The following is a 43,815-nucleotide window of genomic DNA, read 5'->3' as shown; positions in this document are numbered from 1 at the left end:
CATAAAGGAATTAGATTTAACTGTGTTTTTAAAAACTATTTTAAAAGACGCCTTTCTCAGGGTCTGCCCTTTAAAAAAGCCATCTTTGCTGTAGTTCATAAACTTGTTAGAGTTATCTATGCCTTGCTTACTAAAAGGATGCTCTTTAATCCAACTCATTGCTTATAGTTGACTCCTTAAATTTAGTTTAATATCATTTAATGCCTAAACTCAGCGGCCGGCGGTTACGCCTGTCCTCTAGAAGAAGTCGTTAACCGAACCTTATTTCTTTTCATTTTCAAACTCTAATCTTCCAGCCTCTTGATATAATTCTGCCACAAGCTTTTCTACTTTTTGATATATCTTCCTTAATTTCTTTTCCTTTCGTAAAACAGGATGGTATTCTAAAAACTGATAGATATATTCCATTGCTATAAATGTCCTATCTAAAAATTCAAAATAATGTCCATAATTAAACGGTTGTTCCTCTTTAATTTCTATTAATTCTTCTTTGTCATTTTCTTCTTTTAATTCCAAAATAGGATTCATCCATGGTTAATAGTTTTATTACTTTATAATTCCAAGATGCCACTTTTCTGATTTTTTTATTTTTCTTCCAACGCCAAGTTTACTGCCCGCCATATGGTGGATTGGGTGGAAGGATTTGTTAGGATTAAATTTTTTATCCCCTTTTGTTCAAACGGTAATTTTACTATTGTCAAAGTTTTCAACTTTTATGGGATTTTCTATTACTTTTATATACCATTCCTTTTGATATAGGGTCTTTTCCTTAAAGCTTCATTTTCAAAATATTTGGTAAATTTATATTTTTTCATTTCTAACGCCCAAACTCAGCGGCGGCGGTTAGCCCGTCCGCTGAAGAGATTTGTTAGAAAAAGTAATTTTTAAACCACTTTTTATTATTTCTTCAATAAATGGATTTTTCTCTTGAAATTCTTTTCGTGAACACGGAATAATTTCTAAATAAGAACTAATTTTTAAAATATATTTTCTAATTTTTTTTCTATCTTCTATCCTATCTCCTTCAAATATTGGTGATACTATTAGGAGATCTATATCACTATATTCCGTATAATTACCTTTTGCATAACTACCAAATAAAATCACTTCATCTATAGGAATATTATTTTTTTCTAATTCATTGATACATTTGAAAATAATCTCTTTTATTTTATCTGGGATAGTAACCATTTGTAAAAATCCTTAATTTTTTCAAAATATTTTTTAGTAAATTCCTTGGTGCATTTTTTATAAAATTCAAATTTATAGTCAGGATAACGAATTTCAAGATTGAAATCATTTACTTCATCCAAAAATAATTTTTGTTCTTCTGTAAGTTCAAGACCAGATATTTCTGCCAATCTTACTAAATTATGGATTTTAGGAGGTAACTTATTATATTGCTTTACAAAGTAGGCTTTTAAAGTTTTTTCTAATACTAAATGAGCAATAAAAAGGCACCAATCAAATTTTTCATTTTGGAAAAGAGTTTCCGCTACTTCTAAATCATGTTCAGCACTTTTTAACCAATAATTTATATGTTCTTCTTTTTTCATTTTCTAAACTTTATTTTATTATTCTGCATTATTTCCCCTCTACCATGGATGGTATGCATTGTCAAGAAATGTTGTATTTCTGAGGAATTGTTTAAAAAATACTTCTTAAAAACCACCGCGTTTACGACATAGGTAAATGTTATATTTCAAGACCTGACCCCAATTTTGATGACCCCCTTTCTCTTTCTCTGTCCTTCTTTCTTCAAGAAACTGTCGAGTTGAATACTTGCCCTTCAGAAGTCCTCTTAATTCTTTCCAGTGCCTAACTTTCAGAGTTTTCCCAACAGGTTTAAGAATTATCAAATTATCTTGAAGTTCTATCTCAAATACACTGCCTTTTTCAAGTTTTAGCTTTTCTCTGATCTCCTTTGGAATAACTACCTGCCCTTTTTGGCTTAATATTGTTTTCATATACTTACCTCTTCATCTTAACTTACTAAAATAGTAAGACAAACTGGCAGAAAATCAAGTATTAAAATAGATCCTTTTAATGCTTAGCCAAATCTATTTTAAGAAGCAAATTATGATTTTTTAGAAAGAAATTGGCAATTTAAAAAATGTTATATTTCAAGACCTGACCCCAATTTTTGACCCCAATTTTGCCCCATCCAGCGGCGGACAGTATTACCCATCTGCTGGAGAGTTTGTTAGGAAGGTCTTAGTTTTCTAACCATTTTTTATCTTGGTCTTTTAGGAACGTAATTTATTCCACTGCCGTTTGAAACAGATACATATTCTCCATAATCGATATGATGAAAATCACTCATAATAATACAAAAAGCTAGAGCTTCACTATATGTATTAAAAGGTCCATACCAAAAACCATTATCAGTACATTCAAACTTCGTACATTGACCGGGCCGATTTTGAGGTAAATTAGGTGAACTAGAAGAGTGAATAGCACAATATTTATTCGTAAAATTAAAATATATAAAATAAGGTGGATTGTTTTGTTGAAAAATAAAGGTTTGAGCGTTCTGTAAAGCTTGTTGAAAGGATTGTAAATTACTCATTGTTTACCTCCCGTAAATTTTAATTTTTTTTAAATTTTTCCTCCTAACACTTAAACTTTTGCATTAATCTTTTTTTCAAATTTTAAAGTAATTTCTGTTTATTATTATATTTAATTTTAACATCTCCACCTGCAATTATATTTGGACTTTGAGCTCCATAGCTTTTTTGGTAAGAATCTGCTAGAACCGATTGAGATAGTAATAAAATTAAAAGCAAAGAGAATCCAAAAATTTTACTCATAACTTACCTCCTGCGAATTTTAATTTTTTTAAGATTTTCCTTCTAACGCCTAAACTCAGCGGCGGCGGAATCGCCGTCCATTGGAGTGATTTGTTAGAGTTTATTATATTTTCTTTTTGCTGACAAAAGACAAAACCTTCATCCATTTCCACGATTTATAGATTTAAATTTCTTCTTTTTCTTTGATATTTCCAAATTTCATGGTCAAGCAACCTTGGAGTAAGACTTGGAAAGCGTTTCTGTAAAATTTTACATGTATCTTTAATTAGTAATGATACCTCATCAACGTTGACTGGGCGCCTAAGACAAGATTCTACAAACCTAATTATCATCCTATCTGGTTTAATAAAATTATCCTTACCTGCAAGCATATAAAAATATCTCAATGAAATTCCACTTCTTTGACCAGGAATTTGCTTTATTTCCTGTTCAAACTTTCGATTTTCAACGATTTTGTAAACATCTTGAAGGTATTGAACCTTGTATTTATTAAGAACTTTGCTAAATCTTAAAACTGCCTCTGATTTTAAAATACCATTTTTCGTTGAAGTCCTTTGACGATTACAATATACTTTTTCTGCCATGTTGGTTATACCAATTTTTTCATAAATCTTTATAAAATCTTGAATAGACAATTGCTTGCTCTTAGGAGGATATCCACTTCCCTTTGGTCTTGTACGTTTTAATCCAAAATAGTTGCAAAATCTTATAACTGTATTTCTAGTGGAGGAATATTGAACACCTATTGAAAAAATAGCATCAATAACACATAAAGGTAAATGGAAATAATAGTATTCTTCACTTAAGCATGCGTTTTTTAAATTTAATTTCTTTTCACAACAATTAGCAAGCTGTTTACTTAAGTCAAAAATCATTCTTTTTTCATAAAGCTTCTAACTGAATTTTATTATTCTACATTGTTCCTCCTCTATCATGGATAGTATACATTGTCAAGAAAATGTTGTATTTTTGAGGAATTGTTTAAAAAATATTTTTAAAAATCTAGCATTTTACATCATAACTCATATAGAAATGTTATATTTCAACAGCTTGTCAAGACCTGATTTTGACCCTTGTTATATGCTTACGGTAACTATATTAGACATAACATCAAAACTCAGCGGCGGACAGTATTGCCCGTTTGCTGAAGCGATTTGTTATGATGAAAAATTTTTTTCAATTCAATACATTTTCCGATTAAACATTCTTTATTATATATACCTTTTGCTATTTCTTTTTGATATTTATACGAAATATACTGATAGCAAAATTCTTTATAGTCTAATATGTTATCAAAATATTTGAAAGAAAGTGATGGATTTATAAGTAGACATAATATTGTTGAGCTAAGTCCTAATAAATAAGCAGTCTTTTTACTAAAAAAGTTTTTGAGATATTTGGATATAGGATAGGCAATTAACCAAAAAAGAAAAAATAAGACGGTAATAGAAATAACTAATCCAAATATCAAGTCAAAAGTATTTATAGGTTGCACTAAACTGCTATTGATAAATACTCTATTAATGCCAATTACAAATAAAATGGCCACTAAAATAATTTCTACAGAATAACTTCTTAATGCATGATAAAAAATAGATACATGAATTTTTTGTGTCTTATAGTGAAGTGGTACTGACAATAGAGCGAATATAATAAGACTTGGAATTAATGCATTTAATGCTAATAATAAAAGAAAAATAGGCCAATTAATTAAAGAAGCAGGATTAATGACAAAATAATTTGGCAATAATCCTTTTATTGTTACTACTAGTATACTAATGATACTAAGAGAATAGATAAAATCATGATATACAAAATACAAATCAGTTCCTTCAATATCACCTATTGGTATATTCGGACGACATACTAATTTTATGAATCTTTTTAGAGCATCCGAAACCATATCTTTTATTTGTATAGTTGGGTCTTTCCTCATAACTTTATTTTATTACTCTGCATTATTTTCCCTCTACCATGGATGGCATATCTTGTCAAGAAAAATGTTGTGTTTCTGGGGAATTGTTTAAAATATACATTATTTAATTTTACTAGTTATTAGTTGCTTGACATATGATAATTTAAAATAATATCAAGCGCATTTATAAAAAAATTTTTGGTTATACAATGCTTAAGCTATTTGATGTTTATTTTAAAAAATCAGGGCAAATAAAGGAAAAAAGTTTTTGACAGTGGGGCTGGTTCTGGCTTTTTCCATCTAAATCTTTTTCTATTGATCCTCGTACAAATGTAGTTCGTCGGCATCACATTCATATTGTAACTTTACAACGAGCTTTTCATAAAGCGATTAAAATGGCCGGCATAACCAAGCCCGCGAGCTTTCACTCTCTTCGCCACAGTTTTGCTACTCATTTACTAGTTCAAGAATTACTTGGGCATAAGTATCTTCAAACAACTATGATTTATACCCATGTGCAAAGAGAAATATGCTTGGAGTAAGAAGCCCACTTGATAAGTAAGTATCTCTCTCACCCAAGCACTATCCAAGAAACAAGAACTTCCTCTAAAGAAAATTTCCATAAGTATAAAAGAACTCTTTATAAGTGAGTCTTGAAAGAACAGAAGCAGAAATCATATTCAGAAAAAAATAGAGTTTTCTATCCAAAAAATTCTTCTTCGGTGAGCATTGGATAGTGCTTTTTATTTAATGTCCACAGCTTGCAACTATTTATCTTAACCGCAGCAGCAATAAAAGCATCGGCAATTTCTACAGAATGCGACTTCCTATATTTATTCATAAATTCTCCTGCTAACTTTCCTACTTCTGCATTGATTTCTAACAAATAAAAGCTATCAATAAATTTTTTCTACAAACTCTTTCTCTTTTGGTTTCAACTCTGCATATATTTCTGCTATTCGAATAGGCGTTATATAAAGATTACCTTCTGTTTCTTTGGTAACTTTTATGAACTTAATTTTTATATCCTCTCTAGCTCGCAATAACCATATAAGAATATCAGTATCCAAAACTATCAAGCCTATTTCCCTTTCTAATTTCTCTCACATATTGGTCTGGATCTAAATCTTTTCTATGACTCCATAAGCCAAATATTTTCTCCATGTTTTTTATAAGCAACTCACTTTTAGGGAAAAGGACTTTTCTTAAACTCTCTCTAATAACTTCAGACATACTTTTTTTACTTCTTTTTACTTTTTTTCTTATTGTTGTCATAGCTGGCCCAAAAGCAAGAATTTTTCTAACGAGATGTTTTTAAACGACTATTAACTTCTGTTTTTTTCTCTTTGGCTATCAAACCTGCTCCTATGATTAAATTATCTATAACCTTAAAAATAGATGTATCCCACGGATATTTTGATTGGTTATCTATCCAATTGCTTGCTTTATTTTTAAAATTAGAATTTTTTGCTACAGGAATAAAGAAATTTTCTATAATTTCTCTCATTAGACTCCATTCAACATTTATTCCATTTTTAACATTTGTATTACCTTTCAAATATCTTAATGTATATTCACGGTCTATTGGAGGGACTATATTAGGACACAGGTGAGCCATAACTTTTGAGTTACCAACAAGCCTTGTTTTACTTGCCATAACTTTAATGTTACAAAAAATCTTTTTAAGAATCTCCCAATCTACCTCTTTCATATTTTGATAATCAATTTTTCTTGCCTTTTCAATTTGCTTTTTTACTTGCATTACGCTGCTTTTGAAAATATTAAAACTTTGCATTTTGGAACCGCCTTGTCCCATTCTATGCATTCCCCATGAGGCTAAAGTTGCATATATAAATTCTAAATATAATTCAAAATTAGGTGAGTTAATCATTTCAAGTGTTCTTCTATGAAAATAAAGGCTTGGGCCGTGAAACTTCTCAACTTCATAAAATTTGTCGTGATATTTTTCAGCATTGATGAGTATGTCTAAGATCTTATCTTGATAGCTGTCCATCATTTGATAGATTTTTATTTTTTGTAAATGTCACCTCTAGGTCCTATTTTTACGACTAAAATGACTCTTTCTTTTTTATTAACCTTAATCAGCACCTATACTTGCCAATTCGTAATCTATAAATATCTCTTTCTCCTTCTACTGATTTTATATCAACTCTTTCTTTAGTCATCAAAAGGTTTAAAATTTTATCTATTTTCTTTTGATAAGTTTTATTTAACCTTTGATAGCTTTTATAGGCTTGTTTAGAGAACTCTATTCGCCAAAAGGCCATGAGATAGTTTCTTTATTTTTTAATTCTTTTTCTGCAATCTTTATTGCTTGTTTTTCTTCATCTGTTAGAGGATTTGTATCTTCTTCTAAAAATACTTTTTCAAAAATTTCTTCTTTAGCTTCTTCATTTAATTGCTTCAGCAACTCAATAATTATGTCTATGGAAATAGATATTTTTTTTGTTTTCATATTTTTAATCCCCTTTTTGGTTTTAAATCCTGCGAAACAGGATTTTATTCCTTTTTATCACTTTTTGTTTGGTTCGGAAAGGTTATTCTACAATTTTTTCTTTTTATCACGGGGTAATATGCATTGTCAAGAAATCTCATTCAAGCACTGCCCAAGGGACAAGGACTTCTTCTAAAGAGATATTTCCATGAGTATAAAGGGGCTCTTTGTAAGTGTGTTTTGAAAGGGCAGAGAGTTTTAAACGGAAGCCATGGTCAGAAAAAAGATAAATTTTTTTTGTTCCTTTAAGCAATGGTTTTAAAATATTTTTTAATTGTATGACGATTTCATTTGCTACTTGATGTGGGAAAAGGTGTGTTTGGTGAAAGTAGGTATCAATTAAATCAACTTTAAATATTTTTAAGTTTCCTTTTTTAAGAAGATGTAATCCAGGTGAAATATTTTCTAAAAAATTATCCAAATTAAGGGAAGTTAATTGTGTATATGTATCTGTTGGAGATTTTGCCCAGTAAAATTTCTCTTCTTTTACTTTGTAGCCTAAAGTAGGAAAAAGCTTTTCTTTTAATATAAGATAAATGTCATAACGTAATCCATCTAAAAGAAGACCTGTTCCTTGCGAAGGTAAAGAGGGATTTTTAAAACTTTGTCTTTCATAAAATGCTTTAAACTGTGTATCTAGTTTTTTTCTAAAATTTATAATTTTTTGCAAAATTTTCTTTTTCAATTCTTGCGGTAAATTACTTTCAAAAACAATCCCTAATTGCCACTCCATGTAGAAAATCTTTTTTTGATAAAATTTTTCCCATTGAGAGGAAGTGGGAATTTCACTTAAAGGTTCATTTATTAAACTTTCTAAGAATTGATAGGCTTTAACTAGATTTTTTGTTTCTTCATCTAATGATGAAATAGAAATTTTTTCTCCACTTTCAAGTAAATGAGCAAGTATGCGACTTTTAAGATGTGGAAAAAGTCTTTCTCGCTCTAAAGCCAAAGAAAGTTTTGGTTGATAGATTCTTAAATGTTGCCAAAGGGCATCTTCATCTTCTAATCCTTGTGCCCATTGTATAAATGTCTCTTCTTCTAAAAGCTTTATGGCTAATTTTAAAAGGCTTGTTTGTTTTTCTATCCATTCTGTTTCAGGTAATCCTGAAAGCTCTGCTGCTACTGTAATGGGTAATTGATGTAAATGACACCAGGCAATATAGACTAAAAGTGCATAAAATCGTTCTTTCCATTTTTGCGCTAAAGGCAAAAAATCAGGTTCTCGTTCTCTTAAGGCAAGCTCTAATGCAGGTGGTACACCTGTAGTAGAAGCAGTAACACGGATATAAGTATCTGGCAAAATTCCTTCTTTTCCTTCAAGCCAATCTTTAAATATGGCTTCAAGCTTTGCCTTTGGTAGACTTTGCCCTTTAAGTCTGGCAATAAGGACATCAAGATTTCTTTCTACGATTTTTATCCCTTCTGATAATGCTTTTTTTAATTCAGAGGTAAGCTTTAACCAATCCTTTATTTCTCCTTTTCCACTTAAAAGTGCTTTAATTTGTTTAGCTTGTTCTTTTTTACCAATTTCTTTAAGCCCTTCCATATAGGATTCAAGACGAGACTTTAAAGGAGGCGTTTTTAATGCTTCAAAACAGGCATTGATGCCTTGTTGCATCTTTGACAAAAATACAGAGGCAGGTGGAAGCTCAATGACTTCACCAAGTTTAAAATTACAACTACAAATAGGTTTTTGTTTCAGTTGCTCTTTTACATCCAATTGACAAAATCTTTTTAATACCTGATTTAGCTCAGCTTCTATTTCTTCAAGATATGCCCTGGCTGGCAAAACTGGAAGCGTTGCCCAGTTTTTAAGCAGTTTATATGTTTCATCCTGACGCAAAGTAAGATAGGGATGAAAACGCTCTTGTGAAAATGCCAAATTATGGCTTTCTTCATAAATATTTACATAGTATTCGTAAAATCTATTAAATTTTTCTTCTAAACTTTCAAGCAAAGAGGGATTAAAAAGCAAATTTTTTTTAAATATAGAACGTGTTTCCTCATAAATTTGATTTAATTTGGTTTCATTTGATGGAATCTGTAAATCTGGATGATGAAGATAATCATAAATAAAAAATATCCTTTCTCTTTTTTCATAAAACTTAAGCATAGCTTGCAAACGGGCATAAAGAATATCAATAAATGTAATTTCTTTTAAAGTGCTTGCTAATCGTTTTAGCCCCTCTGTAGCTGGAAGAGAAACCTTAATGCTATTTAAGATATTTTCAAACTGTTCTAAAGTTTCTTTTGCTAAAGTCAAATCTGAAGAAACAAGGGCTGGATGATGTCTTGTAAGTAAGTCTTTTAATCCTTGAAATAGAGGAAATAAATTTTCTTTAAATCTTTTTATCTCATCCCAAAGTGTAATTTGTTGGGTAACTGTGAGTTCTATACCTTTAAGTCTTTCAGGCAAAAAAGGCAAATTGACTAATAGATTTATATCTTCTGAAGAAAGGGTTTTTGTGATTTCCAGTTTATCTATTTTGTCTAAAGTAGTTAAATTTATTTTAGCTGGTGTTAAGTATTTACCTTGTCGATATGGAGCTAAAAGACCTCTATGGATAAACGCTAATAAAAGTAATTCACATTGTTCTAAACATAAGCCAAATTCACTAAAGCGCAAATAATTAAAAATCTCATCTTTTGTGTGGATGTTTTTGTCTTCAAAGGCAGAAAGAAGAAATTTTACTAAAGGAGAACGAGAGCTCTCAATTATTACCCGATAGCCTCCTGGAATTTTTTTTAAAATGCCAAGAGGTCTTAATAGCCCTTCAATTAATATCTTAATTGGTTTATCTTCTCGTTTTAGGATAATTTCTCCTGGTATAATAAGGGCATCTACCAATTGCTGACGTTGAAAAAGGGGAGGGGGTAACATATGAGGTGCAATTAAATGATGCAATGGATAGCGTTTTTCTAATATAAAGGCAGAAATGCCTTCCAATAAACGTAACCATTGACTTGCATCAAGAAGTAATATTTGGGTATTTTCTTTTTCTGAAAAATAAAGTGTACCTTTCCTATATGCCCAAACTATCTCTTGTGTAGCCTGCTTTATAGCTTCTTCATAGTGTGCTTTAGCAGCCTCTCTTAGTTTTTTTTCTCTTGTTGTTTCAGCTTGATATCTCTCTACTAGTTGTCCATAAATAAAAGCAGCTTTAAGCACTTTTTCATCTGCTTTTTCTGGTATCCAAACCCCGACTCCTTTAGGTAAAGATGGCAAAATAAAGTTTTCTGGAACAGGAAGACGTAAAATAAAAAGATGAAAATCTTTTGTGTTATCTATATTTTTTAAAAAATGAGAAAGTTCTTTAGCAGGTAAAAAATAAATAACTCCATTACGCCTTGTATTTTTCCAAATAATGTTTACTTCTTGTATTTCTTTTAATTCCTTAAAAGGAATAACAGAAGAAACAGCATTTTCAAAAACAAAGTTATAAATGCGTTCATCACCTGGTAAAATGCTTTGTTTTAACTGATGAAAACGTGTACGAATGAGAAATTGAGTGTCTTCTTCTAAATCTAAATAAAATCTATCTTCTATCCATTCATTGCCTGTCTCATGACGTAAATAAGCCCCTTCTTGCTGAAGGCGAATCAATATGTCGTGAATAAATCTAAAATTAAGAGTTGGATCTAAATCTGTAAAGGGGTAAAGTAGTGCCAAAGTTAAATCTTTTATTGTAGGTTTGTGTTTTATAGGTGAAATGGCTAAAAGGATTAATAATTTAATAAGAGAAATAGCTATTTTTTGCATTTCTATATCATCAAAAAGACGAGGAACAATTTTTTCATAAAACCGATACACTTTTTCATAATAAGGATTTGTTTCTAAGGTTTCTCTGATGCGGTCAAGAAAATGATCAAAGATAAGGGTAGGAGAAAGCAAAGTTTTAGGAGGTGCATCTAAAAGTGCAGGAATATTCCTTTTTTTATCTCCTTTTAAACGGCTATAAACAAAGTCAATTGCACCTCGATGTTGTGAAAAGAGTCCTCTTAATTCATCTAATAATTGGATAGTTAAGGGATGCACTGGATAAAGTCTTATCCATTGCTCCTCATTAAATGGTAAATAATTAAAAGTCTTTTTAAATTCTAAAAAAAGCTCTTCAAGGTATGCTCTGGCTTGTGGATTTTTTTTCACCAAACGTTCACTGACAATCTCCTCTATGTGAGTGCCAGAAAACACAAAACGTATCGGGTATCTGTCTTTAATTTTGGCATAAGCATCTTGGGGAACATCACCTGTGGTTTCTAATTGCTCTTGCAATGTAGCAATGATCCAAAGGGGTATATTTGTTGCTGTTTCACCCAAAAATTGCAAAAATCTAATATCTTCTTGAAAGTCAGAGATTGTAGGCTTTGATTTTAGAAATTCAGATAACTCATCAATTAACAATATTGCCCCTTTATAACCTTCTTCTTTTAATACCTGATGAAGTTTTTCCATTATGCTGTGTCTTTCTAAAACTGGACGATAAGGGAGATTTAATTTTTCAAAAAATTGCCGTAAGTACGGCCAATATTTTAAGTCAAAAAAATCATCTTCTGATATACCTAGTTCTTTTGTAAACTGAGAAAGCTCTGATTTATAGGATGAAAGCAGTTTTTTTAACTGCTCTATGAATTGAGATGGGATGATACCTTTTTTAAATTTTTTTTCTAAAACTTGATTAAAAGCATCTAAAACAATTTCTTGCAAGCGAATTTCATTACTATAGTCTAAAAGAGAAATAGGTACTACTAGCCAAGAGCCCTTAATTTCAGGTAAACCAGGCACAGGCGGGATTTTCTGGGTAGTAAGATAAAGATAAAGACTTACAAGGAAATGTGACTTTCCACTGCCATAACCACCTTCAATAAAAAAACCTTTTCCTTTTTCTTCAGAAAGACTGTGATAAATAGCCCTAAATGCTTGATTTACTTCTTTTGTAAATACAATTTCTTTTAAAAAATTTCTTGCATAAGGAGAAAATGCATCATTTAAATGAATAACAGTTTTAATCTCTGGCAAACTGATTAAATCAGCAATGCGCTGCATTTTTTATCTTTTTTTGATATCTTTTTATCCAACCAAAAATTTTTACTTTTTCAGGATGGAGATTTAAAGCATCTTCTAATATACGCAATAAATAATCTATCTTTCCATAACGCTCACAGGCAGAAAAAAGGGCACTTCTAACTGGGTGAAAATAAGGCTCTTCCAAAAAAAATTGTTTTAATTTTTCAATTCCAGCATCTATCAAATTTGGATCTTCAGATTTTATTAAAACAAAACCCAAATTTAGATTTGCTTCCCTATTTTCTGGGTCAATCTTTAATACCTTTTCATAAAAAGATATAGCTTCTTTAATTTTTCCCTGTTCTTTAGCTGTTTCTGCTTGAGCCAAAAGCAAAATAATATCCTTTTCTGCTGATGGTAAGCGGGCAATGATTTCCATTTCTTTCTGCCATTTTTCTTTTCCTTTTATCTGCTTTTTTAATAAAAGGATTTTTCTTTTTAATTTCATATCTTGAGGTGATTCTTTTAATAAAAGTTCATAAACTTTTAATGCCTCTTTATATCTTTTTAAAGCAATAAGAATTTTTGCCTGAAGGAGACGTAAAGCAGGGGTATCTTGAAGAGAAAAGGGGACACTTTGCAAAATTTCCCAAGCTTTTTTAGGTTCTTTAGCCTTTAGATAGGCTTGAAGGAGCCAGTAAAGGGTAGATTTTGTTTTTGATTGATTAAATAAATATTCAAATATCTCCATTGCCTCTTTAGCTGCTTTTTTTGTTCCTTTTGCTAAAAGGATTTTTCCTTTTAAAAAAAGACCATATCTTTCTGTAGGCAATTTACTTAATGCTTCCTTACAAAGTCTTTCTGCCTTTTCAATTGTATTTCTCTTTAAAGCTAATTCCGCCAAAAGAAATTTATAGCGATGCTCTTCTGGTTCTTTTAACATTGCTTCTAATATGGCTTGTTCTGCTTCTATCAAATTACCACTTTGAATCAGTTTTTTTAAGGCTTCAAACTTTTCCTGTTTGACCATTTTTTGGATTTTATCACAAAATTATTGCTTTGCCATCATTAAGCATTGCTTTGCTTTTTTGTTTTTGTTAAATAATGGCTCATGCTATTCCTTAAAAAATTGGCAGCAACAATTTTAATTTTTTTATTAAGTAGTCTTTTATTTTTATTTACCTTAGAAAAAAGCATTTTTTCTTTTATTTTTGGTATTGGAATTGTTATTTTTGTTTTTTTTGCAAGTGCTTTTTTATATTCCTTTAAAATAGGTTTTTTTACTAGTTTAATTTTACCCTCTACCCTTTTATTTAATCTCACTGTCTGTAAGATTCCATCAATAACTGCCTTTGCCTTTTTTATAAATCTTTCCCTTTTTAGCTTTATTTTAGGTTATGAAAAAAGAAAAGACATTTTTATTTATCTTTTTTATATCTCCATGGCTTTTGCAGTGATGGCAAAAGGAATAATAGGTTTTATTTTGCCCTTTTTAATTGCTTTTCTTTTTATTCTTATAAAGGACTTTAAATTTTTAAAAGAAATGAAATTCATTAAAGGACTTTTTTTCTTTTTTATTATTATTTTAATTTGGTGTGGATTTTTATTTTATAAAACAAGAGAGATTCCAAATTTTTATCAGTTATTAGAATTTAAAAGAGGCAATGAAAAATTTTATCTCTATCTTTTTCTCCCATTATTTTGCTTCCCTTGGATTGGTCTTTTACCTCATCTTTTGTTTATTGGTTATAAACAAATGATTAATAAACAATTGACAAATTCAGAGATTTTCTTTTGGCTTTGGCTTTTATTATTTATCATCTTTTTCTTTTCCACTTCTCAATCCATATATTTTTTTAGTGTCATTTTACCAAGTATAAGCTTTCTTTTAGCTATTTCTTTGGAAAAAATGACTGATTGGGCAATAAAAATACTTCTTTATTTTAATGCATTTTTAGGTCTTCTTTTGCTATTTGTTGGAGGTGCATTTTTTGCCCATCTTGAACCAAAACTTGCTTGGATTTCATTTTTTGGTTTTTTACCAATTTTAAACTCTTATTTTGGATTTTTCTTTTATAATCGAAATAAAATAATGAATGCATTTTTACTTCAACTTCTTTCTGGATATGGTTTTATATTATTTTTAAATTATTTATGGTTACCTTTTGCCAAACATTATAATTTAGTTAAATCCATTTTGGGGTAATAAAATGCGTTATTATCCTATTTTACTTGATTTGAAAGGGAAAAATTGTCTTGTAGTAGGAGGTGGACAGGTTGCTTGGCGTAAGATTAAAAGGCTCTTAGATTGTGGAGCAAAAGTGAAAGTAGTTGCTAGAGAAGTTTTACCTGAATTAAAAGAGGCAATTGATAAAAAAAATGTGATATATTTAGGGAAAGAATATAAATCAGAGTTTTTAAAAGATACATTTTTAGTTATTGGGGCTACTGATGATGAAGAACTTAATCAAAAATTAAGCATAGAGGCAAATAATATCAATATCCTTTGTAATATTGTAGATCAGCCAGAAAAATGTAATTTTATTGTTCCCTCAGTGGTAGTAAGGGGTGATTTGATTATTGCTATATCTACTAGTGGAAAGAGTCCAGCTTTAGCTAAAAGATTGCGTTTAAGATTGGAAAAGGAGTTTGGTGAAGAATATGCCCATTTTTTAAATTTATTAGGGAAAATTAGGGATATAATAAAAAAGAAAATACCTGATCAAAAACAAAGAGAAATTATTTTTGCAAAGCTTGTGGATTCTGAATTATTAGATTATTTTAAGAAAAAGGATTTAGAAGCAATTAAAAAATATCTTAAAAAGATTATTCCAGAATCAGATAGCTTGTTTGGAAAAGACTTTTAGATTATGATTTTTGAAGGAGGGATTATGTCTAGGTCAGAATTATTATGGGAAAAGGCAAAAACATTATTGCCAGGAGGGGTAAATAGCCCTGTTAGGGCATGGGGATCTGTAAGAGGGGAACCTCTTTTTATAGAAAGGGCAAAGGGGTCAAAGGTTTATGATGTAGATGGTAATGAATATATTGATTATGTCTGCTCATGGGGGCCAATGATTGTTGGTCATGCAAATGATGAAGTGATAGAGGCAATTGAAAAGACTGCAAAAAAAGGAACAAGTTTTGGCGCTCCAACTGTTTTAGAAGTAGAATTAGCAGAAATAATTACTGAGGCATTTCCCTCAATAGAAAAAGTGAGGATGGTAAATTCTGGAACCGAAGCAACAATGAGTGCATTGAGATTGGCTAGGGCTTATACTGGTAGGGATAAAGTAGTTAAATTTAATGGATGTTATCATGGTCATGCAGACAGTTTTTTAGTAAAAGCAGGTTCTGGTTTAGCTACTTTTGGTATACCAGCCTCTCCAGGTGTGCCAGAAGATTTGACAAAGCATACTATTTCTTTACCTTATAATGATATTTCTGCTGTAGAAAAAACCTTTGAGCAAATAGGAGAAGAGATTGCCTGTGTCATTGTTGAACCTGTTGCAGGTAATATGGGGGTAATCTTGCCAGAAGATGGTTTTTTGCAAGGATTACGTAAAATTACACAAAAATATAAAAGTGTCCTAATTTTTGATGAGGTTATAACGGGATTTCGCATTAGTTTTGGTGGTGCTCAAGCATATTATAATATTGAACCTGATTTAACTTGTTTAGGTAAGATTATTGGTGGAGGATTGCCAGTTGGAGCCTATGGTGGAAAAAAAGAGATTATGTCTCTTATTGCTCCAGAAGGAGATGTTTATCAAGCAGGAACACTTTCTGGTAATCCATTGGCTATGAGTGCTGGTATTGCTACTTTAAAGATTTTAAAAAGGTCTGGAGTATATGAAAATCTTGAAAAAAAGACAAAAAGATTAGTAAATGGTATTAAAGAGGCAGCAAAAAAATATGACATCCCTTTACAAATTAATCAGATTGCTTCAATGTTTTCTATTTTCTTTAATAAAAATCCAGTAAAAAATTATGAAACTGCCTTAAAGAGTGATAATGAAATGTTTATTAAATATTTTTATGGTATGTTAAAAAGAGGGATTTATTTAGCCCCTTCAGCTTATGAAGCTAGTTTTGTCTCTATTGCCCATACTGATGAGGATATTGATAAAACAATTGAGGCAGTAGATAAAACCTTTAAAGAGATAAAGGAGGGGTAATATGCCTATATATGAATTTTTTTGTGAGCAATGTGGACATACCTTTGAGATTATTCAAGGCATAGATGCCCCTGCACCAAATTGTCCAATATGTGGAGGTAAAACAAAAAAATTAATATCATCTATATTTTTTAAAGTAGCTACAGATGAGGCTATTAAACGTGTGGAAAAACGATTTAAGGATTATATTAGATGGGGGAAATATAAGGATGCAGCCAAATTTGCTGATAAGGCTGCTCAATATTTAAAACATGATAAGATTAAAAGGATGCAGGAAAGTATTCAAAAGAAGCTTGAGAAAAAGAAACAAATATGAAATTAATTGGCATAAAGTTAAGAGGAGATAATCGCATTTATAAATTTAGTGCTGATGAGGATATAAAAAAGGGGGATTATGTTATTATAAAATTGGAAAAAGGTGAATGTATTGGAAAGGTAATTGAGTTGTTTGAAGTGCCTGATAATTTTTCATTTCCTAAGATTGAAAGGAAGGCTACAAAAAGTGATATTAAAAAAGATCAAAAAAATGCTGAATTAGAAAAAACAGCATTTCAATTTTGTTCTGAGCGAGTTTTAGCGCATGGACTTGAGATGAAATTAGTTAGAGTAGAATGTCTTTTTGATAGAAGCAAGCTTATATTTTATTACACAGCAGATGGAAGGGTAGATTTTAGAGAATTATTGAAAGATTTAGTTAAAAGATTTCGAATGAGAATAGAATTGCGTCAAATAGGTGTGAGAAATGAAACACAGATGATTGGTGGGATAGGGCCATGTGGAAGAGAATTGTGTTGTAGTCTTTTTTTAAAAAGTTTTGCTACAGTTTCTGTAAAAATGGCAAAAGAACAACATGTTTCTCTTAATCCAGAAAAAATATCTGGTGTTTGTGGTCGATTAATGTGTTGTCTTAATTATGAATTTCCAATTTATCAAGCATTTAAAAAAGGTTTGCCTGCATGCGGTGAAATTATTAAAGTAGGAGATATTGAAGGGAAAATAATAAGGTATAGCCTTCCTAGAAATTCAATGTTTATTGAGACAAAAGAAGGAAGAGAGATAGAAATAAAACTTGAAGAATTAAAAGGAGTGTGTGATTTATGAATCGCTTTTATGTAACTACACCAATTTATTATGTAAATGCTAAACCACATCTTGGTCATGCCTATACTACTATTGTTGCTGATACTATAAATAGATTTTACAAATTAATGGGTTATGAAACATTTTTTCTTACAGGTACTGATGAGCATGGAGATAAAATTGTTCAAGCAGCTAAAGAAGTGGGCAAAACGCCAAAGGAGTATGTGGATGAGATAAGTGATTGTTTTCGTAAGACATGGGCTGATTTAAATATTCAGTATAATAAATTTATCCGCACTACCTTTGAATATCATAAAAAAGTAGTGCAATATGTTTTACAAAGACTTTATGAAAAAGGTGAAATTTATTTAAGTGAATATGAAGGGAAATATTGTTTTGGTTGCGAGAGATTTCTTACAGAAAAAGAATTAGTAGATGGTAAGTGTCCTGACCACAAAATAGAACCTGTTTTGTTAAAAGAGGCAAATTATTTTTTCCGTATGAGCAAATATCAAGATTGGTTGATTGATTATATTAAAACTCATCCTGATTTCATTCAACCAGAAAGATATAGAAATGAAGTTTTAGGTTTTTTGCGTGAACCTTTAGAAGACTTATGTATCTCAAGACCTAAAAAAAGGCTTAGTTGGGGTATAACTTTACCATTTGATAAAAATTTTGTTACTTATGTATGGTTTGATGCCTTACTGAATTATTTATCTGCCATTGATTTTCCAGATGGAGAATTATTTAAAAAGTTTTGGCCAGTAGCAAACCATATTATTGCCAAAGATATTTTAAAACCACATGGAATTTATTGGCCTATTATGTTACATGCAGTAGGTATTGAGCCATATCAACATCTGCATGTGCATGGTTATTGGAATGTGAGGGAGCAAAAGATGTCTAAATCTTTAGGCAATGTAATTTCTCCTTTAGAGATTACTGAAAAATATGGTTTAGATGCCTTTCGTTACTTTCTTTTGCGTGAGATGCCATTTGGTTTGGATGCCAATTTTAGCGAAGAAGGGATGATAGAACGTTTTAATGCTGATTTGGCTAATGATTTGGGGAATTTATTTAGTCGTTCTTTAAGTATGCTTCATAAATATAACAAAGGAATTATTCCAGAATCTTATATAGAGACTGATGCAGAGAAAAAAATTAGGGAACAAGCGCAAAATATGATAGAAATATATGTTCAAGAAATGAAAAATTTTAATTTTCATAAAGCATTAACAAATCTTTGGGAATTTATAAATGCTTTAAATAAATATATTGATTCTTCAGCCCCTTGGACTTTGGCAAAAACTGGTCAAAAGGAAAGATTGAATGCTGTACTTTATACATTAATGGAGGGATTACGTTTAATTGCCTTTTTATTAAAGCCCATAATGCCTGATGCAAGTAAAAAAATGAATGAATTATTAAGTTTAAAAGAAGATTTATCCTGGGATGAGGCTATTAAATGGGGGCAGATAAGACCAGGTATAAAAGTGCAAAAGCCAATTCCTCTTTTTCCAAGAAAGGAATTGCCAAAAGAGATAAAAGTAGAAAAGGGAAAATTGATTACTATTGAAGAATTTTCTCGTATAGATATTCGTGTAGGTGAGATAATTGAAGCAGAAAGATTGCCTAATACAGAAAAATTATTGAAATTAAGGGTTGATTTAGGTGGAGAAAAACGCACTGTTGTAGCAGGTATTGCTAAATTTTATAAACCACAGGATTTAATTGGTAAAAAAGTATTAATAGTTGTAAATTTAAAACCTGCTAAATTGCGTGGAGTAATTTCAGAAGGAATGATTTTAGCTGCATCAGATGGTGAAAATATGGTTTTAACAACAATAGATGGTGATATTAAATCTGGAGCAGAGGTGAGGTGATAATATGAATGATTTGGAAGAAGTCTTTCCCAGAATTAAAAGATTGCCTCCTTATGTCTTTGCAGAAGTAAATAATTTAAAGATGGAAGCAAGAAGGCGGGGAGAGGATATTATTGATTTAGGTATGGGCAATCCAGATCTCCCTACACCTCGTCATATTGTAGATAAATTGATTGAAGCAGCGCAAAAACCACATAATCATCGTTATTCTGCTTCTCGTGGTATTAGAAAACTGCGTGAAGCTATTGCTAACTGGTATAAAAGAAGGTTTGATGTAGATATTGATCCTGAAACAGAAGCAGTAGTAACTATTGGTAGTAAAGAAGGATTTGCTCATCTAATGCTTGTTATGCTTGGCCCTGGCGATTCAGCTTTAGTTCCCAATCCTACCTATCCTATTCATAGTTATGGCATTGTTATTGCTAATGCAGATGTTCATAGTGTACCTCTTATTGAAAACTGTGATTTTTTTGAAGAGCTTATAAAGGCAGTTAAGAAAGCATGGCCACGTCCAAAGTTATTAGTTATTTCTTTTCCACACAATCCTACAACAAAAGTAGTAGACCTTGAATTTTTTCAAAAAATTGTTGATTTTGCTAAAGAAAATAAGATTTGGATAATTCATGATTTTGCTTATGCTGATCTTGTTTATGATGGTTATGTAGCACCAAGTTTTCTTCAAGCAAAAGGGGCAAAGGATGTTGGTGTTGAATTTTTTTCTATGTCCAAAAGTTATAATATGCCTGGTTGGCGTGTAGGTTATTGTGTAGGTAATGCAAAAATTATAAGTGCACTTACTCGCATAAAAAGTTATTTAGACTATGGTATATTTCAACCAATTCAAATTGCCTCTATTATTGCTTTAAATGGTTCTCAAGAATGTGTTCAACAAACTGTACAAATTTATAAAGAAAGAAGAGATGTTTTAGTAGAGGGTTTAAATCGGATTGGTTGGTCAGTAGAAAAACCAAAAGCTACTATGTTTGTTTGGGCTAAAATACCTGAAAAGTTTAGACATTTAGGTTCAGTAGAATTTTCTTTAAGACTTATTCGAGAGGCAAAAGTAGCTGTCTCACCAGGTATTGGTTTTGGTGAATATGGAGATGAATATGTGCGTTTTGCTTTAGTAGAAAATCCTCACAGGATTCGTCAAGCTATAAGAGGTATAAGAAGATTTCTTGAGAGGGGATAGATGGATGCTATCAACATTGGACTTATTGGTCTTGGTACAGTTGGTACAGGTGTAGCAAAAATCCTTATTGAAAATAAGGATTTATTATTAAAACAAGTTGGTGTGCCTTTGGTATTGAAAAAAATAGCAGATAAAGATTTGAAACGTCCTAGACCTGTTGATTTGGCTGGCATTATTCTGACAGAAGATGCAAATGATATTGTAAATGATCCTGAAATTCATATTGTTATTGAACTTATTGGTGGTTATGAGCCAGCAAAGACATTTATTTTAAATGCTATTAAACAGAAAAAACATGTTGTTACAGCTAATAAGGCTTTGTTAGCTGTTCATGGAGAAGAAATTTTTTCTTTAGCAGCTCATTATGGTGTAGATGTAGCTTTTGAAGCAAGTGTTGGAGGTGGTATCCCTTTAATAAAGGGGATAAAGGAGGGGCTTGCTGGAAATAAGATTCTTTGTTTGTTTGGTATATTAAATGGCACAGCCAATTTTATTTTAACTAAAATGACAAAGGAATGTATTCCCTTTGATAAGGCTTTAAAAGAGGCTCAAAAAAGAGGTTATGCTGAAGCAGATCCTTTTTTTGATGTTGAAGGCATTGATAGTGCTCATAAACTTGCTATTCTTATTGCATTAGCCTATGGAATGCCTATAACATTTGATAAAGTTTATATTGAAGGAATAACAAACATTGAACCACTTGATATTGAGTTTGCTAAAGAATTTGGTTATTGCATAAAACTTTTGGCTATTTCTCGATATAATGATAATGGTATTGAAGCAAGAGTACATCCTACAATGATTCCTATAGAGCACCCTCTTGCCAATGTTAATTGGGCTTATAATGCCCTTTTAGTAAAGGGTGATGCAGTAGGCAATGTGCTTTTTTATGGTTTAGGGGCAGGTATGATGCCAGCAGGTAGTGCTGTAGTAAGTGATGTAGTTGATTTAGCAAGAAATATAATTAAAGGTATTAGCCAAAGAGTTCCATCTCTTTCTTTTCTCCCTAGTGAAAGAGAAAAAAAGCCAATTATTTCTATGGATGAAATTATTTGTAAATACTATTTCCGTTTTTTTGCAGTAGATAAACCTGGTGTACTTTCAAAGATTTCTGGTGTATTAGGTAATAATGATATAAGTATTTCTTCAGTAGTGCAAAAAGGTAGAGAAATAAATGGTAAAGTGCCTATTGTTATGCTTACCCATGAGGCAAAGGAGGCAAATGTGAAAAAAGCATTAAAGGAAATAGAAAAACTTGAAGTAGTAAAAGCAAAACCTATTTTTATTCGTATTGAAGACGAATTAAGGATTGAATAATGAAATTTGTCTTTCTTGTTGGTGATGGAATGGGAGATTATCCTATAGATGTTTTAAATAGGAAGACCCCTTTAATGGCTGCTAAGACACCAAACATGGATTTTATTGCCACTCATGGTTCAATAGGTTTGGTAGAAACAGTGCCAGAAGGTATGCCACCTGGCAGTGATGTTGCTAATATGACGCTTATGGGATTTGACCCTAAAATCTATCATACAGGCAGAGGGCCGATAGAGGCAGCAAGTCTTGGTATAAAAGCTTCTAAAGAAGATATTATTTTTAGGTGTAATCTTGTTACATTGACAGAAGAAAGAGGTCGTTTCTTTATGGCTGATTATAGTGCTGAGCATATTTCATCAGAAGAGGCAAAGATTTTAATAGAAGCATTGAATGAAGGTATAAATGATGAAAAATTTAAATTTTTTGCTGGTGTAAGTTATAGGCATATTCTTATCTGGTATAAAGGGAAAAAAGAATTTGAAACATTACCTCCGCATGATGTTATAGAAAAGGATGTTACAGATTATTTCTTCTCTTTACCAGAAGAAATAAGGAGTTTAATGGGTAAAGCAAGATTTATTTTAAAAAAACATCCTATAAACATTTCTCGTATAAATAGAGGATTAAAGCCAGCTAATAGTATATGGCCTTGGGGACAGGGGGAAATACCAGATATGCCTAAATTTGAAGAAAAATTTGGATTAAAAGGGGCAGTAATTTCAGCGGTAGATTTAATTAAAGGTATTGGTATCTTAGCAGGATTGAAAATAATAAATGTACCTGGGGCAACAGGTTATTTTGATACAAATTATAAAGGAAAAGCAGAATATGCACTTTCAGCATTAGAAAAGTTAGATTTTGTTTATGTTCATGTTGAAGCACCAGATGAAGCAGGTCATGAAGGTAATTTAAAGGCAAAAATAGAATCAATTGAAGCATTTGATGAATTTGTAGTTGGTACAATATTAAGAGAAACAAAAGAAAAAGATATAAAAATTCTCGTTACTACTGATCACTATACTCCTATTTCAGTAAGAACACATGTTGCTATGCCAGTGCCATTTGCTATTTTTTATGAAAGAAAATCCAATGTTTCTTTTCGCCCATTTTCTGAAGAAAGTGCTAAGACATCAGGTATCTTTGTTAAGCCAGGTCATCATTTAATAGAATTATTCTTTAAAACAGCCTCCCAAAAATCTTGTATGCTATAATAAAGTTTTGATAGAAGGTATAAACCAAAAGATTATCTCTTAATGGTGGAAGCTATAACCTTAAAATATACTTTGCTGCTGGGATAAAAATGAGAAAGGCAAGTATGATTTTTATTACTCTTTCAGGAATATATTTTTGTGTTCTTGAAATAGCAATTTTCCAATTGGGTGGATAACCTAACAAGTAGTAAAAACATACACCCATTATAGAAGTAGTAAATGTGCCTGTAAGGGTGGTAACATAAATACCGAAATAAGGATAGGGGCTAATAATGCCCCACCCCCAATTCCATAAGCTCCAGAGATAGTTCCAGTAAAAAGAGTAAGTAAAAAGATAACAATAGGTGAAAAAGAAAAATCTTCATAAGCAAAAGAAAATGTGACATTTTTAAAAGACATCTGTTTAATTTGAATTTCAGTAACCACCTGTATTTTCTTTTTTCTTATAAATAATTTAAAGGGTTTGGGATTGGTAGCACTTGCTATAGGAGAAGTAATGCCCAAAAGGCTTATTTGAACAGGCATAAGCAGAAATGCCCCTGAAACCCCAGCCTGTGAAGTAAGAGTAGCAATGATAAAGGATATCAAGGGTAATATAAAAAGAGGGAAATTCATTTCTTTAGAATCTAAATTGAAAGTAAGTGCTGAAGTCAGTCATATTGCGTTGTTTGCCATGGGCTAAACAGTAATCTTTTGCACCATTAGTATACCATACCTGATCAACACCAACTGCTAACCAGGCAGAGTATCCTTTGATGAAGTAATTAAGAAAAATTGAGACACGATTATAGGTAACATCTTCATTATTATAAGCATTATCTGCGTTCATCTGCTCAAATCTCACTGCAATAGCAGGCCTTCCATAACCAATAAATTTATTATAAAGGAATTGCCCTGCAATCCACCAGAATTGACTATCTTCTGACTTACCATCAACTTTATGAGTCTCTTTTGAGTAAATGTATCCAAATTGTAACATAGGGACATATCTATTTTTACTGCCAAATCTCTTCTCCCAAAAACCATCAATAGCAAACATCTCATTATCAAGACCATCCCATATCTCTTCTCTAGAATATCCTATACCAATATTAAATACGTCCTTTTTCCCAAGATAAGAATCTCCCCTTGTCCCTTTAATGGACTTTTCGGGTTTATATCCCAACCAAACAGGAGTAAAGACAAGCCTTAATGTGGGTCTAACACCTTTAAAACCACCCTCATCTGCGCCAAGAGGCTTGTTGTTTGGCTGATTAAATAAACCTAGGTGATATTCAAGCATCCCATTAAAGAAGTATCCAAAGACCGTAATGCCTGGATGTCTAATTTGAAGACAGGTTTCTTTTGTGTTAAGGTATTTATTGACATTACCTTTAAATACGCTATGGATATCATACCTATAAAAATAGTCAGTAGGAATGAGTTTTTTATAATCAGACCTTTGATGATATCTGCTAACAGGTATACGCTGCCTGCCAAATCTTATCCTAAACTCAGAACAAAATAGAAGATTTACACCTGTCTCTTTCATAAAAGCTTTAGTGCTATCCTCCCTTTTTTTACCACTTAGTTTATATGGTTTGTAATAACACTCCCATTGGGTAAAGAATTGAACCAATTTGTTAATCTGACCTTTAACATAAAATTCTGCCTCTGTCATTTCAAAATAATTTTGACGATAATCTATCTCATCGCTTCTTTTATCCCAATTGAAATAAAACAACTGCCCCCTTATAGCAAAATCAGCCCAAGTATCTTTAGAAATTTGGATTCTATACCCATAGGTCAAATTTACCCCAAAAAAGGTAATAATAAACAAAAAAATAAAAAAACGCTTCATTTTTCAGGACTCCTAACGCTAAATTCTAAGGTATCTTCTTTAATACGGAGTTTCTGATCCAAGAAGCTACCCAAAATACCTGTTTGAAAAACAATTTTAGTTTTGCCTGAAACCTTTCCCTCTCTGTTAAACCAAGTCTCCATGGGCACAAAATAATCAGCTCCCTCTCTTTTTACTGCCAAAAAATAGCATTTTGATGGATGATCATTGATAAAACCAGTAACATCAAAGACAAAACTCGTTTTTTCTTTAACACTGACCTTACCTAAATCTAGACCTTGTCTTTTTATTTCTCCTGCCCGTCTGTATTCAGGGAAATCAGGTTCTTCTATATCCTCATCATCAACAATGGGGTCATTTCCTTTGACTTGGGGTTTATCAGAAAAAAACAGATGATATGTTTGAGGTCTATTTGGTTTTGCAATAAAAGTTATATAAAATAGAGTTTTTCCAATCTTCAGTGGTTGAGAAAGCGCAATTGAAGAAAATATGCATAATACTGAAAGAGATATAACCAAAAGGTTCATTTTTATCAGGTTCAAAAATCCCCTCAGTCTGCTTAGACTGAGGGGATTTATAACTATTAAGCAGTTTGATATGGCTTTTTTTGAAGCTTTTCTATATCAGAGAGGTCTACATCTGGTGGAGGTAGATATGAACTCTCCTTTGCCGCTGCTTTTTTTATCTCATCAGCCCGAGCCAAGACACTATCAAATACCTCTTTACCAATAGATTTATGTTTTACAATCTCTTCAAAAAGTACCCTATTAAATGCTATAGGCAGATCCGTAATCGCTCCTCTGGTATCAATTCTAGATGAAGTAAATGCTTCCATTATCCATTTCTCAGCATCCTCAGGTACCTCTATATTAAGAGCTTTTAGTGCACCTCCAAAGAGGTCTGAAATTTTATCTTCAAGCCCAGTCCCTTTTAATGCATCTAACCTTTTTTCATCTAAAAGAATGGCAATAAAATGAGCCATTTTTCCCTCCTTACTGGATTTTTTAAATTTCCATATGTGGTAAGTCTACTTCTAATTCTTTTTCCTTTTTCTTTACATATTCTTCATTACAGAAAGGATAACCAAATTTTTTCCACCATTTAACAATCACCTTATATACTTCAGGTCTAAAGATAACCTTAGGTGGAAAGACACCTTCTGCCACCATGCCCCTTACAAAACTACCGCTAAATTTTTGTTTTTCTTTTGTATGATTACAAGTTCCACTGTATGCAATCTCTCCACACTTAGGGCAGTACCAGAACTCAGCCATATTCTGAGGTCTTATCTGAAGGCCATATGGAACATCTGTAATGGGTGCGGGAAATCCAAAGCTAGGTATCCCCTTACCCCAAAGTATCTGTGTTGCATACATATCATAGTACTCACCGACAGCTGCATGGTCTCTTCCAAACATATGATGTGTGCAACCCATATTCTGCCTTATTATCCCATGCAAAATAGATTCAAGAGGGTTCCCATACCTCATATCCCACAGGCATATTGTTACTAGGTGCCTTTCTGGCTTTATATAACCTGCAAGGTGTAACATTTCATGACCTTCAACTATAGCCTCATCTGGATAATCTCCTCTCCTTTTAACACCAATTATGGCATTTACCTGTATACCATGGCATGGCTCTATATCTCCCATATAAGCGGCATTCTTCATGAGGAACTCATGACCAACATGTGGGACATTTCTTGTCTGATGATTTATGACAGTTCTCCATCCCCTCTTATCATATTCCTCCCTTGATTTTCTAGGGGGATACCAAAATCTATCAAAAGGTGGCTTAAATTTAGGCTCATTTATTATTGTATATTTTCCAGCAAGCACCACTGGGTTAAGGCTCCTATAAATAACCCAACCTGGATGTTTTTTATCAAATCGTTGTCTTACAACTTCTGGGTTATCTTCAGGTGTACCAAATGTTTTATGGGCAAGTTCTTCTGGGTTATCAATCCTCCATACCTCTTCAACATCAAGTACGGCAAAGGGCTCTCCTTTAAGCCTAAGGAGCACCCTATCCCCTGATGTTACACCCAGCTTTTTGTAGTCCTCTTCACTGATGTCAAAGACCAATGGATAAGGGAATACCCAATCATTCAGAAGCCTCCTTTCCTTTAATATCCTCTCAACCTCTGCCTGTGTCATAGACCCCTCAACAGGGCTAAAAAATCCATAGCATATAGACATTATTTCCCTATAGACATTTCTTACAGGCACACCTGTCTCAAAGTGAAGCGTGGGCTTAATATCATAAACCGGACAACCTTTTGCCATCTTTTTTGCCAGCTCAGGATTTCTTACAACCCTTTCTACTAGCCTTCCCCCATGAGGCAAAGGTCTTTCAATCTTTAGCATTGTATACCTCCTCAATTATTTTTTTAAAAAAATCTCATTTTCTATGAGTCAACCAGTTTATATCCTCCTACACCAGCCGCCCTGCCCCCACTGGTTACCTTCCCTTCCTTTTCTAGTTCCTTTATTAATTTCATGACAATGCGTCTGTCTATCCCAGTACCTTTAGCAATCTCTGCTTGGGTAGCCACTCCTTTTCCTCCAATACTCTTCAAAAAATCTATTATTTTTTGTTTTTTTTCTTCCATCTTATCCTCCTAATGACGAAGTGAAATTATTCCCAAGGCACTTAATGTCAATATCACTGTAACCGTTGCTGCTAAAATGAAAAATAAAGTCCCTATTTTCCCTTTACTAGTAAGCATTGTTATGCAAGCTGCCCACATTCCAAAAACCGCTGAAAGACAGCATATACCTACACCAAGCATGGCGATTGCATCACTATATGAGAGTTTATGCAGATACCAATGCCCATGGACCATCTTTCCAGTAGCCATCTTCCATATCTCAGGGGCGGTCTTGCCTGACCAAAGCTGTGACAAGAGGAATTTTGCATTTATAAATTGGTGTATCCCTCCAAGATAAAGGACTATCCCAATGATACCAATTATCATTCCAGCAATGGCTATCCAGTAAGCAAAGTCCCCATAGACAATGCCTGCTAATGGTGGTTTTGGTCTCTCTTCCATAATCCACCTCCTATGCCATACCCCATAATTTTATGGCTTTTAATATCAACCTTATGCCTGCAAAGAACATGATTACTATGATTATCCACCTAACAAATCCAGCCTTTACCTTAAGCATAATCTTTGCCCCTATAAGGGTGCCAACTATAAGACCAATCATGCATGGTACAGCAAAGAGTGGAAATATACCCCCACCCATAATATATGGCCAGATAGCTGCTGTATCTCCTATTCCAATCAATACCTTGCTGCATGTAGCGGCTACCTTTAGTGGTGCAAGCATTACCAGATTAAATACAGGAACCATGGCCCAGCCTGCACCAAGTCCAAAAAAACCAGAGATTAGACCAGTACCACAGAAGAGAAGAAGTGCAATATGAGAATTTTTCACCTTATAGTCCACTACAGTTTTTAGTGACTCTTCCCAATAGGCCATGGCAAGTCCAATCCTTTCTGTAAAGCTGTCCACATTCTTTACTTCTGGATACTCTATTCTCTTTCCTGCAAATATAAATAGAAGACCTATCCCAATTACAAGAAGACCTAGTGCACCTCTGACAAATGCCTCACCCTTTATGCCCATGGTAGCCTTCACATACCCTGCAAGCAGAGCACCAATGACACAACAAACTGCATAAGGTGCTGCTGACCAAAACAAGATCTTTATATTGGCAATACCCCTTCTCAAAAATGGCCTTGCTGCTACAAGTGCACCTGACATGGCTACAAAAAGCCCTGTAGCCCTGACAATAAATGAATCTATAGGGGTAAATCCCATCATAACTGGTGTGAATATAACGCCCCCACCAACGCCTGCCAGCACAGCGAAGATGCCTATGATTATGCACACAATAAGGAATATAAAGAAAAACAATACTGGATTCATTCCTGTTGTTTGTTGTGCTACCTCTGCTGCATAGGCTGTGACTGCACTAAAAATTAGAATCAGAAATATCAAAAATCCTTTCTTAATCATCTGACATTTCCTCCTGTTTTTCTTTTTGAACTTACTCAAAAAGTGTGCCAATTAAAAAGTTATAAGAATACACCAAATCAATAGACAGACGTCAAACATTTGTGGACACACCTTTGTTAAGTGTCTACAAAAAGGAGACAAGACTAAAGGTAAACCCAAAGTCCAAGATTGTTCTGGGAGATAATTTTATCATTGCAAAATTAAAAAATTTACCAATGTCACTTTTTTGTTAGCACATTTTTTGAATTAAATAGAGAAAAAACGCAAAGCTTTTAGACCAAACTAATTTGTGTTAAAATAATTATAATGCGTAGAAAAGGCTTCTTGGTTATTGTTGGTTTGTGTATTTGTGTGGTTCTTATAATTGCATTCTTTTTTGGTCTGTATTCTGCAAGGGATTTAAAGAGGATTGTAAGTGAGCAGTTTAATGGACAGCAACTCATTTTGGCCCGTCAAGCAGCGCATGAGATAGAGAATAGCCTAAATTATGCTATGCAGGAATTGATATCTATTAGATATATTGTTCAACAGGGTATGCCTATTTCTAAAACATTGTTAGAGGGGGTCTATGAACGTGTAAAAGAAAAAGGTATAGATAGTGTGGGGATAGTAGATATAAATGGTAAGACATTGATAAGTGCAGGAAGAGACTTAATCAAGAACCTTTCCTCTTTGTTTCAGAAAAAAAGACTAACTGGTCCCTTTTTGCATTTTTTGACACTAAAGAAAAATCAAATTTTGGTTTTGGCTTGTCCTTTAACTGAAGATAAAATAGCAGTCTTTTTGGTAGATGTCTACAAATTGGTAAAGGGCCATGTAGATAAGATTCGTTCTGGCAAGACCGGCTATGCATGGGTAATTGATCAAAATGGATATTTTATCTTTCACCCTATCAAGAAATTTGTAGGAAAGAATGCATTTAAGGCAAGGCATGAGGAAGCTCCATATTTTCCCTTTAAAAAGATAGATATACTACAGAAAAAGATGCTTAATGGAGAAGAAGGTACAGGAGAATATGCTTCCCTATGGCATGGAGAAACAAAAAAATACTTTAATAAACTTGTTGCCTATACGCCTATACACCTACCTTATACATCAACTATATGGTCTGTAGCTGTTTGTGCCCCAGAACAGGAGGTAAATGCTGTTATCCATAGAGCTTACCTTAGGCACTTCTTTTTGCAGGGTGCGGTAATCTTTGCATTATTATTAGTAGGTCTTTTTTTGCTTATCTCTGAAAGAAGATTTAGTAATCTATTAAAAGAAGAAGTAGCCAGAAAAACAGAAATTCTAAAAAAATCAGAAAAAAGATACAGACTCCTTATAGAGGGGGCAGATGACTTGATCTTTACCTTAGATTTAAATGGAAGACTCATTTCTGCAAATAAGGCGACTTTAAGCTTTTTCTCAAAAGATAAGGAAATTTTGGGTATGGATTTTAGGATGCTTTTTCATTGGTCAGAACAGCAGAGTAAAGGGGTTCTAGAACAACTCTCCCGTGGGCAAACTGTAAATATGGAACATACAATTGAGGTAAATAGTCAAAAATATTGGTTAAATACAAAGTTTATGCCCCTTAATCTAGGAGATATTAAAGAGATTCTGTGTATTGCTAGGGATATCACAGAGATTAAACAGGCAGAGGAACAATTGGTAAATGCTGAAAAATTGGCTTCCATAGGTACATTGGCTGCAGGGGTTGCTCATGAAATCAATAATCCACTGGGGATCATTATTGGTTTTTGTAATCTACTTATGGAAAATACACCCAAAGAATCACAGTCATATAAAGACCTTAAGACCATAGAAAAACATGCCTTACACTGTAAGAATATTGTAGAAAACTTACTAAATTTTGCACGGACAAAGGATGATGGGTATAAAATAGCAGATGTAAATAAAAGTTTGGAAGGTCTTTTAAACATTGTCAAACATACATTAGAGGTAAATAATATTGAACTTCACACAGACTTTGCCAAAAATTTACCGCTAGTAAGGGGGGATGAACAGGAACTGCAACAGGTATTTTTGAACCTTATTACAAATGCTATGGATGCCATGGACAGCAAAGGGAGACTTTTTATTAGTACAAAGTTTAATCTAGATACAAGGTGTGTAGAGATATCCTTTCAGGATACAGGTTGTGGTATTAGAGAGGAATTAATAGAAAGGATTTTTGACCCATTTTTTACTACCAAAGAAAAAGGGACAGGCCTTGGTCTTTCCATTAGCTATGGGATTGTAAAAAAATATGGTGGGACAATTATTTGTAAAAATCAAAAGAAAGGAGTAACATTTATTGTTAGTTTACCCATAGCTGAGGAATAAGGAGATGTTAGGTAAAATCTTGATTATAGATGATGAGATAGACATGCTTTCCTTGCTAAAAAGGATTATTGAAGGCAAGACAGATTATGAGGTAACAGTTACCCCTGAACCAAAGAGGGCAATAAGGCTTATTCAAGATACCTACTTTGATCTAGTGCTTTTGGATTTGAAGATGCCAGGTATGAGTGGGATGGAGGTTCTAAGGAAGATAAAGGAAATAGAGCCTGATACTGCTGTAATTATCATTACTGCCTACGGAACAATAGAATCTGCTGTAGAAGCCATGAAGATTGGGGCTATTGATTTTATTACAAAACCATTTAAACCGGAGCAGATTCTTCTTACTATCCAAAGGACTATGGATTTGCAAAAGTTAAAGAGGGAAAATAAGGCATTAAAAGAGGAATTGGCCAAGGAAAAGGAAGTTGATTTTATTATAGGAAAAAGCAAGGTTATGCAATCCATTTACAGATACATCCTCCAAGTGGCAAAGACATCAGCTACAGTAGTTATTAGTGGGGAAAGTGGTACTGGTAAAGAGCTTGTAGCCAGAGCCTTGCACCGTCATAGTCTGCGCAGTGATAAACCATTTGTCCCTGTAAACTGTAGTGCCATCCCTGAAACCTTGATTGAGAGTGAGTTTTTTGGACACGTAAGAGGTGCCTTTTCTGGGGCAATTAGAGATAAAATTGGACTAGTAGAAGAGGCTAATGGTGGGACACTCTTTCTGGATGAGGTAAGTGATTTAAACCTACTTATGCAAACAAAGCTTTTGCGTTTTTTACAAGATGGTGAATTTCGCCCCGTTGGTAGCACAAAGAATAAGAGGGCAGATACACGTATCATTGCCGCCACAAATAGGAATTTGTTAGAACTAGTAAAACAGGGAAGATTTAGAGAAGATCTGTATTATCGACTTAATGTGATTAGTATCCACTTGCCTCCATTAAGGGAGAGGAGAGAAGATATCCCTATTTTGGCACACTATTTTCTGGAAAAGTATGCAAAAGCAAATAAGAAGTCTATTAAGGGATTTTCGCAAGCTGCTATGTCAAAATTAATGACAAGAGATTGGCCGGGCAATATAAGGGAGTTACAAAATGTGATTGAGAGAGCAGTGATTATCTGTCAGGGAGAATACATCCAGGCATCAGAGATTGATCCCATGACCTCTTTACAATCTGAGAGTTCTACTGAAGAGATATGGAGTATACCACTCAAAAAGGCAAAACGCCAAATATTGGTAGATTTCTATCATCAATATTTAAGCTATGTCTTAAGACAATGTAAAGGCAATGTTTCTGAAGCCGCAAAGATATGTGGTGTGAAGAGGCAGTATCTTCACCGTCTAATGAAGATTGCCAATCTTAAATCTTCTTCATTTCGCGATTAAACTATGAATTATTCAGTAATGTCATCTGGGTGGTATTCCTCTGAATAGATGTCTATCAATTCTGCCATATGTTCTATGGCCTCCAATAATTCAGTCCAGCTAGGGTTTACATTTTTTAAAATCCCCATGTTTACGAGCAATTTTGTAGCCTGACTATAAAATTCCTTGATTTGTTTTTCTTTTTGAGAGTTAATCATCTTTTACTCCTTATAATAACCTTCCTATTAACTTTGTAAAATCAACCAGTCTACATGCATATGCCCACTCATTGTCATACCATGATAGAACCTTAACAACCCTTTTTTGCAATACCATGGTTGAGACTGCATCTACAATGGCAGAGTGTGAATTTCCTATTATGTCGCTAGAGACTATTCTATCATCGGTTACTTCAAGTATACCCTTCATCCTTTCTTTTGAGTACATCCTTAGGGTATTGTTTATTTCCTCTGCTGTTACCTCCCTTCTAAGAATGGCTACAATATCAGTTACAGAACCACAGATTATAGGTACCCTCATGGCCAGACCTGTCATCTTTCCTTTTAGCTCTGGCAAAACTTGTTCAGTGGCTATAGTTGCTCCAGTACTAGTAGGGATGATTGAAACACCAGCTGCCCTTGCCCGACGAAGCCTTTTGCCAAAGGAGTCAACAAGGGCTTGCCCTGCTGTATAGGCATGGATAGCAGTTATAATTAAGCTTTCAATACCGAATGAATCATTTAACACCTTAGCTACAGGCGCTAGAGAATTTGTAGTGCAGGAGGCCAAAGAGATGATGTTGTGTTTTTCTGGATTGTAGATATCTTCATTTACTCCCAATACAACAGTTGCATCTGCGTTTTTAGAAGGGGCACTGATAATTACCTTTTTTGCCCCTGCTTTAAGATGCCTTTCTGCTGCCTCCTTGTCTGTAAAACAGCCTGTACATTCAACTACTACATCGATATCCAACCTTTTCCATGGGAGGACTTCAGGGTCTCTTTCCCTTGTAATAGTGATGTTTTTTCCATCTACAATTAGAGAATTATTTTCATAGCTAACACTACCCTTGTATTTGCGATAGACAGAATCATACTTAAATAAATAGGCTGCCGCCTCAGGGGTTGCCATAAGGTCATTTATAACAACCACCTCTATATCCTTATATTCCATTGCCCTCCTTAAAAAGCAACGTCCAATCCTACCAAATCCGTTTATAGCTACCTTTATACTCATGACCCTTTTTATATTTTATAGTTAGCAAAATTTATACCAGTAGTCTTATATTAAAGGCATGATAATTGCATTTATAATTTTATAAACTTATAAAAGGAGGTGGATATGAAGGTAGGAGAGATAATGACTGACAAGGTAGAGTATATAGACCATGATGCAAATATTTATGAGGCTATAGAGAAGATGGTTGATAAGAGGATCAGATCTTTAGTTGTAAGGCCAAAAGATGAAAGGGATGTATATGGGGTTATTACAGTAAGGGATGTGGTCTTTAAGGTTATAAAGAAAAATCTTGATTTAAATAAGGTAAAGGTAGAAGATATTGCATCAAAGCCATTAATCTGTGTTGATGAGGAGATGGAGATGGAACACGTTGTGAAATTAATGGAAAAGTTTAATATTGCAAGGATCTTTGTAACCAGAGGGAGGAAAGTAATTGGAGTTGTTGCCTTACTAGATGTTATAGTCAGTAGATTGATTATGAAAAAATAAGGTCTTAGTGTTAAAGTTTTGCCTCACTAGATGTGTGGCAGCTATTTTAACTTGACATTTCAACACAATTTTGTGTTAAAATGTTTTAAAATTATGTTAGAAAAATTATTTCAACCAAAATCAGTAGCTGTTGTAGGTGCTTCTGCTCATGAAGGCAAAATTGGTCATATTCTTGTTCAAAATTTATTGCAGTACAATTTTAAAGGAAAAATTTTTCCTATTAATCCAAAAGTTTCTGAAATTCTTGGTTTAAAAGTTTATCCAAGTCTTATAGATGTTCCTGAAAAGATAGATTTGGCTGTTATTGCAGTGCGTCCACCAGATGTATTGGAGACTATAAAAATCTGTGGGGAAAAGGGTATTCCTGCAGCTATAGTAATTTCTGCTGGCTTTAAAGAAGCAGGCCCAGAAGGGGCACGCCTTGAGGAAGAATTGAAAAGATTGGCAAAAGAGAATTGTGTACGTGTTCTTGGCCCAAATTGTTTAGGATTAATAGATACTTATAGCTGTCTAAATGCCTCTTTCGCAAATGGTATGCCAGAAAAGGGAGAAATTGGGTTTTTCTCTCAATCAGGGGCTATGTGTATTGCAGTATTAGATTGGACTTTAGGAGAAAAAATAGGTTTTTCAAAATTTATTAGCCTTGGTAATAAAGCTGATATATCAGAAATAGATATGCTTATTGCTTTAGGAGAAGATGAAAAAACAAAGGTTATTTTAGGGTATCTTGAAGGTATAGAGAATGGACATACTTTTATTCAAGTAGCTACAGAAGTATCAAAGAAAAAACCTATCATTCTTATAAAGGCAGGTGTAACTTCAGCTGGCGCTAAAGCAGTTTCTTCTCATACAGGTTCATTAGCAGGTTCAGAAGCTGCTTATAAAGCTGCTTTTAAACAAAGTGGTATTATCAGAGCTAAAACAATTGATGAACTTTTTAATTATGCTTTAGCTTTTGTTCGACAACCTTTACCAAAAGGGCCAAAAGTAGCAATTCTCACTAATTCTGGAGGGCCTGGGATTGTGGCTGCTGATGCCTGTGATCAGTCTGCATTACAATTAGCTAGACTTAAAGTAGAGACTATAGAAAAATTGAGGAGTTTTTTGCCTTCAATGGCTTCTTTTTTTAATCCAGTAGATATTTTAGGAGATGCTCATTTTGATCGTTATGAAAAGGCTTTAAAAATATTGGTAGAAGATGAAAATGTAGATGCAATTTTAGTGCTTTTAACACCTACTGCTACAATAGAGGTAAAAGAAACAGCAAAAGTTATTGTGACATATTCAAAAAATACTACTAAGCCCATTCTTTGCTCTTTTATGGGAAAAAATCAGGTAGAAAAGGGGATAAAATTTTTAAAAAAACACGGTATACCTAATTATTTTTGTCCAGAGGATGCAGTAAGTGCTTTAGAAAAAATGTGGCTTAGAAAACATTGGCTTTCACAACCCTTACCTCAATATTCACAAATTATGGCTGACCGTAGTCGTGTAAAATATCTTTTGGAGATGGCAAAGAGAGAAGGTAGATTTCATCTTACAGAAACTGAAGCGAAGGAAGTACTTAAAGCATATGGATTTAATCTACCTAAAACAAAATTAGCAAGAACAAAAGAAGAAGCAGTAAAATCTGCTAAAGAGATTGGTTTTCCTGTAGTATTAAAGATTGTTTCCCCTGATATTTCTCATAAAACAGATGTTGGAGGTGTTATTTTAAATCTTGAAACCCCTCAAGCAGTGGAAGAAGCCTTTACTGAAATGATGGTGAAAGTAAAAGAAAGGCAGCCAAAGGCAGTAATTTATGGTGTATCTGTGCAGGAAATGGTCCAAGGGGCAAAGGAAACCATTATTGGGTTTACTCATGACCCACAATTTGGTCCTTTGCTTATGTTCGGACTTGGTGGTATTTATGTTGAGGTATTAAAGGATGTAACCTTTCGAATAGCACCTATAGATAAAAGAGAAGCTATGGAGATGATAAGAGAAGTTAAGGCCTATCCTTTGTTAAGGGGAATGAGGGGTGAGCCACCAGCAGATATATCAGCCTTAGTAAATGGTATACTTGCCCTTTCTCAGCTTGCTCTTGATTTCCCAGAAATTCTTGAGATAGAAATTAATCCTTTTTTAGTTAAATCAGCTGGCCAGGGCGCTATTGCTGTTGATGCCCGGCTGACTATAAAAAAGGAGTAAAAAAATGAAGATAATTTATATTGGTTCAACTATCCCATTTTCAGGTAAGGGACTCATTACCTTAGGAGTAGGAAAGTATTTTCTTGAAAAGGGGCTTAAACTTGGCTACTTTAAACCGCTTGGCAAAGTTCCTTTACGGGTAAAAAACAATATTATTACTGATAGAGTTGCTTATTTCATTTATCAGAGTTTGGGACTTAAAGATGATTTATCATATTTATGTCCTGTTATTTTAGATTATGAATTGACGGTAAAGGTTTTACGGGGGGAGATAGAAGAATTGATGTCAAAAGTGAAAAAGGCATTTGAAACCATTTCTACTGGAAAGGATATAGTTATAATTGGTGGGGCAGAAACAGTATGGTTAGGAAGTTTTTTAGGAATTTCTGGACTTGAGGTAATAAATACATTAAATGCAAAAGTTATCTTAGTTAATAAATATATAGGAGAGCCATTTTTAGATGGTATTACTGAAGTAAAAAAGGCATTGAAAGATAAACTTTGTGGGATAATATTAAACTGGGTAAAGGAGGAGCAAAAACGAGATATTGAAGAATTGATTGTTCCTTGGTTAGAGCAAAAAGGTATTTTAGTGTTGGGGCTTATTCCTTATGACAATCTTCTTAATGCTATAACAGTGGCTGAATTAAGCGAAAGGTTAGGAGGACAAATCCTTTCAGGGCACGAAGGCCTTAACAAATTTATTCAAAATTATCTAATTGGTGGTATGGAGGTAAGTAGGTTTGTTGAATACATCCGCCGTTCGATTGACCCAGCTGTAATTGTAGGAGGAGATAGGGCAGATATTCAATTAGTAGCGATTGAGGAAGGGGCAAAATGTTTAGTGCTTACAGGTAATTTTATTCCTAATGAGATTATTCTCTCTAAAGCAGATCAAAAAAATGTGCCAATTGTCCTTGTAAGAGATGACACTTATACAGTAGCTAAGAAAGTTCAAGATATTTCTGCTCGTTTGAGTTTAGAGGGGAAAGAGAAAGTAGAAAGAGGATTGGCACTTGTGCAAAAACATTTAAATTTTAAACAATTAGAACAGATTTTAGAATGAGTGAGTCATTTAGTGAATTTTTATTTTCTCAATTGGGAATAAAACCAGAGGAAAGGACTAAAATTTTAGCTAAAACAGAAGAGACAAAATTAACTCTCACAAAAATTTTAAAAAATATAGGAATTGAAGAAAAACGTTTAATGGAATTGATAGCAAAATATTTTGATATTCCTTTTTTAGAAAGGAAGCATTATCCAAAAGAACCTTTAATTTTGGAAGAAATTTCTGTATCTTTTTTGAAAAGACATTGTATTTTGCCTATAAGACGGACAAGAGATGAAGTAATAATAGCTATTTCTGATCCTTTTAATCTTTCACTTATTACTAATCTCAAACAATATTTTCAGCCCTTAAAGGTAAAATTTTATTTAGGATTATCAGAGGATATTCAAGAAGCTATTGATAGACTTTATGGGAATGAAAATGAGATTCAAGAGGCGATGGAAGAGGCAGAAAGTGAGATTAGGGAATGGGAGGAAGAAAACTTACGTGATATGGCTTTAGAAGCTCCAATTGTGCGATTAGTGAATATGATTATTACACGGGGTGTGGAAATGCGCGCTTCTGATATTCACTTTGAACCTTTTGAAAAAGAATTTAAAGTACGTTATCGAATTGATGGTATCCTTCATGAAGCAGAAGCTCCACCAAAAAGATTGCAGCCAGCTATTATTTCTCGAATTAAACTCATAGCAGGCATGAATATTGCAGAAAGACGTTTACCTCAAGATGGAAGAATTAAACTTAGATTAGGTGGACAAGAAATAGATATTCGTGTTTCTACAGTGCCTACTATTTTTGGAGAAAGTGTGGTTTTAAGATTGCTTTATCCAGAAGGTCGTGAATTCAAATTAGATACACTTGGCTTAAATTTAAGAGATTTTAATCTTCTTCAGGAAAAAATTTATTATCCACATGGTATTATTCTTGTTACAGGCCCAACAGGTTCAGGTAAGACTACTACTCTTTATGCAATTTTAAAAGAGATTAAATCACCTGAAAAAAAGATTATTACTGTAGAGGATCCTGTTGAGTATCAGATTGAAGGCATTAATCAAATTCAAGTAAGGCATGATTTAGATTTAAATTTTGCTAAGGTACTTCGTTCTATTGTAAGACAGGATCCGGATGTGCTGCTTATTGGTGAGATTAGAGATACCGAAACAGCAGAGATTGCCATTCAATCTGCCCTCACTGGACATTTGGTTTTTTCTACTCTTCATACAAATGATGCTCCTACTGCAATTACTAGATTAATAGATTTACAAGTAGAACCTTATCTTATTTCTTCTTCAATTCTTTTAGTAATTGCTCAAAGGTTAGTAAGGGTGCTTTGCCCTCATTGTAAAGTACCATTTGAACCAGAAAAAGCTCTTGTTAAAAGAATGATCAGTTATTTTCCACCTCAATTTCAAACTCAGATTGATTGGAAAAATTTAGTGCTTTATCGAAGTGTTGGCTGTGAAGAGTGTGCTTATACTGGTTATAGAGGACGTATAGGTATTTTTGAAGTAATGGAGATAAGTGAAAGGATTCGTTCTCTTATCATTGAAGGTGCAGATGCAGATACTATTCGTCAAAGGGCTATTGCTGAAGGTATGACTACAATGACAGTAGATGGTTTACAAAAAGTTATTAGCGGTATTACTACACTAGAAGAGGTTTTAAGAGTCACAAGATTATAATGGCTACCTTTAAATATCAAGCGAGGACCATTTCTGGTCAATTAGTTAAAGGTTTCATTGAAGCAAAAGAAGAAAAGGAAGCAATTCGCCGTTTAAAAGAACGTCAGCTTATTCCAGTAAAAATTTACATTGCTAAGAGAAAAAAAATACGCATTAGTTCACAAAAGATTATTGATTTTACGATAGATTTAAAAGATTTACTTGAGGGTGGTCTTTCTCTTGATCGAGCATTGGAAATGCTTATGAATTCAGCAGAAAAGCTTGAAATAAAACATCTTATTGCTGATTTGCTTGAGTCAGTAAAGGCAGGAAAAAGTTTTTCTGAGGCTTTAAGCCAACATCATTCAGTATTTGGTCGCTTCTATATTCAAATGATAAGAGTAGGAGAAATGACAGGAAGTTTAACACAAGTGCTAAAATTAATAGGAGATTATTTAGAAGCACGCCAAAAACTTAAAGAAAATTTGATTTCAGTAGCTATTTATCCATCCATTTTACTTACAATTGGTATTATCTCGATTTTTATCTTATTAGGCTATGTTGTACCACGCTTTTCTCAAATTTTTTCTGAATTGCATCAAGAAGTTCCTATATTTATGAAATTTCTTTTAAAATTAGGTTATTTCTTAAATCATTATGGTTGGATTTTCCCTTTTATTCTTATCCTCCTTTTTTTTATTTCAAAACGTTTGACTAATCATCCACACAGTCGTTATCGGATTCATGAGATGTTGTTAAAAGTGCCATATTTAAGAGAAATTATAATAAAAATTGAATTGATAAAATTTACAAGAACAATGGGGATACTACTTCATGCAGGTGTAGATATTTTAGAAGCAATTGAAATAGCAAAAGATGTAATGACAAATGAGATTTTGAAAAAAAACATTACTCAGTTGAAACAAGAAGTAAGAAGTGGGAAAAATATAAGCTTATATTTTAAAAAAGAAATATTTCCACCTAAAATGAGCACAATTTTAGCAGTATCTGAAGAAACTGGGGATCTAGGTGGAGGATTTCTTAATGTAAATAAAAGTTTAGAAAATGAGATGCAGCGTTTTCTTAAAAGAGGATTAAGTTTAATAGAACCAACAGTTATTGTAATTATGGGTATTATAATTGGATTGATTATTTTTAGCATGTTTTCTGCTATCTTAGGGATAAATGAAATCAAATTTTAAAGGATTTACTCTAATTGAAATATTAGTAGTAACTTTTATCATTTCTTTGCTTTTTACATTTACTTTACCTCACTTTTCTAGTATTGTTTTAAAATTGGAACAGAAAAAATTTTTACATCAATTTGTACATACTATTTCATTAGCAGCTACTAATGCAATTTCTTTTAATAAACCAATTTATTTTTTTATTGATGGTCACAATCGCACATATGGTCTTTCAGAAAAAGTTTATTCTATCCCTGAAAATGTTGAAATTTATGCTAGTGGTTTAAAAGAAATTACTCCTGGTCTCTATTATATTTATTTTTATCCTGATGGTACTGCTAATCAGGCAGAAATAGAAATTATTTATGGTAGAAAAAAGTATATTATTAATATCAATCCTTTAACATCTGCTATTAGATGGAAAGAAGTAGGATGAAAAAAGGCTTTACCCTTATAGAAGTAGTAGTAGCGGTTTTTATTATGGCTACTGTTTTAGCAGTACTTATGGGTGTAATAGGACAGAATTTGCGACTTTTAGATAGGGCTTTAAAAGCATTAAAAGAAATTTATGTTTTGGAACAAATTGCTATTCAATTTCAAGGAAAAAAGTTAGAAGAAGGAGAAAGTACAGGAAAGTGGGGAAATATAAATTATAAAGTAAATATTCAACGAATAGAAGAATATGAAGATTTTTTACTTTATAAAGTTTGTGTAAAAGTAAATAAAAGAAGTCTTTGTTTTCTTGAAGCAAATGCGCTTTAATAAAGGATTTACACTATTAGAATTGCTTTTAGCTATGTCCCTTTCTACTCTTGTAATTCTTACTTTAGCTTTAGCTTTAAGGTTTTCTCTTGGAATGTGGTGGAAAGGAATAGGAGGTCAAGAAGAAGAGATTGATTTTTTTAAAATCACACATCTTTTGGAAAAACAATTAAAATATATTTCAACTTTTAAAATTTTTCATACTCGTGGGCTTTTTATAGGAGAAGAAGATAAATTTTGTTTTGTCACTAACTATTCATTGCTTACAGCTAATAAGGCTGCTCCTGTATTAGTTAAATATGAACTAGAAAATGGGAAGATTTTTTATCGTGAGATTCCATTTACTTATGCAGAAAAAATAGAAACATCTTTAAAAGCATTAGATAGTACTAAACCAATTAAATTAAAAATTCCTCTTACTTGGCATTGTGTTTATTATGAAGGTGGGGATGCGAAAAATAATTGGCCAAAGGAAAAGAATAATTTGCCTGAAGCAATAGAGATTGAAGCTAATTTAAAAGGAAAAATATATAAATTTTTATTTCCTTTAAGATGAAAAAACAAAAAGGTTCAATTCTTATTTTTCTTCTCTGGGTTATTGCTTTTCTTTCTTTTATTGTGATGGAATTTGGACGTGAAGTACATCTAAAGGCAAAAACAGCTAGTCGTATATTGGAAGCAAAAAAAGATTATTTTACTGCATACAGTCTTATACAAGAAGCAATAGTTAGATTATCCTTACCAGAAGATGATGAAAGAAGAATCTTGCCTAATGGTCAGGAAATTGAGCTTTCATTTGATAATCAAAGGGCAAAGATTAGAGTTGAAGATGAAGAAGAAAAAATAAATATTAATCTTGTTGATGCTGAAACACTTTTTTCTTTTCTTACAGAAAAAATTGGATTTCCTTCTGAAAAAGCAGAAGAATTAGTTGATTGTATATTAGATTATCGAGATGCTGATAATGTCCCACGCCCTTATGGTGCTGAAGAGGATTATTATCTTTCTCTTTCTCCACCATATAAACCTGCCAATTCAGCTTTTAAAACCTTAGAAGAATTGCTTTTTGTAAAGGGTATTACACCAGAAATTTTTTGGAGTCTTTACAATTTTTTGACAGTTTATGGAAAAAATGTTAAGTATCCTAAGAAAGAGGAAAAGGAACCTATTATGGTAAAGGGTCATTATTATCGATTTGTCTGTGAGATAAAAAACCACTTTTTTGTAATTATTACTTATTACTTAGGGCATGGTCGGCATCGGATAGTTTATCGCAATGAATACTATAAATCCTAAACGTCCTAAAAATCTTATTGTTTTTTTTGAAAATAAGGGCCGATTAGAGATGGCTATCTTAAAAAGACGTTGGTATAAGTGGATGCTTTATCAATTTCAAACTTATGAGGAAAATAACCCTGAAATAAGGGGAATTGAAAGAAAAAAAACTGCAGTTCTTTGGCTGCTTACAAGAGATAAATACCAAATGCATCAAGTATCTTATCCAAAAGGTGTAGGAGAAGATTTATTAAAAGTTATCCATTATGATTTAGAAGAAATTTTTCCAACAGGAGAAGAAACTTTTTTTATATTAGGTGAAGCTTTTGAAGCAGAAGATAGATTTATTTTACCTGTTTTTTATCAAACAAAACTTCAATATCAGACTTTAATAAAGGGATTTGAAGGTTTTTTACAAATAAGTGCTGTACCTTTAGCTTTTTTTTATCCATATTTAATACAAAAATCAACTTGTGTTATTCTTTTCCCATTAAATGGAAATAGTTATGAAGCATCTATTTATATAAATGGTGTACTTCGGGATGTTTTTATTGTAGAGAGAGAAAATATTGCATATTTCAAGAGTTATTTGGAAATTTTAAATATAAAAGAGGTCTTTTTTCTTGGTAATTCTACTAATGATTTATTAAAAGAATTTAAGATTAAAAAAATCAATTTGAAAGAAAAAGTTTTAGAAAATTTTCTTCCATATTTAATAAACAAGACAGAAATCTATGGTTGGCCACAAGGTGTACGATTAAAAATGGATAAATTTATTCTAGCTTATGTTTCAATAGTTATTATTATTATTTTCTATCTTTTATACCCTGTTTTTTTACATTTAGAAAAAAAACATTTAAATCAAAAACTAACAATTATTTCTCAAGAAGTAAAACAACTGCAAAGAAAGTGGGAGCCTATTGAAAAAGTAGAAAAGGAAATTGAAACACTCAAGTCTTTATATAATAAATTAGATGCTTTAAAAGGGAAAGTGGTTTCTCCCCTAGAAGTTTTAAAAATATTAACAGAAATTACGCCTAATGATACTTGGATTTCATATTTTAAGTTAAAAGAAAAAGAGCTTATTATTAGAGGTGAATCAGCATCAGTGGTGAGTTATATGGAGATGCTTACACAAGTGCCTGCTTTTGAAGAAGTAAAGCTTGTTTCACCTGTGCGAAAGAATCCAAGGAGTCATCAAGAAAGATTTCATATTCGTATAAAGTTGAAATGAATCAATTGAAAAAACAGTTAAAAATA

At 32.6% G+C, this 43,815-nt stretch carries 49 protein-coding genes and 1 pseudogene (1 of these 50 only partly in view); 23 read left to right on the top strand and 27 right to left on the bottom strand.

Annotation, left to right across the window (positions count from 1 at the left end):
* Positions 1-261 precede the first annotated feature (261 nt).
* The 8 genes from LWW95_03240 to LWW95_03205 form a co-directional block, all read right to left on the bottom strand.
* Positions 262-528, bottom strand: coding sequence for a hypothetical protein (locus tag LWW95_03240; protein MDL1956055.1), 267 nt, complete (start codon positions 526-528; stop codon positions 262-264).
* Positions 529-843: 315 nt separating this feature from the next.
* Positions 844-1,191, bottom strand: coding sequence for a nucleotidyltransferase domain-containing protein (locus LWW95_03235; protein ID MDL1956054.1), 348 nt, complete (start codon positions 1,189-1,191; stop codon positions 844-846).
* Positions 1,167-1,556 carry a HEPN domain-containing protein gene (locus LWW95_03230; GenBank protein ID MDL1956053.1) on the bottom strand — a complete coding sequence of 130 codons (390 nt, stop codon included), beginning with the start codon at positions 1,554-1,556 and terminating at the stop codon, positions 1,167-1,169. The genes LWW95_03235 and LWW95_03230 overlap by 25 nt, the downstream gene beginning before the upstream one ends.
* A 105-nt stretch (positions 1,557-1,661) precedes the next feature.
* Positions 1,662-1,967 carry an AbrB/MazE/SpoVT family DNA-binding domain-containing protein gene (locus LWW95_03225; GenBank protein ID MDL1956052.1) on the bottom strand — a complete coding sequence of 102 codons (306 nt, stop codon included), beginning with the start codon at positions 1,965-1,967 and terminating at the stop codon, positions 1,662-1,664.
* A 266-nt stretch (positions 1,968-2,233) separates the two neighbouring features.
* Complete coding sequence (locus tag LWW95_03220; protein MDL1956051.1) at positions 2,234-2,569, bottom strand: hypothetical protein; 336 nt, start codon at positions 2,567-2,569, stop codon at positions 2,234-2,236.
* 82 nt (positions 2,570-2,651) lie between these two features.
* Positions 2,652-2,810 (bottom strand): hypothetical protein, encoded by a 159-nt coding sequence (locus LWW95_03215; GenBank protein ID MDL1956050.1) that lies wholly within the window; start codon positions 2,808-2,810, stop codon positions 2,652-2,654.
* Positions 2,811-2,965: 155 nt separating this feature from the next.
* Positions 2,966-3,685 (bottom strand): hypothetical protein, encoded by a 720-nt coding sequence (locus LWW95_03210; protein MDL1956049.1) that lies wholly within the window; start codon positions 3,683-3,685, stop codon positions 2,966-2,968.
* Between the two features lie 242 nt (positions 3,686-3,927).
* Positions 3,928-4,746, bottom strand: coding sequence for a hypothetical protein (locus LWW95_03205; protein ID MDL1956048.1), 819 nt, complete (start codon positions 4,744-4,746; stop codon positions 3,928-3,930).
* A 254-nt stretch (positions 4,747-5,000) separates the two neighbouring features.
* On the opposite strand from LWW95_03205, the pseudogene LWW95_03200 reads away from it, so the two are divergent.
* A pseudogene (locus LWW95_03200) lies at positions 5,001-5,287 on the top strand (tyrosine-type recombinase/integrase).
* Between the two features lie 138 nt (positions 5,288-5,425).
* Here LWW95_03200 and LWW95_03195 read toward each other — a convergent pair.
* From LWW95_03195 to LWW95_03160, 8 genes are all read right to left on the bottom strand, one after another.
* Positions 5,426-5,611 (bottom strand): hypothetical protein, encoded by a 186-nt coding sequence (locus tag LWW95_03195; protein ID MDL1956047.1) that lies wholly within the window; start codon positions 5,609-5,611, stop codon positions 5,426-5,428.
* 10 nt (positions 5,612-5,621) lie between these two features.
* Positions 5,622-5,804, bottom strand: coding sequence for a hypothetical protein (locus tag LWW95_03190; GenBank protein MDL1956046.1), 183 nt, complete (start codon positions 5,802-5,804; stop codon positions 5,622-5,624).
* The gene (locus tag LWW95_03185) at positions 5,785-6,000 is read right to left on the bottom strand and encodes a hypothetical protein (GenBank protein MDL1956045.1); all 216 of its coding nucleotides are present in this window, start codon (positions 5,998-6,000) and stop codon (positions 5,785-5,787) included. Before LWW95_03185 ends, LWW95_03190 begins: the two co-directional genes overlap by 20 nt.
* A gap of 25 nt (positions 6,001-6,025) precedes the next feature.
* Positions 6,026-6,520, bottom strand: a complete 495-nt coding sequence (locus LWW95_03180; GenBank protein ID MDL1956044.1) for a hypothetical protein — start codon at positions 6,518-6,520, stop codon at positions 6,026-6,028.
* Between the two features lie 307 nt (positions 6,521-6,827).
* Positions 6,828-7,013: a hypothetical protein gene (locus tag LWW95_03175; protein ID MDL1956043.1), complete on the bottom strand. Its 186-nt coding sequence runs from the start codon at positions 7,011-7,013 to the stop codon at positions 6,828-6,830.
* Positions 6,995-7,201 carry a hypothetical protein gene (locus LWW95_03170; GenBank protein MDL1956042.1) on the bottom strand — a complete coding sequence of 69 codons (207 nt, stop codon included), beginning with the start codon at positions 7,199-7,201 and terminating at the stop codon, positions 6,995-6,997. The genes LWW95_03175 and LWW95_03170 overlap by 19 nt, the downstream gene beginning before the upstream one ends.
* A 136-nt stretch (positions 7,202-7,337) precedes the next feature.
* Entirely contained in the window at positions 7,338-12,287 is a 4,950-nt protein-coding gene (locus LWW95_03165; protein ID MDL1956041.1) for a DUF6079 family protein, read from the bottom strand.
* The gene (locus LWW95_03160; protein ID MDL1956040.1) at positions 12,271-13,278 is read right to left on the bottom strand and encodes a tetratricopeptide repeat protein; all 1,008 of its coding nucleotides are present in this window, start codon (positions 13,276-13,278) and stop codon (positions 12,271-12,273) included. Before LWW95_03160 ends, LWW95_03165 begins: the two co-directional genes overlap by 17 nt.
* Before the next feature lie 81 nt (positions 13,279-13,359).
* Here LWW95_03160 and LWW95_03155 point away from each other — a divergent pair, with 81 nt between their 5' ends.
* The 9 genes from LWW95_03155 to LWW95_03115 are packed head-to-tail and all read left to right on the top strand — an operon-like array spanning position 13,360 to position 23,112.
* On the top strand, positions 13,360-14,454 hold the full coding sequence (locus LWW95_03155) for a hypothetical protein (protein ID MDL1956039.1): 1,095 nt from the start codon (positions 13,360-13,362) through the stop codon (positions 14,452-14,454).
* A 4-nt stretch (positions 14,455-14,458) separates the two neighbouring features.
* The gene (locus LWW95_03150) at positions 14,459-15,115 is read left to right on the top strand and encodes a bifunctional precorrin-2 dehydrogenase/sirohydrochlorin ferrochelatase (protein MDL1956038.1); all 657 of its coding nucleotides are present in this window, start codon (positions 14,459-14,461) and stop codon (positions 15,113-15,115) included.
* Positions 15,116-15,139: 24 nt separating this feature from the next.
* Positions 15,140-16,426 (top strand): glutamate-1-semialdehyde 2,1-aminomutase, encoded by a 1,287-nt coding sequence (gene hemL / locus LWW95_03145; GenBank protein ID MDL1956037.1) that lies wholly within the window; start codon positions 15,140-15,142, stop codon positions 16,424-16,426.
* A gap of 1 nt (position 16,427) precedes the next feature.
* Positions 16,428-16,742 (top strand): zinc ribbon domain-containing protein, encoded by a 315-nt coding sequence (locus tag LWW95_03140; GenBank protein ID MDL1956036.1) that lies wholly within the window; start codon positions 16,428-16,430, stop codon positions 16,740-16,742.
* On the top strand, positions 16,739-17,527 hold the full coding sequence (locus tag LWW95_03135) for a stage 0 sporulation protein (GenBank protein ID MDL1956035.1): 789 nt from the start codon (positions 16,739-16,741) through the stop codon (positions 17,525-17,527). The genes LWW95_03140 and LWW95_03135 overlap by 4 nt, the downstream gene beginning before the upstream one ends.
* Positions 17,524-19,392 carry a methionine--tRNA ligase gene (metG, locus tag LWW95_03130; GenBank protein MDL1956034.1) on the top strand — a complete coding sequence of 623 codons (1,869 nt, stop codon included), beginning with the start codon at positions 17,524-17,526 and terminating at the stop codon, positions 19,390-19,392. The genes LWW95_03135 and metG overlap by 4 nt, the downstream gene beginning before the upstream one ends.
* A 4-nt stretch (positions 19,393-19,396) precedes the next feature.
* On the top strand, positions 19,397-20,584 hold the full coding sequence (gene alaC / locus LWW95_03125) for an alanine transaminase (protein ID MDL1956033.1): 1,188 nt from the start codon (positions 19,397-19,399) through the stop codon (positions 20,582-20,584).
* The gene (locus LWW95_03120; protein MDL1956032.1) at positions 20,585-21,901 is read left to right on the top strand and encodes a homoserine dehydrogenase; all 1,317 of its coding nucleotides are present in this window, start codon (positions 20,585-20,587) and stop codon (positions 21,899-21,901) included.
* A complete protein-coding gene (locus LWW95_03115; GenBank protein ID MDL1956031.1) occupies positions 21,901-23,112 on the top strand; it encodes a cofactor-independent phosphoglycerate mutase in 1,212 nt (403 codons plus the stop codon). Before LWW95_03120 ends, LWW95_03115 begins: the two co-directional genes overlap by 1 nt.
* 52 nt (positions 23,113-23,164) lie before the next feature.
* On the opposite strand, the gene LWW95_03110 is transcribed toward LWW95_03115, so the two are convergent.
* Genes LWW95_03110 through LWW95_03070 form a run of 9 tightly spaced genes read right to left on the bottom strand, consistent with a single transcriptional unit; the run spans position 23,165 to position 28,983 of the window.
* Positions 23,165-23,317: a hypothetical protein gene (locus tag LWW95_03110; GenBank protein ID MDL1956030.1), complete on the bottom strand. Its 153-nt coding sequence runs from the start codon at positions 23,315-23,317 to the stop codon at positions 23,165-23,167.
* Complete coding sequence (locus tag LWW95_03105; GenBank protein MDL1956029.1) at positions 23,317-23,727, bottom strand: hypothetical protein; 411 nt, start codon at positions 23,725-23,727, stop codon at positions 23,317-23,319. The genes LWW95_03110 and LWW95_03105 overlap by 1 nt, the downstream gene beginning before the upstream one ends.
* Positions 23,728-23,731: 4 nt before the next feature.
* A complete protein-coding gene (locus tag LWW95_03100; GenBank protein ID MDL1956028.1) occupies positions 23,732-24,952 on the bottom strand; it encodes a hypothetical protein in 1,221 nt (406 codons plus the stop codon).
* The gene (locus tag LWW95_03095) at positions 24,949-25,494 is read right to left on the bottom strand and encodes a hypothetical protein (protein ID MDL1956027.1); all 546 of its coding nucleotides are present in this window, start codon (positions 25,492-25,494) and stop codon (positions 24,949-24,951) included. Before LWW95_03095 ends, LWW95_03100 begins: the two co-directional genes overlap by 4 nt.
* Before the next feature lie 41 nt (positions 25,495-25,535).
* The gene (locus LWW95_03090; protein ID MDL1956026.1) at positions 25,536-25,934 is read right to left on the bottom strand and encodes a hypothetical protein; all 399 of its coding nucleotides are present in this window, start codon (positions 25,932-25,934) and stop codon (positions 25,536-25,538) included.
* Between the two features lie 22 nt (positions 25,935-25,956).
* Positions 25,957-27,321, bottom strand: a complete 1,365-nt coding sequence (gene sat, locus LWW95_03085; GenBank protein MDL1956025.1) for a sulfate adenylyltransferase — start codon at positions 27,319-27,321, stop codon at positions 25,957-25,959.
* A gap of 41 nt (positions 27,322-27,362) precedes the next feature.
* Positions 27,363-27,566: a winged helix-turn-helix transcriptional regulator gene (locus LWW95_03080; protein ID MDL1956024.1), complete on the bottom strand. Its 204-nt coding sequence runs from the start codon at positions 27,564-27,566 to the stop codon at positions 27,363-27,365.
* A 9-nt stretch (positions 27,567-27,575) separates the two neighbouring features.
* Positions 27,576-28,007 carry a DUF1634 domain-containing protein gene (locus tag LWW95_03075; GenBank protein ID MDL1956023.1) on the bottom strand — a complete coding sequence of 144 codons (432 nt, stop codon included), beginning with the start codon at positions 28,005-28,007 and terminating at the stop codon, positions 27,576-27,578.
* A gap of 10 nt (positions 28,008-28,017) precedes the next feature.
* Positions 28,018-28,983 (bottom strand): sulfite exporter TauE/SafE family protein, encoded by a 966-nt coding sequence (locus LWW95_03070; GenBank protein ID MDL1956022.1) that lies wholly within the window; start codon positions 28,981-28,983, stop codon positions 28,018-28,020.
* Positions 28,984-29,289: 306 nt separating this feature from the next.
* Between LWW95_03070 and LWW95_03065 the strand changes: the two genes are divergently transcribed.
* Together LWW95_03065 and LWW95_03060 are read left to right on the top strand one after the other, a co-directional pair.
* Positions 29,290-31,311 carry an ATP-binding protein gene (locus LWW95_03065; protein ID MDL1956021.1) on the top strand — a complete coding sequence of 674 codons (2,022 nt, stop codon included), beginning with the start codon at positions 29,290-29,292 and terminating at the stop codon, positions 31,309-31,311.
* 4 nt (positions 31,312-31,315) lie between these two features.
* On the top strand, positions 31,316-32,704 hold the full coding sequence (locus LWW95_03060; GenBank protein MDL1956020.1) for a sigma-54 dependent transcriptional regulator: 1,389 nt from the start codon (positions 31,316-31,318) through the stop codon (positions 32,702-32,704).
* Positions 32,705-32,712: 8 nt separating this feature from the next.
* On the opposite strand, the gene LWW95_03055 is transcribed toward LWW95_03060, so the two are convergent.
* Entirely contained in the window at positions 32,713-32,901 is a 189-nt protein-coding gene (locus LWW95_03055) for a hypothetical protein (protein MDL1956019.1), read from the bottom strand.
* Between the two features lie 10 nt (positions 32,902-32,911).
* A complete protein-coding gene (gene gap / locus LWW95_03050) occupies positions 32,912-33,919 on the bottom strand; it encodes a type I glyceraldehyde-3-phosphate dehydrogenase (protein ID MDL1956018.1) in 1,008 nt (335 codons plus the stop codon).
* Between the two features lie 105 nt (positions 33,920-34,024).
* On the opposite strand from gap, the gene LWW95_03045 reads away from it, so the two are divergent.
* From LWW95_03045 to LWW95_02995, 11 genes are all read left to right on the top strand, one after another.
* The gene (locus LWW95_03045; GenBank protein MDL1956017.1) at positions 34,025-34,411 is read left to right on the top strand and encodes a CBS domain-containing protein; all 387 of its coding nucleotides are present in this window, start codon (positions 34,025-34,027) and stop codon (positions 34,409-34,411) included.
* A gap of 93 nt (positions 34,412-34,504) precedes the next feature.
* Entirely contained in the window at positions 34,505-36,601 is a 2,097-nt protein-coding gene (locus LWW95_03040) for an acetate--CoA ligase family protein (GenBank protein MDL1956016.1), read from the top strand.
* A 4-nt stretch (positions 36,602-36,605) separates the two neighbouring features.
* Positions 36,606-37,667 (top strand): AAA family ATPase, encoded by a 1,062-nt coding sequence (locus LWW95_03035; protein MDL1956015.1) that lies wholly within the window; start codon positions 36,606-36,608, stop codon positions 37,665-37,667.
* Positions 37,664-39,352, top strand: a complete 1,689-nt coding sequence (locus tag LWW95_03030; GenBank protein MDL1956014.1) for a GspE/PulE family protein — start codon at positions 37,664-37,666, stop codon at positions 39,350-39,352. Before LWW95_03035 ends, LWW95_03030 begins: the two co-directional genes overlap by 4 nt.
* Positions 39,352-40,533: a type II secretion system F family protein gene (locus LWW95_03025; GenBank protein MDL1956013.1), complete on the top strand. Its 1,182-nt coding sequence runs from the start codon at positions 39,352-39,354 to the stop codon at positions 40,531-40,533. Before LWW95_03030 ends, LWW95_03025 begins: the two co-directional genes overlap by 1 nt.
* Positions 40,517-40,954 carry a prepilin-type N-terminal cleavage/methylation domain-containing protein gene (locus LWW95_03020; protein ID MDL1956012.1) on the top strand — a complete coding sequence of 146 codons (438 nt, stop codon included), beginning with the start codon at positions 40,517-40,519 and terminating at the stop codon, positions 40,952-40,954. Before LWW95_03025 ends, LWW95_03020 begins: the two co-directional genes overlap by 17 nt.
* Positions 40,951-41,280 (top strand): prepilin-type N-terminal cleavage/methylation domain-containing protein, encoded by a 330-nt coding sequence (locus LWW95_03015; GenBank protein ID MDL1956011.1) that lies wholly within the window; start codon positions 40,951-40,953, stop codon positions 41,278-41,280. Before LWW95_03020 ends, LWW95_03015 begins: the two co-directional genes overlap by 4 nt.
* Positions 41,270-41,836: a prepilin-type N-terminal cleavage/methylation domain-containing protein gene (locus LWW95_03010; protein ID MDL1956010.1), complete on the top strand. Its 567-nt coding sequence runs from the start codon at positions 41,270-41,272 to the stop codon at positions 41,834-41,836. The genes LWW95_03015 and LWW95_03010 overlap by 11 nt, the downstream gene beginning before the upstream one ends.
* Positions 41,833-42,576 carry a general secretion pathway protein GspK gene (locus LWW95_03005; protein ID MDL1956009.1) on the top strand — a complete coding sequence of 248 codons (744 nt, stop codon included), beginning with the start codon at positions 41,833-41,835 and terminating at the stop codon, positions 42,574-42,576. The genes LWW95_03010 and LWW95_03005 overlap by 4 nt, the downstream gene beginning before the upstream one ends.
* A complete protein-coding gene (locus tag LWW95_03000) occupies positions 42,557-43,789 on the top strand; it encodes a PilN domain-containing protein (protein MDL1956008.1) in 1,233 nt (410 codons plus the stop codon). The genes LWW95_03005 and LWW95_03000 overlap by 20 nt, the downstream gene beginning before the upstream one ends.
* Positions 43,786-43,815, top strand: the start of a protein-coding gene (locus tag LWW95_02995) for a GspMb/PilO family protein (protein ID MDL1956007.1). The gene runs 534 nt beyond the window's last position; 30 of the gene's 564 nt are visible here — the first part of the coding sequence; the start codon lies at positions 43,786-43,788; the stop codon falls past the right edge of the window. Before LWW95_03000 ends, LWW95_02995 begins: the two co-directional genes overlap by 4 nt.

The sequence above is a fragment of the Candidatus Desulfofervidus auxilii genome, assembly GCA_030262725.1.
Taxonomy (GTDB): Bacteria; Desulfobacterota; Desulfofervidia; order Desulfofervidales; family Desulfofervidaceae; genus JAJSZS01.
The sequence above is the reverse complement of the archived record's forward strand: the minus strand, read 5'-3'. Positions and strand labels throughout refer to the sequence as shown.

What these genes read in the sequence shown, in the direction of transcription:
- LWW95_03220 (MDL1956051.1), bottom strand. Translation starts at nt 2,569, where the DNA reads ATGAGTAATTTACAATCCTTTCAACAAGCTTTACAGAACGCTCAAACC.
- LWW95_03205 (MDL1956048.1), bottom strand. Translation starts at nt 4,746, where the DNA reads ATGAGGAAAGACCCAACTATACAAATAAAAGATATGGTTTCGGATGCT.
- LWW95_03060 (MDL1956020.1), top strand. Translation starts at nt 31,316, where the DNA reads ATGTTAGGTAAAATCTTGATTATAGATGATGAGATAGACATGCTTTCC.
- metG (MDL1956034.1), top strand. Translation starts at nt 17,524, where the DNA reads ATGAATCGCTTTTATGTAACTACACCAATTTATTATGTAAATGCTAAA.
- LWW95_03225 (MDL1956052.1), bottom strand. Translation starts at nt 1,967, where the DNA reads ATGAAAACAATATTAAGCCAAAAAGGGCAGGTAGTTATTCCAAAGGAG.
- LWW95_03005 (MDL1956009.1), top strand. Translation starts at nt 41,833, where the DNA reads ATGAAAAAACAAAAAGGTTCAATTCTTATTTTTCTTCTCTGGGTTATT.
- LWW95_03155 (MDL1956039.1), top strand. Translation starts at nt 13,360, where the DNA reads ATGCTATTCCTTAAAAAATTGGCAGCAACAATTTTAATTTTTTTATTA.
- LWW95_03035 (MDL1956015.1), top strand. Translation starts at nt 36,606, where the DNA reads ATGAAGATAATTTATATTGGTTCAACTATCCCATTTTCAGGTAAGGGA.
- LWW95_03165 (MDL1956041.1), bottom strand. Translation starts at nt 12,287, where the DNA reads ATGCAGCGCATTGCTGATTTAATCAGTTTGCCAGAGATTAAAACTGTT.
- sat (MDL1956025.1), bottom strand. Translation starts at nt 27,321, where the DNA reads ATGCTAAAGATTGAAAGACCTTTGCCTCATGGGGGAAGGCTAGTAGAA.
- LWW95_03075 (MDL1956023.1), bottom strand. Translation starts at nt 28,007, where the DNA reads ATGGAAGAGAGACCAAAACCACCATTAGCAGGCATTGTCTATGGGGAC.
- LWW95_03030 (MDL1956014.1), top strand. Translation starts at nt 37,664, where the DNA reads ATGAGTGAGTCATTTAGTGAATTTTTATTTTCTCAATTGGGAATAAAA.
- alaC (MDL1956033.1), top strand. Translation starts at nt 19,397, where the DNA reads ATGAATGATTTGGAAGAAGTCTTTCCCAGAATTAAAAGATTGCCTCCT.
- LWW95_03230 (MDL1956053.1), bottom strand. Translation starts at nt 1,556, where the DNA reads ATGAAAAAAGAAGAACATATAAATTATTGGTTAAAAAGTGCTGAACAT.
- LWW95_03210 (MDL1956049.1), bottom strand. Translation starts at nt 3,685, where the DNA reads ATGATTTTTGACTTAAGTAAACAGCTTGCTAATTGTTGTGAAAAGAAA.
- LWW95_03080 (MDL1956024.1), bottom strand. Translation starts at nt 27,566, where the DNA reads ATGGAAGAAAAAAAACAAAAAATAATAGATTTTTTGAAGAGTATTGGA.
- LWW95_03115 (MDL1956031.1), top strand. Translation starts at nt 21,901, where the DNA reads ATGAAATTTGTCTTTCTTGTTGGTGATGGAATGGGAGATTATCCTATA.
- LWW95_03160 (MDL1956040.1), bottom strand. Translation starts at nt 13,278, where the DNA reads ATGGTCAAACAGGAAAAGTTTGAAGCCTTAAAAAAACTGATTCAAAGT.
- LWW95_03175 (MDL1956043.1), bottom strand. Translation starts at nt 7,013, where the DNA reads ATGGCCTTTTGGCGAATAGAGTTCTCTAAACAAGCCTATAAAAGCTAT.
- LWW95_03065 (MDL1956021.1), top strand. Translation starts at nt 29,290, where the DNA reads ATGCGTAGAAAAGGCTTCTTGGTTATTGTTGGTTTGTGTATTTGTGTG.
- LWW95_03010 (MDL1956010.1), top strand. Translation starts at nt 41,270, where the DNA reads ATGCGCTTTAATAAAGGATTTACACTATTAGAATTGCTTTTAGCTATG.
- LWW95_03055 (MDL1956019.1), bottom strand. Translation starts at nt 32,901, where the DNA reads ATGATTAACTCTCAAAAAGAAAAACAAATCAAGGAATTTTATAGTCAG.
- LWW95_03170 (MDL1956042.1), bottom strand. Translation starts at nt 7,201, where the DNA reads ATGAAAACAAAAAAAATATCTATTTCCATAGACATAATTATTGAGTTG.
- LWW95_03120 (MDL1956032.1), top strand. Translation starts at nt 20,585, where the DNA reads ATGGATGCTATCAACATTGGACTTATTGGTCTTGGTACAGTTGGTACA.
- LWW95_03020 (MDL1956012.1), top strand. Translation starts at nt 40,517, where the DNA reads ATGAAATCAAATTTTAAAGGATTTACTCTAATTGAAATATTAGTAGTA.
- LWW95_03215 (MDL1956050.1), bottom strand. Translation starts at nt 2,810, where the DNA reads ATGAGTAAAATTTTTGGATTCTCTTTGCTTTTAATTTTATTACTATCT.
- LWW95_03000 (MDL1956008.1), top strand. Translation starts at nt 42,557, where the DNA reads ATGAATACTATAAATCCTAAACGTCCTAAAAATCTTATTGTTTTTTTT.
- LWW95_03105 (MDL1956029.1), bottom strand. Translation starts at nt 23,727, where the DNA reads ATGAATTTCCCTCTTTTTATATTACCCTTGATATCCTTTATCATTGCT.
- LWW95_03135 (MDL1956035.1), top strand. Translation starts at nt 16,739, where the DNA reads ATGAAATTAATTGGCATAAAGTTAAGAGGAGATAATCGCATTTATAAA.
- LWW95_03090 (MDL1956026.1), bottom strand. Translation starts at nt 25,934, where the DNA reads ATGGCTCATTTTATTGCCATTCTTTTAGATGAAAAAAGGTTAGATGCA.
- LWW95_03180 (MDL1956044.1), bottom strand. Translation starts at nt 6,520, where the DNA reads ATGCAAAGTTTTAATATTTTCAAAAGCAGCGTAATGCAAGTAAAAAAG.
- gap (MDL1956018.1), bottom strand. Translation starts at nt 33,919, where the DNA reads ATGAGTATAAAGGTAGCTATAAACGGATTTGGTAGGATTGGACGTTGC.
- hemL (MDL1956037.1), top strand. Translation starts at nt 15,140, where the DNA reads ATGTCTAGGTCAGAATTATTATGGGAAAAGGCAAAAACATTATTGCCA.
- LWW95_03235 (MDL1956054.1), bottom strand. Translation starts at nt 1,191, where the DNA reads ATGGTTACTATCCCAGATAAAATAAAAGAGATTATTTTCAAATGTATC.
- LWW95_03240 (MDL1956055.1), bottom strand. Translation starts at nt 528, where the DNA reads ATGAATCCTATTTTGGAATTAAAAGAAGAAAATGACAAAGAAGAATTA.
- LWW95_03015 (MDL1956011.1), top strand. Translation starts at nt 40,951, where the DNA reads ATGAAAAAAGGCTTTACCCTTATAGAAGTAGTAGTAGCGGTTTTTATT.
- LWW95_03070 (MDL1956022.1), bottom strand. Translation starts at nt 28,983, where the DNA reads ATGATTAAGAAAGGATTTTTGATATTTCTGATTCTAATTTTTAGTGCA.
- LWW95_03140 (MDL1956036.1), top strand. Translation starts at nt 16,428, where the DNA reads ATGCCTATATATGAATTTTTTTGTGAGCAATGTGGACATACCTTTGAG.
- LWW95_03150 (MDL1956038.1), top strand. Translation starts at nt 14,459, where the DNA reads ATGCGTTATTATCCTATTTTACTTGATTTGAAAGGGAAAAATTGTCTT.
- LWW95_03040 (MDL1956016.1), top strand. Translation starts at nt 34,505, where the DNA reads ATGTTAGAAAAATTATTTCAACCAAAATCAGTAGCTGTTGTAGGTGCT.
- LWW95_03025 (MDL1956013.1), top strand. Translation starts at nt 39,352, where the DNA reads ATGGCTACCTTTAAATATCAAGCGAGGACCATTTCTGGTCAATTAGTT.
- LWW95_03045 (MDL1956017.1), top strand. Translation starts at nt 34,025, where the DNA reads ATGAAGGTAGGAGAGATAATGACTGACAAGGTAGAGTATATAGACCAT.
- LWW95_03185 (MDL1956045.1), bottom strand. Translation starts at nt 6,000, where the DNA reads ATGACAACAATAAGAAAAAAAGTAAAAAGAAGTAAAAAAAGTATGTCT.
- LWW95_03110 (MDL1956030.1), bottom strand. Translation starts at nt 23,317, where the DNA reads ATGGGTGTATGTTTTTACTACTTGTTAGGTTATCCACCCAATTGGAAA.
- LWW95_03100 (MDL1956028.1), bottom strand. Translation starts at nt 24,952, where the DNA reads ATGAAGCGTTTTTTTATTTTTTTGTTTATTATTACCTTTTTTGGGGTA.